Origin of the sequence: Paenibacillus agilis (assembly GCF_007786455.1) — a bacterium.
GTDB lineage: Bacteria > Bacillota > Bacilli > Paenibacillales > Paenibacillaceae > Paenibacillus_B > Paenibacillus_B agilis.
The window spans coordinates 173,015-230,685 of record NZ_VNJK01000001.1 but is presented as its reverse complement, the minus strand read 5'-3'; the positions used below and the strand labels follow the sequence as shown (position 1 = coordinate 230,685).

The 57,671-nt window shown below is 45.0% G+C and carries 49 protein-coding genes and 1 riboswitch (1 of these 50 cut by a window edge); of the genes, 12 read left to right on the top strand and 37 right to left on the bottom strand.

Annotated features, from left to right (window positions below; genetic code table 11):
• Nucleotides 1-508 carry the start of an ABC-F family ATP-binding cassette domain-containing protein gene (locus tag FPZ44_RS00955; RefSeq protein ID WP_144986553.1) on the bottom strand. 1,115 nt of this gene lie to the left of the window's left edge, so only the first 508 of its 1,623 coding nucleotides appear in the window; the start codon lies at nucleotides 506-508; its stop codon lies beyond the left edge, outside the window.
• Between the two features lie 644 nt (nucleotides 509-1,152).
• On the opposite strand from FPZ44_RS00955, the gene rsgA reads away from it, so the two are divergent.
• Nucleotides 1,153-2,559 (top strand): ribosome small subunit-dependent GTPase A, encoded by a 1,407-nt coding sequence (rsgA, locus tag FPZ44_RS00950; protein ID WP_261378159.1) that lies wholly within the window; start codon nucleotides 1,153-1,155, stop codon nucleotides 2,557-2,559.
• A 345-nt stretch (nucleotides 2,560-2,904) separates the two neighbouring features.
• Here the strand turns inward: rsgA and FPZ44_RS00945 are convergent, their stop codons facing one another.
• Nucleotides 2,905-3,978, bottom strand: a complete 1,074-nt coding sequence (locus FPZ44_RS00945) for an MBL fold metallo-hydrolase (protein WP_144986549.1) — start codon at nucleotides 3,976-3,978, stop codon at nucleotides 2,905-2,907.
• A gap of 265 nt (nucleotides 3,979-4,243) precedes the next feature.
• Here FPZ44_RS00945 and FPZ44_RS00940 point away from each other — a divergent pair, with 265 nt between their 5' ends.
• Nucleotides 4,244-5,374, top strand: coding sequence for a virulence factor (locus tag FPZ44_RS00940; protein WP_144986547.1), 1,131 nt, complete (start codon nucleotides 4,244-4,246; stop codon nucleotides 5,372-5,374).
• A 446-nt stretch (nucleotides 5,375-5,820) separates the two neighbouring features.
• Here FPZ44_RS00940 and FPZ44_RS00935 read toward each other — a convergent pair whose 3' ends face one another.
• The 4 genes from FPZ44_RS00935 to FPZ44_RS00920 all read right to left on the bottom strand — a co-directional run bounded on the left by FPZ44_RS00935 (nucleotide 5,821) and on the right by FPZ44_RS00920 (nucleotide 11,235).
• Nucleotides 5,821-7,794, bottom strand: coding sequence for a methyl-accepting chemotaxis protein (locus tag FPZ44_RS00935; protein WP_186785865.1), 1,974 nt, complete (start codon nucleotides 7,792-7,794; stop codon nucleotides 5,821-5,823).
• Between the two features lie 187 nt (nucleotides 7,795-7,981).
• Nucleotides 7,982-9,115 carry an ABC transporter permease gene (locus FPZ44_RS00930; protein ID WP_144986544.1) on the bottom strand — a complete coding sequence of 378 codons (1,134 nt, stop codon included), beginning with the start codon at nucleotides 9,113-9,115 and terminating at the stop codon, nucleotides 7,982-7,984.
• The gene (locus tag FPZ44_RS00925) at nucleotides 9,112-10,275 is read right to left on the bottom strand and encodes an ABC transporter permease (RefSeq protein ID WP_144986542.1); all 1,164 of its coding nucleotides are present in this window, start codon (nucleotides 10,273-10,275) and stop codon (nucleotides 9,112-9,114) included. The genes FPZ44_RS00930 and FPZ44_RS00925 overlap by 4 nt, the downstream gene beginning before the upstream one ends.
• Nucleotides 10,276-10,287: 12 nt before the next feature.
• A complete protein-coding gene (locus tag FPZ44_RS00920) occupies nucleotides 10,288-11,235 on the bottom strand; it encodes an ABC transporter ATP-binding protein (RefSeq protein ID WP_144986540.1) in 948 nt (315 codons plus the stop codon).
• Between the two features lie 187 nt (nucleotides 11,236-11,422).
• Between FPZ44_RS00920 and FPZ44_RS00915 the strand changes: the two genes are divergently transcribed.
• The 3 genes from FPZ44_RS00915 (at nucleotide 11,423) to FPZ44_RS00900 (ending at nucleotide 15,324) form a co-directional block, all read left to right on the top strand.
• Nucleotides 11,423-12,577, top strand: a complete 1,155-nt coding sequence (locus FPZ44_RS00915) for a sensor histidine kinase (RefSeq protein WP_144986538.1) — start codon at nucleotides 11,423-11,425, stop codon at nucleotides 12,575-12,577.
• Between the two features lie 116 nt (nucleotides 12,578-12,693).
• Complete coding sequence (locus tag FPZ44_RS00910) at nucleotides 12,694-13,380, top strand: response regulator transcription factor (protein WP_144986536.1); 687 nt, start codon at nucleotides 12,694-12,696, stop codon at nucleotides 13,378-13,380.
• A 158-nt stretch (nucleotides 13,381-13,538) separates the two neighbouring features.
• A riboswitch (Lysine riboswitch) is annotated at nucleotides 13,539-13,730 on the top strand.
• Nucleotides 13,731-13,863: 133 nt separating this feature from the next.
• On the top strand, nucleotides 13,864-15,324 hold the full coding sequence (locus tag FPZ44_RS00900) for an amino acid permease (protein WP_144986532.1): 1,461 nt from the start codon (nucleotides 13,864-13,866) through the stop codon (nucleotides 15,322-15,324).
• Nucleotides 15,325-15,440: 116 nt separating this feature from the next.
• On the opposite strand, the gene FPZ44_RS00895 is transcribed toward FPZ44_RS00900, so the two are convergent.
• The 6 genes from FPZ44_RS00895 to FPZ44_RS00870 form a co-directional block, all read right to left on the bottom strand.
• Nucleotides 15,441-16,283, bottom strand: a complete 843-nt coding sequence (locus tag FPZ44_RS00895; protein ID WP_144986529.1) for a DUF4097 family beta strand repeat-containing protein — start codon at nucleotides 16,281-16,283, stop codon at nucleotides 15,441-15,443.
• 89 nt (nucleotides 16,284-16,372) lie between these two features.
• Nucleotides 16,373-17,080, bottom strand: coding sequence for a CPBP family intramembrane glutamic endopeptidase (locus FPZ44_RS00890; RefSeq protein ID WP_144986527.1), 708 nt, complete (start codon nucleotides 17,078-17,080; stop codon nucleotides 16,373-16,375).
• 223 nt (nucleotides 17,081-17,303) lie between these two features.
• Nucleotides 17,304-18,209: a transglutaminase domain-containing protein gene (locus FPZ44_RS00885; protein WP_186785864.1), complete on the bottom strand. Its 906-nt coding sequence runs from the start codon at nucleotides 18,207-18,209 to the stop codon at nucleotides 17,304-17,306.
• Nucleotides 18,210-18,495: 286 nt separating this feature from the next.
• Nucleotides 18,496-19,446, bottom strand: a complete 951-nt coding sequence (locus FPZ44_RS00880) for an alpha/beta hydrolase (protein WP_186785863.1) — start codon at nucleotides 19,444-19,446, stop codon at nucleotides 18,496-18,498.
• Between the two features lie 96 nt (nucleotides 19,447-19,542).
• Nucleotides 19,543-20,202 carry a bifunctional 4-hydroxy-2-oxoglutarate aldolase/2-dehydro-3-deoxy-phosphogluconate aldolase gene (locus tag FPZ44_RS00875; protein ID WP_144986521.1) on the bottom strand — a complete coding sequence of 220 codons (660 nt, stop codon included), beginning with the start codon at nucleotides 20,200-20,202 and terminating at the stop codon, nucleotides 19,543-19,545.
• Nucleotides 20,195-21,214, bottom strand: a complete 1,020-nt coding sequence (locus tag FPZ44_RS00870; RefSeq protein WP_144986520.1) for an ROK family protein — start codon at nucleotides 21,212-21,214, stop codon at nucleotides 20,195-20,197. The genes FPZ44_RS00875 and FPZ44_RS00870 overlap by 8 nt, the downstream gene beginning before the upstream one ends.
• A gap of 215 nt (nucleotides 21,215-21,429) precedes the next feature.
• Between FPZ44_RS00870 and FPZ44_RS00865 the strand changes: the two genes are divergently transcribed.
• Nucleotides 21,430-21,639, top strand: a complete 210-nt coding sequence (locus tag FPZ44_RS00865; RefSeq protein WP_144986518.1) for a hypothetical protein — start codon at nucleotides 21,430-21,432, stop codon at nucleotides 21,637-21,639.
• 137 nt (nucleotides 21,640-21,776) lie between these two features.
• Here the strand turns inward: FPZ44_RS00865 and FPZ44_RS00860 are convergent, their stop codons facing one another.
• The 10 genes from FPZ44_RS00860 to FPZ44_RS00815 all read right to left on the bottom strand — a co-directional run bounded on the left by FPZ44_RS00860 (nucleotide 21,777) and on the right by FPZ44_RS00815 (nucleotide 32,540).
• Nucleotides 21,777-22,259 carry a DinB family protein gene (locus FPZ44_RS00860; RefSeq protein WP_144986516.1) on the bottom strand — a complete coding sequence of 161 codons (483 nt, stop codon included), beginning with the start codon at nucleotides 22,257-22,259 and terminating at the stop codon, nucleotides 21,777-21,779.
• A gap of 21 nt (nucleotides 22,260-22,280) precedes the next feature.
• Nucleotides 22,281-22,781, bottom strand: a complete 501-nt coding sequence (locus FPZ44_RS00855; protein WP_144986514.1) for a HugZ family pyridoxamine 5'-phosphate oxidase — start codon at nucleotides 22,779-22,781, stop codon at nucleotides 22,281-22,283.
• A 49-nt stretch (nucleotides 22,782-22,830) separates the two neighbouring features.
• Entirely contained in the window at nucleotides 22,831-23,607 is a 777-nt protein-coding gene (locus FPZ44_RS00850; protein ID WP_144986512.1) for an ABC transporter ATP-binding protein, read from the bottom strand.
• 1 nt (nucleotide 23,608) lies between these two features.
• Entirely contained in the window at nucleotides 23,609-24,595 is a 987-nt protein-coding gene (locus FPZ44_RS00845; RefSeq protein WP_418789112.1) for a FecCD family ABC transporter permease, read from the bottom strand.
• A 53-nt stretch (nucleotides 24,596-24,648) separates the two neighbouring features.
• Nucleotides 24,649-25,719, bottom strand: coding sequence for an ABC transporter substrate-binding protein (locus FPZ44_RS00840; RefSeq protein WP_261378158.1), 1,071 nt, complete (start codon nucleotides 25,717-25,719; stop codon nucleotides 24,649-24,651).
• 222 nt (nucleotides 25,720-25,941) lie between these two features.
• A complete protein-coding gene (locus FPZ44_RS00835) occupies nucleotides 25,942-27,474 on the bottom strand; it encodes an AbgT family transporter (RefSeq protein ID WP_144986508.1) in 1,533 nt (510 codons plus the stop codon).
• 194 nt (nucleotides 27,475-27,668) lie between these two features.
• Nucleotides 27,669-28,343, bottom strand: a complete 675-nt coding sequence (locus FPZ44_RS00830; RefSeq protein ID WP_186785862.1) for a YkyA family protein — start codon at nucleotides 28,341-28,343, stop codon at nucleotides 27,669-27,671.
• 22 nt (nucleotides 28,344-28,365) lie between these two features.
• Entirely contained in the window at nucleotides 28,366-29,283 is a 918-nt protein-coding gene (locus tag FPZ44_RS00825) for a polysaccharide deacetylase family protein (RefSeq protein WP_261378157.1), read from the bottom strand.
• Nucleotides 29,284-29,457: 174 nt separating this feature from the next.
• Nucleotides 29,458-31,584, bottom strand: coding sequence for a DNA topoisomerase III (locus FPZ44_RS00820; RefSeq protein ID WP_144986504.1), 2,127 nt, complete (start codon nucleotides 31,582-31,584; stop codon nucleotides 29,458-29,460).
• Between the two features lie 167 nt (nucleotides 31,585-31,751).
• Complete coding sequence (locus tag FPZ44_RS00815; RefSeq protein WP_144986502.1) at nucleotides 31,752-32,540, bottom strand: SDR family oxidoreductase; 789 nt, start codon at nucleotides 32,538-32,540, stop codon at nucleotides 31,752-31,754.
• 241 nt (nucleotides 32,541-32,781) lie between these two features.
• On the opposite strand from FPZ44_RS00815, the gene FPZ44_RS00810 reads away from it, so the two are divergent.
• Nucleotides 32,782-33,258, top strand: coding sequence for a glutathione peroxidase (locus FPZ44_RS00810; protein ID WP_144991614.1), 477 nt, complete (start codon nucleotides 32,782-32,784; stop codon nucleotides 33,256-33,258).
• Nucleotides 33,259-33,417: 159 nt separating this feature from the next.
• Here the strand turns inward: FPZ44_RS00810 and FPZ44_RS00805 are convergent, their stop codons facing one another.
• A complete protein-coding gene (locus FPZ44_RS00805; RefSeq protein WP_144986500.1) occupies nucleotides 33,418-33,894 on the bottom strand; it encodes a MarR family winged helix-turn-helix transcriptional regulator in 477 nt (158 codons plus the stop codon).
• Nucleotides 33,895-34,214: 320 nt separating this feature from the next.
• On the opposite strand from FPZ44_RS00805, the gene FPZ44_RS00800 reads away from it, so the two are divergent.
• The 3 genes from FPZ44_RS00800 to FPZ44_RS00790 all read left to right on the top strand — a co-directional run bounded on the left by FPZ44_RS00800 (nucleotide 34,215) and on the right by FPZ44_RS00790 (nucleotide 38,329).
• Entirely contained in the window at nucleotides 34,215-34,556 is a 342-nt protein-coding gene (locus tag FPZ44_RS00800) for a DoxX family protein (protein WP_144986499.1), read from the top strand.
• Nucleotides 34,557-34,736: 180 nt separating this feature from the next.
• Nucleotides 34,737-36,125: an MFS transporter gene (locus FPZ44_RS00795; protein ID WP_144986497.1), complete on the top strand. Its 1,389-nt coding sequence runs from the start codon at nucleotides 34,737-34,739 to the stop codon at nucleotides 36,123-36,125.
• Between the two features lie 413 nt (nucleotides 36,126-36,538).
• Complete coding sequence (locus FPZ44_RS00790) at nucleotides 36,539-38,329, top strand: glycerophosphodiester phosphodiesterase (RefSeq protein WP_261378156.1); 1,791 nt, start codon at nucleotides 36,539-36,541, stop codon at nucleotides 38,327-38,329.
• Nucleotides 38,330-38,466: 137 nt separating this feature from the next.
• On the opposite strand, the gene FPZ44_RS00785 is transcribed toward FPZ44_RS00790, so the two are convergent.
• The 9 genes from FPZ44_RS00785 to FPZ44_RS00745 form a co-directional block, all read right to left on the bottom strand.
• On the bottom strand, nucleotides 38,467-39,168 hold the full coding sequence (locus FPZ44_RS00785; RefSeq protein WP_144986493.1) for an AIM24 family protein: 702 nt from the start codon (nucleotides 39,166-39,168) through the stop codon (nucleotides 38,467-38,469).
• Nucleotides 39,169-39,179: 11 nt separating this feature from the next.
• Nucleotides 39,180-39,620, bottom strand: a complete 441-nt coding sequence (locus FPZ44_RS00780; protein ID WP_144986491.1) for a hypothetical protein — start codon at nucleotides 39,618-39,620, stop codon at nucleotides 39,180-39,182.
• 336 nt (nucleotides 39,621-39,956) lie between these two features.
• Nucleotides 39,957-41,186, bottom strand: coding sequence for a pyridoxal phosphate-dependent aminotransferase (locus FPZ44_RS00775; RefSeq protein WP_144986489.1), 1,230 nt, complete (start codon nucleotides 41,184-41,186; stop codon nucleotides 39,957-39,959).
• A gap of 391 nt (nucleotides 41,187-41,577) precedes the next feature.
• On the bottom strand, nucleotides 41,578-42,501 hold the full coding sequence (locus tag FPZ44_RS00770) for an NAD-dependent epimerase/dehydratase family protein (RefSeq protein ID WP_144986487.1): 924 nt from the start codon (nucleotides 42,499-42,501) through the stop codon (nucleotides 41,578-41,580).
• Between the two features lie 3 nt (nucleotides 42,502-42,504).
• Nucleotides 42,505-43,734 carry a class I SAM-dependent methyltransferase gene (locus FPZ44_RS00765; RefSeq protein ID WP_144986485.1) on the bottom strand — a complete coding sequence of 410 codons (1,230 nt, stop codon included), beginning with the start codon at nucleotides 43,732-43,734 and terminating at the stop codon, nucleotides 42,505-42,507.
• A 3-nt stretch (nucleotides 43,735-43,737) separates the two neighbouring features.
• Nucleotides 43,738-44,814 (bottom strand): CDP-glucose 4,6-dehydratase, encoded by a 1,077-nt coding sequence (gene rfbG / locus FPZ44_RS00760; RefSeq protein ID WP_144986483.1) that lies wholly within the window; start codon nucleotides 44,812-44,814, stop codon nucleotides 43,738-43,740.
• Between the two features lie 2 nt (nucleotides 44,815-44,816).
• Nucleotides 44,817-45,584 carry a glucose-1-phosphate cytidylyltransferase gene (rfbF, locus tag FPZ44_RS00755; protein WP_144986481.1) on the bottom strand — a complete coding sequence of 256 codons (768 nt, stop codon included), beginning with the start codon at nucleotides 45,582-45,584 and terminating at the stop codon, nucleotides 44,817-44,819.
• 76 nt (nucleotides 45,585-45,660) lie between these two features.
• The gene (locus FPZ44_RS00750) at nucleotides 45,661-46,431 is read right to left on the bottom strand and encodes a glycosyltransferase family 2 protein (RefSeq protein ID WP_144986479.1); all 771 of its coding nucleotides are present in this window, start codon (nucleotides 46,429-46,431) and stop codon (nucleotides 45,661-45,663) included.
• A gap of 138 nt (nucleotides 46,432-46,569) precedes the next feature.
• The gene (locus tag FPZ44_RS00745; RefSeq protein WP_144986477.1) at nucleotides 46,570-47,328 is read right to left on the bottom strand and encodes a MerR family transcriptional regulator; all 759 of its coding nucleotides are present in this window, start codon (nucleotides 47,326-47,328) and stop codon (nucleotides 46,570-46,572) included.
• A 250-nt stretch (nucleotides 47,329-47,578) separates the two neighbouring features.
• On the opposite strand from FPZ44_RS00745, the gene murB reads away from it, so the two are divergent.
• Nucleotides 47,579-48,496, top strand: a complete 918-nt coding sequence (gene murB / locus FPZ44_RS00740; RefSeq protein ID WP_144986475.1) for a UDP-N-acetylmuramate dehydrogenase — start codon at nucleotides 47,579-47,581, stop codon at nucleotides 48,494-48,496.
• Between the two features lie 646 nt (nucleotides 48,497-49,142).
• Nucleotides 49,143-49,886, top strand: a complete 744-nt coding sequence (locus FPZ44_RS00735) for a YwaF family protein (protein ID WP_144986473.1) — start codon at nucleotides 49,143-49,145, stop codon at nucleotides 49,884-49,886.
• Nucleotides 49,887-49,996: 110 nt separating this feature from the next.
• Here FPZ44_RS00735 and FPZ44_RS00730 read toward each other — a convergent pair whose 3' ends face one another.
• From FPZ44_RS00730 to FPZ44_RS00710, 5 genes are all read right to left on the bottom strand, one after another.
• Nucleotides 49,997-50,893, bottom strand: coding sequence for a DUF2268 domain-containing putative Zn-dependent protease (locus FPZ44_RS00730; RefSeq protein WP_144986471.1), 897 nt, complete (start codon nucleotides 50,891-50,893; stop codon nucleotides 49,997-49,999).
• A gap of 449 nt (nucleotides 50,894-51,342) precedes the next feature.
• Nucleotides 51,343-52,566, bottom strand: a complete 1,224-nt coding sequence (locus tag FPZ44_RS00725) for a macrolide family glycosyltransferase (RefSeq protein WP_144986469.1) — start codon at nucleotides 52,564-52,566, stop codon at nucleotides 51,343-51,345.
• Between the two features lie 394 nt (nucleotides 52,567-52,960).
• Nucleotides 52,961-54,178 (bottom strand): VWA domain-containing protein, encoded by a 1,218-nt coding sequence (locus tag FPZ44_RS00720; RefSeq protein WP_144986467.1) that lies wholly within the window; start codon nucleotides 54,176-54,178, stop codon nucleotides 52,961-52,963.
• Nucleotide 54,179: 1 nt separating this feature from the next.
• The gene (locus FPZ44_RS00715; protein WP_144991613.1) at nucleotides 54,180-56,576 is read right to left on the bottom strand and encodes a DUF5682 family protein; all 2,397 of its coding nucleotides are present in this window, start codon (nucleotides 56,574-56,576) and stop codon (nucleotides 54,180-54,182) included.
• Nucleotides 56,555-57,658, bottom strand: a complete 1,104-nt coding sequence (locus FPZ44_RS00710; protein WP_144986465.1) for an AAA family ATPase — start codon at nucleotides 57,656-57,658, stop codon at nucleotides 56,555-56,557. The genes FPZ44_RS00715 and FPZ44_RS00710 overlap by 22 nt, the downstream gene beginning before the upstream one ends.
• Between the last annotated feature and the right edge of the window lie 13 nt (nucleotides 57,659-57,671).

Genomic DNA, 57,671 nt, shown 5'->3' with positions numbered 1-57,671 from the left:
AGGCTTGCGCTAAGAGAACGCGAACTTTCTCGCTGCCATCAATCTCAGACATGAGCTTGTCATGCCAGTCTTTTGAAATGCCAAGACCGATCAACATCTCTGCTGCGTCAGACTCTGCTTCCCAACCGTTAAGCTCTGCGAATTCGCCTTCCAACTCACCCGCACGCATCCCGTCTTCTTCAGTGAAGTCTGTCTTTGCATACAATGCATCTTTCTCTTTCATAATCGAGTAAAGACGCTCGTGTCCCATCATAACTGTATCAAGCACTTTGAACTCATCATACGCATAATGATCCTGCTTCAATACAGATAAACGATCGCTTGACGCAATATGCACATCGCCGCTGTTTGGTTCAATTTCACCTGACAATATTTTTAAAAAGGTCGATTTGCCCGCTCCATTAGCACCGATAAGCCCGTAGCAGTTGCCCGGTGTGAACTTAATATTCACGTCTTCGAACAATGCGCGCTTGCCGTAACGAAGCGTAACGCCTGTTGTATTAATCATCGTTAAACCGTCCCCTATTCCTAATAGTATTAAGCGAACATTATAACACATTTAAGTGAAAAAAGCATGAAACCAAATAGAAACAAAATGAATGCCAAATATTGATTACAATTGTTGTTCCTCATCAAGGATATGACGTGCAGCTATAGGCGAAAGTACTCCTTGCTGGTATTCAGCCAAGCAAAGATGCGAAGCATATGAATAGCGCTTCTGCCTGCATAAATGTGCTCTAGTAAGAATGAGCACATTTCTCGTCGTTCATGAACGCGGTAAAAGGTTCCTATGTACATATTGATGACCATATGTGCTTGTAAGTATGCAATTAGCATACACATCTTTCCAACTTATTTTTCAAAAGCTATAATAAAAGTATCAAACAAGAAAGTGAGTGATGTTATATGAGAACTGTTGTTAATATGAGGGAGATTCCGTTGGCCCCTTAGCACTTCGTGCAACCGATATCGTGACACTTTCTTGATAATAAGAACAAGGATTGTTGTCATACCAAACCTAATTGTTTGAATACGTGCTGCACGTAAAGGAAAAGAAAGACTACCGCTAAGGCGTATCCAAGCGGGATTCTCCCATTTACTTGTGTCGTTTTGTCACTTATGTCTAATCCAACACACAAAGGGAGAATCACATTGAACGAATTTAATTTTAAGACGAATGATTCACACAAAAAGGAAACAAGTCATACAAACGAGCATAACAAAAACAATTCGAATATTTCACAATTTGAAAATATAGGCCATGCAAATGATCGCGCGCCAGATGCTGTAGGTACAGCAGACGACAATGCGTCGCTGTTGTCGGATATAGACATTGATGATGCACTGCTCGTAGAGGTCAATGCATCTTCGCTAGCTGGAACGTTGGCTGACAGCGATGCAGCGGGGGACGCGACAGAAGCGGTTAATTACACGCTTGAAGCGCTTGGTTGGGACGAATCTTGGGACGCAGCATGGCGTGCCTGGGAGGAGTCCGTGCCCGAAGCGGTGCATCGCCGCTACGGGGAAGCTTGGGTACCGGCGCGCGTGGCGCAGTCGCACAAGCGCCTGTACCGGGTGATCGGCGCCGGCGGCGAATGGCTCGCCGAGCCGTCAGGGCAAGCGCGGGCGAGCATGCTGACGCCCGCGGACTGGCCAGCGGTGGGCGACTGGGTTGCCGTCGTCCCACGGCCGGCCGATGGCCGCGCTGTGCTCGTAGGCGTGCTGCCGCGGCGCACGCGCTTCGCGCGAAAAGTCGCGGGCTCGCGGTCCGACGCGCAGGTCGTCGCGGCCAATGCCAATACGGCCTTGCTCGTCACTTCGATGACGAGCGACTTCGAGCCGCGGCGGCTGGAGCGCTATGCCGCGCTTGCATACGACAGCGGGACTATGCCAGCTGTCGTGCTCACCAAAGCCGACGCAGTCGCTGACGCTGCGGAGGAATCCGCCTTCGTCGCGCAGGCGATGCAGGCAGTGCCTGGAGCCGACGTATTCACTGTGTCGGCTCAAAACGGCACAGGCATGGACCGCCTGCTTGCCTATCTCGCCCCCGGCTCTACCGTCGTACTCGTCGGTTCCTCCGGGGTGGGCAAATCCACACTCGCGAACGCCCTCACGGGTTCCACGAGAATGGCAACGCAAGCTGTACGTGAAGACGACAATCGAGGCCGTCATACGACGACACATCGTGAGCTAATGGCCCTTCCTAACGGAGCCTGGCTTATTGATACGCCTGGCATGCGTGAGGTTGGACTCACTACAGGAACAGATGAAGAGTCGGGTCTTGGCATCTCACATACGTTTCAAGATGTTGAATCATTTGCTGAGCAATGCCGCTACCGCGACTGTCGTCATGAGCGGGAACCTGGCTGTGCAATCCTTGCTGCCATTGAAACAGGCGAGTTGGAATCCAACCGCCTGCAGGCTTATCGCAAGCTCCAGCGTGAGTTGGCTTATGCAGATCGTCGTGAAAAAGAACAAGCGAAGCGGGTCATGAATGAAGCAGCGAAGAAGCTCTCAAAATATGCCAAATCAGCGCAACGCAGCAACCCTAAACGCTAATATGCAACGTTACAAGATCATGGCATGAGTATCATCCATCAACAGCTGACTCTGTCGATGCGTTGGAAACTTAGATCTTAAGCTACACAAAGTATTAACCATCTGACACGAACAAACAGGGCTATCCTTAACAGCTAGAAATATCTAGCCGCCATAGGATAGCCCTGTTCATTTAAGACGCTGCATATCTATACGAGACACATACGACTCACTTCTTCAATCTATTCAGCACTCATAAAATTATCGTACTTCCACAAACTGAGCATGTAACACTTCGTTTCGTATTTAAACACTATAACTTATTCTGTCCGGGCGACAAACTACTTTTCACAGGGCTTCTTTTTTCTACTCTTCATTGCCTGATAGAACCGGTAACTCTTGTCCCTCCCACGTATCACCAAGCACAAGCAGGCGCACGCGTTCAGGCTCAATACCTATACGTTCTCGCTCTGCCATCAAACGATCAATCGCTTCTTTTGGCGTATCATCCGCCAATTTGAAAGCACCGTAATGCATCGGTATCATCAGCTTAGCACGAACATCCACAAAGGCTTGCAGAGCTTCTTCAGGATTCACATGCTGTGCGCTCATAAACCATTCAGGCTCATAAGCGCCAATCGGCATCAAGGTTACATCAATATCGAACCGTTCTCCAATCTCCTTAAAGCCACGGAAGTAGCCACTGTCCCCAGCAAAGTAGATCGTGCTTACATCATCTACATGCTCCACAGTGTCTTTATAGCTTTTCGCCTTCTCCAACGCTTCCTCTGATTCGTCTAGATTGAAATTTGGTTCAATCTCATCCACATGCGACCCGATGCGTTCCAGCACATACCCACCCCAGTGCGAGCGATTCATATCGGTCAAAGAGCGCCTCGTCCAATGTTGAGCAGGCACGAATGTTACAGTAACTTGATCAACTTGAATCGATTCCCACCACTGCAGCTCCACAATATTTCGGAAGCCTTTCCGAGCCAACTTCCCTTTTAAGCCAGCAGGAACAATAATAATCGTTTGCTCTCTCACCAACTGGCGAAGAGATACAACATGCAAATGGTCATAATGGGAATGAGAAATCAACACGACATCCAGTTCCGGCATATCCTGTATCGGAATTCCTGGGGGACTCAACCTTTTTTCCAACGCCATTTTCATCGCCCATACCGGATCAGTAACGATATTAAGTCCACCTATTTGCAATAAAAATGTGGAATGGCCAATCCAAGTAATCGTCGTATTCGATCGATTTTCTTTCAATGCGGCCAAATTAGGCTCCACATGAGGAATGACGTAGGAATAGTCCTTCTTGCGGAGACGCAGACGACGCTCCGAACGCCAACGCTTGAACTGCTTCCACGTCTTCTCGGTCATAACGTTATCCATATTATGATATTTCCGAACTGTTCTAGAGCGTAACATGCCTTCACCTCGCCGTTTTTTATATTAAAAATAATTTTCTACCACGCACTAGCGCTCCATGTTTTCATCATTAAAATAAGCATACTCATTATAAAATAACAATGATTATTGCTATATCGTATCATGTGAGGAAGGTCATTTCCAACGGCACTCCAATTATGCTTGTTAAGTACGTTATACCCGTACTTCGTTTACTTGATTCATTGTAGGCTCACACTCATTCATGTACAATAAATGTACTCGTATCAACCAAGGAGGATCATAGATGAAACTCATTCGTATCGAACCTACACCAAGTCCAAATAGTATGAAGCTTGACTTGGACGAGCGACTGGACGAAGGCGTTAGACGTACGTATACGCCCGAGCACAAACAAAATGCGCCTCGTTTGATTCAACAATTATTAGAAATCGACGGCGTAAAGAGCCTATTCCATACCGCTGACTTTATTGCGCTCGATCGCAAGCCAAGTCACGATTGGGCTGTTATCTTACGTCAAGTTCAAGATATATTTGGCTGGTCTCAAGAGCAAGGTTCTGGATCTGAAGAAGAGCCTGGAAACTATAGCTTCGGAGAGGCACATGTATATGTGCAATATTTCCGTGGCATCCCGATGCAAATTCGTGTCCAAGCAGGCGGGCAAGAAGAGCGCATCGGTCTTAGCGAACGATTCGTGAAGGCTGTCCAAGAAGTTGCCAGCGCAACATTGATCAAAGAGCGCAAGCTTAGCGAATATGGTACTCGCTACGGTGACCTTCCGACGATTGCACGTGAGGTTGAGCAGGAGCTCGAAGCAACCTTTACCGATGAGCGACTTCAATCTGTCATCAAGCAGGCCATCGAGTCGAAGCAATCCAACGAACCATTCGTGGAGGAGCGCATTGCTTGGGATCAAGCTGCGATCGAAGTTGGACTTCAAGATAGCGATTGGCGCAAGCGTTATGCAGCACTGGAGCAGTTGGAGCCAGAAGAAGCTAACCTGCCGCTGCTGGAGAAATTGATCGAAGATGACCACAGCCAAATTCGCCGCCAAGTTGTCGTATATCTTGGGGAGATTAAGACAGCCGAAGTTATGCCGTTGTTGATTCACGCGCTAAAAGATTCTTCCGTCAGCGTCAGACGGACAGCTGGCGATACGCTCTCTGATATCGGCGATGTTCAAGCGATGGAACCGATGATTACAGCGTTGAAAGATAAGAATAAGCTTGTACGTTGGCGTGCTGCCCGCTACTTGTACGATCTCGGAGATGAACGAGCTGTACAAGCTTTAACGGATGCAATGGAAGATTCTGAATTTGAGGTTGCCCTTCAATCCCGTATGGCGTTGGAACGCATCCAATCGGGTGAAGAAGCTGCAGGTACGGTATGGCAGCAAATGACGCGTGCTCGTGATTAATCTTACTTAACCATTTTTTATTGAAACAAATAATTAACATACCGCATAATGAAATAACGAAGCTGACGACGATACTCAACCGACGTCAGCTTTTTTCATCCCCTAATTACTTTTCAACCCCTAACCTATAGAGGTGATACAAGATGATCAAAGCTCGTATTTGGCTTGTATTTATATGTGGATTTTCAGGACTATTTCTAAGTATCTACCAACTTATTCGTACCATTAATAACGATGACTCTTTCACATTGCCCATCATAAACATCATTCTATGGATCGCCTACATCATATCTATGTATTACAGCATAAAAACAAAAAAGCACCCTTAGTTTTGGTCATGGATTAGCATAGGATAGCCCTATGTCCATATCTAAGGGTGCGCACCACTTTACTTAAGGAGCTCTACAGGTTACTAGCCTGTTCTTCAAATATATCCATCGCTATCCTTACGACTCCAACTTATAGCGACTAGTAACCTGCTGCAAGTCATCTGCAATAGAAGCCAAATGATTGGCAGAAGCAGCAATATCCTGCATCGCTGCATTTTGCTGTTCGCTTACCGCAGCCAACGTCTCAATCTCTGCAGCTACTTTTTCAGTTACTTCAAGTGATTCATCGAAGGATTGTATCATTTCACTGTTCGTGTGTGCCAAGTCTTCGCTTACCGCAGCTGCATTCGTTAATTGCTCGCTAACGGTCTGTATCACTTCAAACATCTCCGTCATGCGCTCCGTAAGCGAATTCGTCAGCTGTCTGCCGCTGTTAACAGACTCTGTTCCTTCGACCATCGCTTGTGCGACAGCGTCCGTCCGAGTGCCAACCTCTTCGATCAGAGCCGTAATTTGTTCCGTCGCCTGCTGAGCTTGTCCTGCTAATTTACGAACTTCATTCGCCACGACCGCAAAGCCTCTTCCTTGTTCACCTGCATGTGCAGCTTCAATCGCTGCATTCAAAGCAAGCAGGTGGATTTGCTGAGACAAGTTCTGTATGAATCCAACGATTGTTTGTATATCTTTGGACTTCTCCTGCAGTGCATCCGTTTCCGTCTGAACTTGTTGCGTGTGCTCCATAATCGTTGACATCTGTTCATTCACACCACGTAAGGAACGTTCTCCTTCTACTGCCCAAGATTGAATCTGATTCGCATTGGCAGCAGAATTTTGTACGAGTTCGACGACATTCCGCAGCTTACCGTCGGCTTGAGCTGCCATCTCGTTAACACCTGACAACTCGATTTTCATACTATCAGAACGGTTGTTAATCTCTTCGTATGAAGCAGCTACTTGTTGGAGCGATGCTACATTCTCCTCCGAGTTCGCTGACAATTGCTCCGAAGAAGCTGCTAATGTATTCGCTGTATCTCTAAGCTCTCGCATGACACTTGCCAGTGATAGCGCCATCGTATTGAATTGGCTTTCCAGCATCCCAATCTCATCTTTCCGCTGGCTAGTCGTCACCCGTACATCCAGCTCACCCTCAGCGATTCGCTTTGACATTTGCTGAAGACGAATAATAGGCAGCAGAATCGATTTAATAAAGGCAATTACGCCAATTGATATAAACAGTAAAATGAGTCCTAGGTAAAGAAGCGCTTCACGATACAATTGATTCTGTACCTGCTTAATCTCCCCTTCATCCATTACACCAACGACATTAAGCTTCAACTTATTATCGCGATTGAAGGAAATAAACATTTCAGCCTTCTCACTGTTCAACATTAGTTCTCCTTGCGAAGACATCCGCAGAGCAGCATACTCTTCTCCTTCCAGTATCGAACCTGGTGGATAATCAGGATGTACAATAACTTGATTGAATTCATCCAAAAGTGCAATATAACCATTTTCGCCAATCTTAAAGCTCGAAGCCATCTCTGCCAATCGCAGTGTATTTACATCCAGCCCCATTACCCCGCTGCCATCACTCAATGTGCGTGAGAACGTAATGACCATTCTTCCTTCACTGTCCTTTCGGACTTTGGAAGTAATAATCTTGCCAGGCTGAGCTAACGCTTCGGTGTACCATGGCTGTTTATCAACACTTTCAGTTCCTTGTACACCATCACTATGATGCAGCTTCCCATCGAGCACCACATAGGATGCAAGAATTTTATCGGTGTCCTTATCCATAGTAGTCAATCGAAATTGCAATTGAGCATCATTCGTCTGGATATCCGGCAATGATTTCTCCAAAGCTTGGAAAGCAAATACATAGTCATCGTACATTGCGTTAATGGATTCCGTCATCGTTCGGGACATTTTCGTAACTTGCGACTTCTGAGATTCAGATAATTCATTCGTGGCGCTGTTCGTAAGCATCCAGATAAGGCCAATAGTAGGTAGTAAAATAAGTGCGAAAATAACTACTGAAACTTTCTTCTTAAGTGAGTTGCGAAGTGTCCATGTGCGTAGATTGAGTTTCAAGGCCCTTACCCCTTTGTCTCCGATTAATAATTCCATAGATGCCCATACTTTATATATCGGTTATTCGACAAAAACGTGTAGAAGACCTTTCCATTAAATTTACAATATGTAACACTTTATTCTTGTTTTCATCTTACTGGTACAACGTTATTTATTCTCTATATTTTGAATGCCAATTAATAAGCAGCTAACCCTCACGTGCAGCCGGACGGAACGTAGATACACCCACTCCAAGAAAAATAATCGTGAACAATAGTAAAATACCTATCGGCAGCAGGATAGCCTCCAGAGCAGCTCCCGATTCCAGCTTATCGATGGCATCCAGCACCCAACGCTGAGGGACGTAATAGGATATCCGCTGCATATACGGCTCCATAATATAAACCGGCCAAAAGCATCCACCAATCATACAAGTCGGAACGATAATTCCATACCCGACCTGTGTGAACCGCTTCATATCCGTTAAGAAGGCGCTAACCATACAAAGAGCCCCAAGTATCGCTAACAAATACAATTCCAATAACAAAAATTGTGCTCCAATCGAAGAAGTAATTCGAGATCCTAAAGCTATATGAACAATACCTAATACAATGGATATTTGTATCGTTCCGTTCGCAAATGCCCCTATGAAATAACCGAAAGATATTTCTGCATTCCTTACAGGTGCTGCATAGGCACGAAGCATCGTACGATTGTGCCGATCTTCGATCATGACGCTAACCGCTTGGAGGGCATTCATAAAAATAAACATAAGGAAGATGCCCATAGCCATCCTCATGGAGACGGAAGAAGCAGACTTGCTAGATTGAATGTCTAAAACAGGTCTTTCCTGTAAATATTGTTCATACAGCTTCTCCATATGGTCTGGAGCTAGCTTCTCGCCTTTTTCCAACCGTTCTGTATCAGATAAGAAAAGCTGCTGCTCTTGCACAAACTGTTCTGCAGCCAGCTTTACAAGTGCGGACTGCTCGCTCAAACTTTTTTGGTACATATCGACTTGTGGAGTTGCTCCACCAGTAAGGGATTCACTGTAGGCAGCAGGAATAAATATACCGAAGCCTGATTTCTCGGCACTTTGCTTCATCTCCGTATGATTGGCTGCTAATACAACCTCAAATCGTTCATCCAATTGATTTTTCAATTGTTTGGACCATACAGACTGGTCTTCGTCGTACCAGACAACGACAGGAACAACACTCGTTATCGTTGTAACCATCATAAACACTACGACTACAGTCGGCAGAACGAAGGTGAGCCACCATGCGCGTTTATTCACTAAAATTCGATGGATGTAGAACTGTGCAATTTTTAGCGCATTCATCGTACTACCGCCTTTCGCACGAATATAAGAGAAAGCGTACAGAGCACAAATGCGATCACCGCCAAAATGAGCAAGCCGAGCCACATTTCATTCCAGCTCTCACCCTTCATCACACCAGTCAACAACTCCATTCCCCAATACGAAATCGTGAAGCTGCCCACACTTTGTTGTACGGCCGGTATCGCAAAAAATCCTCCACTAACTGCCGTCATAAATACAATGACCGTTTCAATAAATGTCTTCATTGCTTGCTGAGACTTGAACCAAGTTGCCGCGATTAAACCCAAGCTCAGAGAGCAGACCAGCACTAGGGCGCATACACCAAACGTTACAAATAGGTTATAGCCCCAATCCACTCCATATACAAATGAGGAAAATCCAATAATAAATACAGACTGAAGCATACCAAATAGGAAATGGCCCAGCATTCTACCACCTACGAAATCAACCATGCGTATGGGTGATGCTAGTGTGCGATGCAGCGTTTGATTTAAACGGTCATGATACAAGGACTCGGCGAGTCCCCGCCCCGTATACAATGAAAACATGACCAGCATCGCTACAGCATAATACTGAATGGCGGAAACCATTTTTGTATTAGATGAATTCACCTTGACGATTTCGCTCTCTTCAGTTGGAGAAGCAACCGCTTCTACCGCCCTGACTTCTTCCAGTTTGGCAGGATCAACCCCACGCTTCATAGCGGCTATCGTTTTGCCTACCTCTGCATTAAAAGAATCGATCAGCGTTTCCATCGTTAGATTGGTGATTGTAAGCGTACCTTGAACGCCTGTAATCGAAATTGGCTCTGACCCCTGCGAGGGAGATGGTACGATAACACCATACTCAATGATCTGATTTTTTACATCACGACGCAGTTCGTCTTCCGTCTCATATCGCTTAAACACCGCAAACTCTTTCACTTTTTCATGTTCGATCCAATCATCGAACGCTTGCTGCAGCGGACTATTTTCGTCCACGACAACACCAGCGCTCACTTGTTCTACTTCAACATCCGATTGTTTGAACATATTCATCCCGGACAAGGAAGAACCAAGTACAAATATCAAGATTAGCGGCATAATGAAGATCACGAAAATAATGCTTTTTTGAGAAAAGTTCATTCGTATTTCATGAAGAGCAATTGTTAACCAACGCATCTGTATCTCCCCCTAGTCACGCAGCTGTCGCCCTGTCAGAGTAAGGAACAACGTCTCCAAACTTGGCTGCTCGCGCCTAATGGAGCGGACAGGAACAGCGTGTTTGCTTAGAATGAACAAAATATCCTGCAAGCTCTCTTCCCCATGCGGCAGCACTAATTCCAAGCATGTTCCCTGCTCTGTCACTTTAAGAACAGATGGATGACGCTTAAGCTCAAGCACAGCCTCTCTTACCTGCTGCTCAGAAGCGGAGAATATTTCGACCAACACTTTATCATCCGAGCCAATCTGCTGTCTCAGCTCTTCTTCTGTGCCCTGTGCTATAAGCCTGCCTTCGTTCATAATTCCGATACGTGTCGAGATCGCAGATACTTCCTCCATATAGTGACTTGTATATATAATCGTAGATCCGTCTTCATTCAATTTGCGGACGGACTCCAAAATATGATTGCGAGAATGCGGATCGATTCCTACTGTAGGCTCATCCATAATAATGATGCGCGGACGATGTGCAATGGCACAGGCAATGTTGAGTCGCCGCTTCATTCCACCTGAGAAAGAAGCTGGCTTATCATATTGCCGCTCTGTTAGTCCTACTCTAGCCAAAGCCTCATCTGTCTGCTCCTGAAGCTGTTTTCCTTTAAGCCCATACAATTTCCCAAAAAACAATACATTATCTCGCGCAGATATTTGCTCATACAGAGCTAGATCTTGGGGAACTAAGCCAAGATTGGCTTTCGTACGCAGCGGGGAGTTCTTAACGGAATGACCAGCTACCCAAATATCGCCTTGATCAATCGGAAGCAAGCCGACGATCATTTGGATCGTAGTACTTTTTCCCGCACCATTTGGACCGAGCAAGCCATAAATTTCTCCCTCTTCAAGCTGAAAGCTCAAATGATCTACGGCTACATGCTGATTAAATCGTTTTAGTATTTGGTCCACTTTTAATATGCTCAACGTCTACTCCCCCTGATCATGGCTATTATCACTACACGTTCATTTCATCGTACTTGAATTTAATATTACTTCGATTGCGATCTATGGGCAGGTCAAATTGGTCACTTTCTACACATGACTAAAGTCATAAGTTAAAAAGGAGTGCAGGCATATTCGTGGTATAATTAACCATGGAGGTGGGCGAACGGTGTTAAAACGTCACATAACGGTCCTCATTCAGTTCATACTTACCATCGTCACTTCGATCGCCGTACTCTACACCGATAACGGTTTCCGTTGGTTTAGTGATCAAGAAGAGTTCTTCTTCTATGTATTCCTCTATCTGGGCTTGTCCCAAATCAGGCAAATGTGGATACCGTCTCACTGGATAAAGCTTGGCTTTATGCTCGAACTTATTTATTCCTTATTTTTGATATATACGTTTTCTGCGCTGCTGGTCTTTCTGTTTATCGCCACATGGATCACGGCACCAAAGTCATGGCCCCCTGCCCTGTTAGCAAAAGGGTTTATCGTATCATGGATCGGACTGTTGGCTGCACTTATCGATTATTCGTGGACTGATATCATTCATTTCAATTTAATAGCTATAGTAATAGGGATTCTTCTATATGGCTTAAGACAGTACGAATGGGAAAAGCAGTATTTAGTGTTGCAAAATGATCAGCTGCGCCAGCAAATTTATGAACTGCAGCAGTCTAATCATGACATGATTCACTACGCGCGAGCTGTAGAGGAGATGAGTCAGGCTGAAGAACGAAGCCGGATCGCACATGACTTGCACGACGAGTTGGGTCATCAATTTATTCGTCTAAAAATGATGATGGATGCTTCCGTTGAAGTTTCTACAACGAATCAAGAACAAGCATTCAAACTGTTCATTGAAGTTCGCTCGCAATTGGCAGCATGTATGGAACTGATGCGTTCGACGGTGAAGAGGCTGAAGCCCTCCGATCATCGGCTTCATTCCTATTCATTAGAGCGACTGCAGCAGGAATATGCAAGTGCTAAGTTTCATGTCGATTATGAGGTGGAAGGCATACCTTATATGCTGTATCCCAGTGTTGAAATAGCCCTATATCGCAACGCTCGTGAAGCTTTGACGAATGCCATTCGCCATGGCGCTGCCTCTAAGGCATCCATTGTACTGCACTATGAGCACAACCAAGTCGTACTGCAAGTATCGAATAATGGACAGCTTCCGTTACAGCCTATTCAAAATGGGATCGGAATTAGAGGAATGCAAGACAGAGCCCATACATTGGGTGGACATATCGAGGTAATGTTAAAGCCTTTGTTTTGCATACAGACAAGACTCCCTATCCGCCATAAGTACATAGATTAATCGTTTCATTTTGAGAATGAGAACGAATGTAATGTTTACGCTGTTTCGATAAAGGAGCATACGCTGCTCTCATCACCATTAAAGCAAGAACAGCTAGATACTAGGGGGGTACAGTGATGAGTATTCGATTGATGATCTGCGATGATGACGTATTTATACGAGAAAGCTTGAAGCTAATCTGTCAGCTTCAGCCAGATTTTTCGGTCATCCATACTTGTGGAAGCGGCCACGAAGCAGCAGCCCTTGCAGCTGACGAGCCCGTTGATGTGGTGTTAATGGATATGCGTATGCCAGATGGAGATGGTGTGGAAGGAACCCGTCTCGTTAAGCAGCTATGTCCTGCTACAAAAGTACTTATTTTAACTACTTTTGATGATGAACAGCATATTATTGACGCGCTGCGGCATGGAGCGAGCGGCTATTTGCTTAAAAACAGCGACCCATCACGCCTCATGGAAGCGATACGTACCGTGCACAGCGGTTCGGTTCTTATGGATTCATCGGTTGCACTTAAACTCGCACATTTGTTACGTCATTCCAATAGTGGAACATCAGCGTCAGCATCTGCGCCACAGTCAGATGTTCCTGAACAACCCAAGTGGGAGTTATATCCGTTAAATACTTCTGAACAAGCTATCATCCAACATATTGCGAATGGCCTATCCAATCGAGAGATCGCCTCTACCCTGTTTTTAAGTGAAGGAACAATCAAAAATTATGTCACCGAAATACTAGCGAAGCTCGAGCTCCGCGACCGAACACAGCTAGCCATTTGGTACTGGAAGCAGCTAAGCCGCCAGTAAGCATGTACCTACTGAATGTGTGTATTTTGATGATCATGAAAATTTCAGTAAATATTTTCAATATTGCATCAACTGCTAGAATTGCTTTATACTACTGTTTATATTATTACTGTCATATCATTAAACAACAACATTATTTAAATCCTCATCAACTCCAAAGGTGAGGTAGAGGTTGCGGATGTTATTAGTACGTGAAGGGAGACGGGAAGCGTCTACGAACTTCACAGAAAGGAACACCCGCCGAAGTCTGTACCATTCTAACTTCCAAGGTGCAGGCTGGGGCTGCTGCCGAAAGGCGCAGCACTGCCATATTCGGATTACCCGTCCGTCTATGGAGCGCTATCTTGACCAAGGGGCTAGTTGAGACGGAATATAGAGCCGTCCTAGCGATTATCGCTTAGACGGTTTTTTTATATTTTCGGAGGCAACTTGCACCTTTTCGGTCATACTATTACCTAACATCTAAGGAGTGTGCCGAACATTATGAGTAACACAAATAATAGTCAACAATTGCAACGGCATTTAAAAACAAGACACTTAACGATGATCGCACTAGGCGGTTCGATCGGTACAGGCTTATTCCTGGCAAGCGGCGGCGCAATCGCACAGGCAGGACCAGGTGGTGCACTGCTTGCTTTCACCGCTGTGGGCATTATGGTTTACTTCCTAATGACGAGTCTCGGTGAACTCGCTACCTATATGCCAGAATCAGGCTCATTCAGCACTTATGCTTCCCGATTTGTTGATCCAGCGCTTGGGTTCGCTCTTGGCTGGAACTTTTGGTTTAACTGGGCAATTACGATTGCGTCCGAACTTGTAGCTGCTACATTAATTATTAAGTACTGGTTCCCGGATACGAATTCGTTCTTATGGAGTTTCTTATTCCTTGGCATTATTGTAGCGTTGAATTTATTGTCCGTTAAAGGTTATGGAGAATCCGAATACTGGTTCTCTATGATTAAAATCGGTACCGTTATTATCTTCCTAGCGGTCGGCCTACTTATGATTTTTGGCATTTTAGGCGGTGAGCGTACTGGGTTTATCGGATTCGATACGTTTACTACAGGAGACGCGCCGTTCCATGGCGGCCTACTTGCAATACTTGGCGTATTTATGGCAGCAGGGTACTCGTTTCAAGGAACTGAGCTTGTCGGTATCGCAGCTGGTGAAACTGATAACCCACGTGAAAGTGTACCAAAAGCAATTCGTCAAATTTTCTGGCGCATCTTGTTGTTCTATATTTTGGCTATTTTCGTAATCGCAATGCTTATTCCATACACAGATCCGCGCCTGCTAATGGGTGATGTTACGGATATTAGTGTGAGTCCGTTCACCTTGGTATTCGAAAAAGCAGGGATCGCATTTGCAGCTTCTGTTATGAACGCGGTTATCCTTACATCCGTGTTGTCCGCAGGTAACTCCGGTATGTACGCATCCGCTCGTATCGTATACGTGTTGGCGCAGGAAGGAAAAGCTCCTCGCTTCCTTGGCAAGCTAAGCAAACGCGGCGTTCCCGTTAATGCGATTTTACTAACAGCTTCCATCGGTATGCTCGCTTTTCTAGCTTCCTTCTTCGGAGACGGTGCCGTTTACTTCTGGCTATTGTCTGCGTCTGGTATGTGCGGCTTTATCGCTTGGCTCGGTATCGCGATCAGTCATTATCGCTTCCGCCGTGCTTATGTGAGTCAAGGACGCAAGTTGGAAGATCTCGCCTATCGTGCACGCTGGTTCCCATTTGGGCCGCTGTTCGCATTTGCGCTATGTCTAGTCGTTGTCATCGGTCAGAGCTTACCGATTCTTGTAGCTGGAGACTATCATTGGCTGGATATCGTGATGCCGTATATCGGACTTCCGTTATTCCTTGCTGTATGGCTGGGCTACAAAATCAAATTTAAAACAAAAGTTATTCCATTGGATCAATGTCAGCTGGATAGCCCAGAATAAGAGTTAGCTGATGGCTAATGACAGCTGATACAAACGCTAATTATGCATCATATACGCCGTAAGGCTTAATGAGAAAGAGCCCGCTCTCTGTCACAGACAGTAGAAGCGGGCTCGATTTATTTCTTGCTATTATTATGGACTGTTCCTGACACTCGCTCAATGGTCGCATCTCCAGACGTATCAGACTCGATACGAACATCGCCTTCAATTTGTTCTATACGCAAGTCTCCGCTTTCATCCTCAACCGTAACATTTCCTTTTACTTGTTCAATCTTTACATTGCCGCTATCATCGATGATCGCTACCATTCCGATATGATTCGATATTTCAAGCTCGCCTGATTCATCTTTGATATTCACATTTCCTTGGCTACTCGTAAGTTCAATATCGCCAGAATCATCCACCAGTTCGAGATCACCCTTCACTTTTTCGAGCTTGATATCACCTGATTCATCGGTAACTTTGACTGCACCTTCTATATCTTTCAGTTTCATATCTCCTGATTGGTCATTAATTATGATAGGACTAGTAATTCCAGAAACAGTGATATCGCCTGATTCATCGACAATGTCTAACTCAATACGCCAAGGTACTGTTAACGTTATGTCCATCTGGCTTAGTACATCTATTCCAAATGAAGAGGATGGCAAAGAATTAACGAACTCTGCTTCTTCCCCACTCTCCGTGAGCGTCATCTTAAATTCCTCGCTCGGGATATTTTCCGTACGTTTAATCTTTGCTACCGCTTCTATTTTATCGGTTTGATCGCTACCAATTATCGTAAGATCACCTGATGGATTACTAATCCGAAGCTTCTTAATAACCCCCGCTTCAATTTGTGCTGTTTGTTGTTCTTCTATGATCTTGTCTGTACAACCTGATGCAATCGTCATCAGAGCTGCCGTCGCCAATGCGTAGCTAATGGTTTTTATCCGTGACTTGCGCCGTCTGTTCAACATATCCACCCCATATTTTGTATCTGTTTTCTATTCGACGGAACTTCCAGTTTTTCCCCTTCAATATTTTATTCTAGAACATCATTTTTTTATTAACCAAGTGATGTCAGCAGCACAGCGATCGCATTCAAGACACTATGAATAATTATCGCTGGCCAGATTGAATTTGTCCGTTCATATGCCCACGCAGTGATTACACCGCACAAGAAGTTAACCGGCATCGCATTATACGTGGGAATATGAATAATCGTAAAAATGAGCGAACTAATAAGAATGCCCCCACCGATACCAAGACGTGTACGCAACCAACGATATAAAAACCCACGATAAAAAATTTCCTCATAAATCGGTGAAATAATAGCTGCTGTTATAAATGAGATAGAAACAGCGAGCACCGTTACATTTTGCTGCATCGCCTCTGTTTTACTATTATCATAGGAATTCCCGACTAGAAGAACAGACATTTCCATAACGATTACGCTGCCAACAAGATATAACAACGTCCAGCCAATAATCCGCCACCAGTCCTTTGCTGGAAATGAGCGCAAGCCTACTTCACTCCATGACAGCTTTTGTGGACGAAGTGCGATAACATACACCCCTAGTAACAGAACAACAGCAATGGTAAGCCCCATCAGTGTTCCCGAATACAATTCATTGCTGAGCCACTCTGTATACATAGGTGCTACTACAAATTTGATAACCCCAATAACAAAGCCGAACTCTAGTAGAAGCAATGCTGCAAACTCTTTCCATGTCCAGTTATCTTGTGTCTTCCAATTCATTACGGCGCTCTTCATATGCCTTACTCCTTTGTCTCGTGTGATTTACATTCACTATATTGGGTGACGTAACGTCACCTGCAAGCACTTTTTTGAAATTATTTCTGTACGAGTTTTTAGCCAATAAAAATAGCCCGTTGCCTCCCAAGGGAAACAGCGAGCTATGCTCTCTTCTTTTTCAAGTAAAAAAGCAGATAACAGCCTTAACAAGTTTATGCTTAGTTCAGCATTTACTGGTCACTTATTTATTCTGCTTATACGATTGCGTTGCCTGTGGAAATTTTGCACGGTCCCACGTATGATCTCGCCCAATTTCCTCATCACTGAGCAAGAAATACGTATGCAAAATACGATTGCGTTTGTCTGGCACAGGGTCATTCCATGTAGCGTCCACATGATACCACTGATTATTTAACTGCACGATATTCCATGCATGCAGTTGTCCACCCGCATTGCCTTCAACGACGCGACTCGTTATCCCTGCATCTTCATATAATGCTTGCAATAACAAAGCATATCCTTGGCAAACAGTGCTGCCTAACGTAATCGCCTCATAGGCGGTGAACCTTGTCATTGTCGCATCATAAGCAAGCTGGTCCACAACAAAGTCATGCAGGATTTTCACGATTTGCTCATCACTCATGCCAGGCGTAATTAACCGTTTCACTTGCTCTTTCGCATATTGACGAACTTGCTGGTACTGCTCATACGTTTCTCGATACTGAACATATACAGACACTAATGCTCCTTTTCCATACGATTTCCAGTGAAACGTATAACGACTGACGTTATACCGAATAAACGGGTTAGAGTAAAGAGCATCGTTCAGTACATCAGTAAGCACCTGACTAAATTGATCGATCGATCCCTCGTACTTAAATTGGATCATTGTGGTTCGCTCGGCCAACTGTTCTGCAAGCCAGCTCTCCATCATGTGCTCATCAGAAAAGCTAACAGATGAAGATTCTGCTTCAACATGCGGCCACGATATATAACTGCCCCACATCAATACGAAAATAATCGTCGCTATCATCATTCGCATACTTCGATGTATCCACTGCGAGCGATGATCAGCCCGGTGCTTCAACATACGTTGTCTTCTACTTGGGCGAGTGAATATACAAGCCTTCTCTTCCTCTTGATTCATCAAGCCACCTCCATATATGGCAAGCCTTATCATAGGATGATCCATATCGTAGCACAGTGCCTATAAGAAGGGTGTCACGTTATGGAAAGCTCGCTTGTCACTCCCATTTGCCGTTTCTTGCAGTACTCGACAACGTCTTTCATACGTTGAGCGTTTAGGAGACCTTATGCACAATAGGAAGCAAGATTAGCAGATTGACGCTCAATAAGGAGGGCGAATAACATAGAGCCATGACTGAAATTTAAGCCCATTCTACAAAAAAAACGCCCCGCAAGCACAATTATGCTTACGAGGACGCACATGTATCAGAACTATTTGAAGAAGCTGCTGCATGCTTTACATGCTTATGTAGAAAAGGCAGGACAGCCTCCCAAAATGCTGGGTCCTGTTCGGAACAGCTATGTCCATTCGTATGGACGAACATATGTGGCAATTCACAAGGTAAATCTGTTACAATCCCTTGCAATTCCGAAGGTGGAATAAACGTATCACCCATCGAGTGAATCATATACAGCGGCACTCTTCCTGAACGCCTCCGTTCATTGCGAAGTATCGTCTCCCGAATATTAATGGCATCGAACTCCGCCTTATTAATTCGAGCACGCAGAAGCCAGATCCGAGGCACAAGCTGCGCCAATGGAAAAATAGGCAGGCCTCTTCGCTTCAACTCAGCTGTTATCATCGTAAATGGATTAGCTGGCATCGAATCCGTTACAATCGCCTGTACCTCTAGTCCTTCATCTAACGCCAGCATGGCACCAAAGCCGCCTAATGAATGACCAATGATGCCTATTCGTGCAGCATCAAGCTCTGGACGGGTGTGAGCATAGCGCACGGCCGCAAGCAAGTCATCACGAAATAGCAGCGCAGATGGCGCCTTCACCGCACCGCTTTCCCCATGGCTTGTGACATCGTAGACAATAACAGCATGACCCGCTGCTCGAAATGGCTCCACATAGCGCAGCACACGAGAGCGATTGGAAGCCCAGCCATGAGAAATAATAATGACAGGCAGGGGCTGGCTACTAGGCTCTTGCTGCTCATCAGTAGGCCAGAGCAACCAGCCTCTTAGCCATGCACTGCCTTGAAATTCAATAGATTCAAACTTCCCTGTTGGCTGTACTTCGATTGGCATTCTTCGCGGCGATTGGCTTTTGACAGACAAGCGCCAAATGACAAAGAAAAAGAGAAGAATTAACACAACAACAGCAATGATAAACAGACTAATGAATGGCATATCCACCTGACCTCCTCTCATGTATATTCCTTAGCAAAGGCAGCTTAGCTATAACTAAAAACAGTCTACTGAACAAAACTATCTTGTCTTGCTCTACTAGCCTAGATGTCGCACAGTATCCACCCATTTAGAAGCATGATCCTCTAGCTCTTGCCATGCTGCTGCTCGAATAAGATCACCGCGAACGAGCTTGGAGCCAAGGCCAAATGCCGATGCTCCTGCCATCCAATATTGCTGCACATTATGCAAATCAATACCACCTGTCGCCATAAGCGGGATATGGCCGAGTGGACCACGCACTTCACGTATATACTCTGAACCGAGACTACCAAGCGGGAACAGCTTTAATACCGGCGCCCCTGCCTTCCATGCACGTACCATTTCAGTTGGAGTCAATACACCCGTCCATACATCGATTCCTCGGCTTTGAGCAAGTTCAATCACTTTCTCATCTAGATTAGGCGTAATTAAAAATTGTGCCCCACTGTCCAAAGCTTCACGCGCTGTTTCTTCATCTATGACCGTTCCAGCGCCGATAAATACCTGCTCTCCGAAGCGTTCGCGCCACCGGGATACGATAGCAGCCGCTCCGTCTGTATTCATCGTTACCTCCAACAATGTAACTCCGCCGCGAATCAAAGCTGCCGCAGCCTCATCAGCTGCCTCTCCCGTATAACCGCGGAATATCGCAACGATGCGCTGCTGCAGCAATGTAGCTGTCGCAGCTGTATGTAAATGAGGAACTGCCTTAAACATGGCAATCACGCATAGAATCTGACGTAGAAGCAGCCGCTTGAGATGACGTAGAGGTTAGTTGGCTCCATCTTGTTCGCGCGAATGCTGCACTGCCAATGACACCGCCATCATCGATCAGTTCACCTTGGCGAATTTCCAACTGCTCCAAATAACCATGATATACATGACGCTTCAGTGCTTCACGAACCGGAGCAAACAATCGCTCTCCTGCCAAAGAACCGCCGCCGCCAATAACGAGAACGTCTGGACTGTACGCGGTAATCGCATAGGCCAACGCTTTACCTAACACGGTACCCGTATGCTGCATGATAGATTTGGCAAGCTCATCTCCTTGATCGTATGCTTCTGATACAAGTGCTGCCGTCAAGCTTCCAGCTTCATAAGCTTCACGCAATATGCTGCTTCGGCCTGCCTCCAACGCCTCTTTCGCTTGGCGAACCAATCCAGTAGCGGATACAATGGTTTCCACACAGCCTGTCAGCCCACAACCGCAAGGTGTAGTTTCCCCATCCATTGCGACATGGCCAATCTCACCTGCCATAAAACGATGGCCATAGTACAATTCTCCGTGTGCAACCGTTGCCGCAGACATCCCCGTTCCGATAGTAACACCCAGAACTACTTTGCCATCTCGACCAGCACCGCTCATCGCTTCACCATACACATACATTCGAACATCGTTATCAATAAACACAGGAACACCTACAAGCTCCCCCAGACGCTGAGACACTTCAACATCCGTCCACTTCAAATTAGCAGCAAATATCGTAACACCGCGAATAGGGTCAATGAATCCTGGGCATCCCGCACCTACCGCAAGCAAACTGCTTCGCTCAATGCCGTTCTTCTCTAGCAGCTCATCAACCATCGAAGCCATTTTCTGCAATACGTGCTCTTCCCCAAGCTCGGTTTCAGTTGGTTTCTTCACTTTATCAATAAGCTCATACTGTTCATTCACTAATCCGCAAACGATGTTCGTACCGCCTAAATCAATGCCAACCATATAACGCACGATAGCTCCCCCTCAATTATCCCAATTGATCTTCCTTTTTCTTATTCCTTATTATACCATCCATTATCCTAGGATGAAGTGTCTTCCTAAAACTCAATTGATGAAAATTTGACGAAAATAAGATAGAAAAAAGGAAGACTTTGGCTTAGAAAACGATATATAATAGCAATTGTAGTCTTTTTTGCTTACGAATCTACATGATGAGGTGATTTACGTTGACCTACGTCGATATTAGTACAATAAGTCCACAGCTATTTGTAACGGTATTGTTTTTCCTACTAATTGTGTGCCCGCTTGTTAGCCTTGGTATCGTTCGCTTTTTCCAACAGCGTACCAAGCAAGGCTTTATCTATATTGCCATCGCCATTGTTTCCTACATAGTCTTTCTCATCGTGGCTGACTTCGTTGCCAAGACGTGGCAGTAACCTAATACACATCTCAAGCATTTATCAAGTATAACTAGTTTTCAATTATGTTTATCTCACATATACCGCAAACGAAAACAAGCAGACCTCCGAGAAGGTCTGCTTTTCTTATTCTGTATACTCTCTATTATTTTACTTTAGCCTTGAGCGGCATCGTTCTGCTGAGCAGCCAGCTTGCGGATATATGAAATTTGACCACTATGAATACCGGTATGATACATGGCCCGTCCTAATGCTTCTCGCGGCGTTGACGTACCGATCGGCGTTTTAATTGGTTTATCCCAATCCTCTTGCGGCAGATCCTTCATTCCAGCTATCAAATGCGCATTAGCTGATACAGAAAAGGAAATTAACTCTGCCATCTTACCAAGCTCTACCGAAACAGTCTTAGGTGGTCCAGCAGTCAAAAAAGTAACATCAGCAGGCGTTTCACGCTTGAAGAACCAATCTGCAAACATATACTCTACCTCAGCATTATGGCGAATCAAATAGGCAATCGTGGGAAACGAATCTGAAATGTTCAAGTCCATGTCCGCTTCTTGTAAACTCTCTATCATCGTTTGGAATCGGTCACGCACTGCACTCCAAATCGGTTGAACAGCTTCAAATGGATGCGACATCTTTATCAACCTTTCTCACAATTATTCCTTTTCTTTGCGATCCACAACAACATGCTCCAGCACACTGCCGGATAAGTTCACATTGAACGCTTGGCCGAAACCTACCACATAGCGACCTTCAACTGGAGTAAGTTCGAATAAGGAGAAATCAAGTCCTCGCAGCAGCTTCATCATACTTTCACCAAATGCTGCATCGAACTGAGCAAAAACATCTTCATGACCTTCATTACCTAGATTAGCAGTCGTACATACCCAACGAGCACGCTCACGTGCAAACACATTCGGAGATTTCGCTTCATCAGCAATCATCATCACATGAATGTGTTCATTGCTGTCCACGTAATAATAATGATCTGATATTCTACTAATATAAATATAGAGCTTCTCGTTGAATTTCACGACTGGAGCGTAGCTAATAAAAGGTATTCCCTGCTCGTTCGTGCTACTAATCACGATGGATTTGCAGCTTTCGATAAATTCAACATAGCGTTGTTTGGTGGCTTCCATATCAATTGGTTTCATAACAATAACTCCCTCATCAATGTGTCTACTCAGTTGTTTCATCCACGTTTCATGCGCGCTTCAGCGGATGAATACGCGGATATTCCACTGCCTCAACGTACTGAACTTCTGCTTCTACTCCATATACCGTTCGAATCATTTCCGGTGTCAGTACATCGCGCGGTTTCCCCGTAATATGTATGCCACCATTCTGAATCACGTAAATTTTATCACTATACGCGCTCGCCTGATTAAGATCATGCAGTACCATAATGACGGTGATTCCAAGTTCCTTATTCACCGTACGAACAAGTTCCAGCACCTCAAGCTGGTGCGCAATATCCAAATATGTTGTAGGCTCATCCAACAGCAGCACTTTCGGCCTTTGTGCTAGTGCCATAGCAATCCAAGCTCGCTGAGCTTCTCCACCCGATAAGGAAATGACAAGTCGCTTGCGAAAAGGCTCCATTCCTGTGTGCAAAATGGCCCAGTTAATAATGTCATAGTCCTCTACATTTAAGCGCTCGTACCACTTCTTATGCGGATATCTGCCATAGGAGACAAGTTCCTCTACCGTCATATCTGCGGGCGTTTGATTCGATTGACACAGGATGCACATCAATTGGGATATTCGCTTGCTCCCCATAGCGCGCAGCGATTCTCCCGCAATGCACACTTGACCGCTTGCACAAGGAATCAATCTAGACATGCCCTTTAGCAGCGTCGACTTGCCAGAACCATTTGGTCCGATAATGGAGACAATTTCGCCTTTTTTAACCTGCAGGGTGACATTTTTTACGATCGTCTTATCCTCATAACCAATCGTTACATTGCTAGCTTCCAGCATGTCACATATCTCCCTTTCTCATCAGATATAAGAAGTAGGGTCCGCCTACTACTGCCATGACAATACCTGCCGGAATATCCATCGGAGCGAACAACGTTCTGCCCAACGTATCTGCTACAAGCAGTACAAGCGCTCCTAATCCGATGCTCATCGGTATCATATTCCGATAATCCGAGCCTACCAGCAATCGCGCCATATGAGGAACGACAAGCCCAACGAAGCCAATCATACCAACCGTAGCAACCGATACACCTGCCAAATAAACAGCGGTGAACGACAATACGATTCGAATCCGGTTCACATTTTCACCTAGATTCAACGCTGCCTGTTCGCCGAGACGAAGCACATTCGCTTGACGAATGCAGAAGATCGCCGCAATCCATCCTAGAATGGAGTATGGCAAAATCATCGTTACATCTCCCATTCCTTTACCGGACATACTACCGTTCAGCCACTGCAGCGCTGCAGGCAGCTTATCACTGTAGAGTAGGGACAAAAGACCGATAATACCGCCGAAAACGGAGTTAACCGCTACACCCGACAAAATGACTCGAACAGGAGACAACCCTTTCTTTTTCCAAGCTAGTGCATATACCATTATCGCTGCCACAGTGCCTCCAATAATCGCTGCGGCTGGTACAAACGAAGAATAGCTCGGCATCACTAGCAAAATGAAAAGCACAGAAACAGCAGCACCGCTAGATACCCCCGTCAATCCAGGATCAGCTAGAGGATTGTTCATCACCGCTTGCAGCAATGCACCTGAAATCGCAAGATTGGCACCTATGATAACGGCTAACACGACTCTTGGAATGCGAATGTCCCAAATAATCGTATCTGGCACCGCTCCCCCATTCCCCACCAAAGCAGCGATAATTTCAAACGGTGAGTATTTTACACTACCTAATGCAATCGATAAGATGACGGCAATGACTAGCAGGAGGAATGTCAGTCCGATCGTTATGCTTTTATTTTTATAGGCGAGCACGGGTCTTCCTCCCATTCATTATCAAAACATGATATTCATTTATTGCCAGCAGCTTATTCGTACAATTGTTTAAACATATGCTCGTAAGCTTCTCCTGCTTTAACGAGTGAAGCTACACCGAAGAGATTATAATCCAGTGCTTTCACTTTACCGTTCTGGAACGCATTCAGCTTCTCCCATGCGCCGTTCTTTTTCACATCTGATTCAAATTTCTTAAGCGCTGTATTCGGATCACCATGTGAAACAAGCAATATGACATCAGGGTTCGCCGTAACTACATCTTCCATATTTAAAGAAAGATACGTTTCATCGGATTTCAGCACTTCGGATACAACATTTGTCGCTCCCAACTGCGCCGCGATACTGCCAGGGAAAGTTTTCTCATTCATCATCATGAAGGATTCAGCAGTACCGAACAGAATCATCACCTTCGGTGCAGACTTACCTTGTGCTTTGACGATCATTTCAGCTTCTTGCTTCGCGAGATTATCGAGCATTTCCTTTGCTTTGTCTTCTTTGCCGAATACTTTGCCCAGTACGACAGTGGACAACTTTAACTGCTCTAAGGAATCAGAAGGAATATAGGCTGTTTTGAGAGATGCTGTCTTAAACGTCTTCTCCAAGCTATCTTTAATGGAAGCAGGCCCGATCACAACATCCGGCTCCAGGCTTGTAATCTGTTCAAGATCAGGCTTGAAGGCAGAACCAATTCGCTTCACATCTTTAAATGCTGCTGGCAGTTCCAACGTCGAAGTCGGAACACCTACAGGCGTAACACCCAATCCATGTAAAATTTCAGAAATCGATACAGAAACAACAACAGCCTTCTCTGGTTTCTTATCTCCAAATTGTGCAGCCAGTTCTGCTACTTCCGCTTCATCAGCTTTGAAAGTTCCGCCCACTGCAGCTGTTTTATCTTTATCTGTTTGTGCATTTGATTTATCTGTCTTTGACTCTGAGCTTGAAGTCGAACCGTGAGAACCATGAGAGCCGTGTGCACTTTGCGCTTCATTCGCTTGCTTATCTGCTTGGTTTGTAGATGTATCATTTCCGCATGCTGAAAGTACAGCTAGCAGCATCAAACTTGCGATCATCATACTCCATTTACGTTTACGAGAATTCATGTAGAAATAACCCCTTTGCAACAATAAAAATATTGTCGATAAAATATAAAATTATGATATTTATGATAATGATTATCAATATCACAGGAGTATATTATCATTTACTTATATAAATTTCAATCTAATTGATAAAAATTATCATTCTCACTGGAGCTTGGCTATAAAAAAACTGCCTCCCAGCCCAATGCTGAGAAGCAGTTCTCCATAATCGTTTATTTATTATTATTTCATGTAAACGCCAGTACCTGGTCCGATGTCTATGCCAGCGAACATCCAAAGGAAGAGCATAATAACCCAAGCAATTGAGAATGCAATCGAGTATGGAATCATCGTTGAAATTAGCGTACCGATACCTATTTTCTTATCGTACTTTTGCGCGAACGCAATAATAACGGCGAAGTACGGCAAGAGCGGTGAAATAATGTTTGTTGTCGAATCTGCAATACGATATACGAGCTGTGTAAACTCTGGTGTATATCCAAATTGCATCATAATTGGAACGAACACAGGCGCCATAATAGCCCATTTTGCCGAAGCCGATCCAATGAATAGATTAATAAATCCACAAATTAATATAAAGATCAGAATCAATGGAATGCCTGTAATACCGGAGCCTTGCAGTAGCTCTGCTCCTTTAATTGCAAGAATCTTACCAAGATTCGTCTGTGTAAAGTAAGCTACGAACTGTCCCGCAAAGAATGCCAATACAATGTAGCTTCCCATGCTGGACATTGTGTCACCGAACATTCTAGACACATCTTTGCTATTATGAATAGACTTGGTCATTTTACCATAAACAACACCTGGCACTAGGAACATAATCAGAAGGATTGGCACAAGGTGCATGAAGAATGGCGAACTAACGATATCTCCATCTCCACGAAGTGGTCCCCAAGATGGTAACACGAGTAAAGACAACAATCCACATGTTACAATCAATGATACCAATGCGCCCCAAAGGCCTTTCTTCTCTTCCTTTGTAAGGTATTGCAGCTCACCGACCTCTTCGCCCTTGTACGTTCCAAGTCGAGGTTCAACGATTTTATCCGTAACGAATGTACCGACAATCGTAATTAGGAATACCGATACAGCCATGAAGTAATAGTTTCCTGCAACGTTCAGGCTTGCCGCATATTCAGCGTTGAATGGCTCGACAGCCATACGAGTTAACTCACCTAACATTGGATCTAGCGATGTCAGGAACAAGTTCGCACTGAATCCACCGGATACACCCGCAAATGCAGCAGCCAAACCAGCAAGCGGGTGACGCCCCATGCCTGCGAACAGTACCGCTCCAAGCGGTGTCAATACAACGTATCCTGCATCAGAAGCCATACTGGACATAACGCCACCGAATACGAGTGAAGCTGTAATAAGCTGACGTGGTACAGAAGTTACAAGACCGCGCAAAGCAGCTGTAATCAAGCCAGAACGCTCAGCTACCCCGATACCGAGCATCGTAACAAGTACCGTTCCTAGAGGTGCAAAGTTCGTAAAGTTTTTAACTGCATTTTCAAATACATATTGAAGACCTTCTTTGCTTAGAAGGTTCATGACCGTTAGCGTTTCGCCAGGCTTTGTCGGATCAGCTACGCTTAATCCAATGGAAGACAAAATAGCGGAAACGACCATAACGAGCAATGATAGTAATGCGAACAGCATGACAGGGTCTGGAAGCTTATTCCCGACCTTCTCGATGCCATCAAGGGAACGCATTAATAGACTTTTTCTTGTATGGCGTTCTTGGGATCCCATTGTCACTTTCCTCTCTTATTTAAAATGTACACCATGGGAGGACATTTGTATTTTCGTTTTTACTATTATATTAGATCCAATTTTATAAATAAATAGTATTTTTGCATTTGTAATAAATTACCTCCAATATTATTGTAATAGAAATAAAAGAAGGGCATTCGCCCTTCAAAAGCATCTTCTCTTCTCGCATCTAGTTACTTGGAAGAGTTAGCTTTATCCGTTTGAATGCCCGCTGCTTTATAAAAAGCATCTTTATTCGTATTAAACTGTTCTGTGTACTGATTAAACTGTTGTTTTAACTGATCCACTTGCGTCCACTGCTGGTTGCGCTCACGCACCGCCTGCTGAAGCTGCTTCAAGTTCGTCTGTTCAGCTTTGAGCTGTTCATACAACGCTCGCTCTGATGCGATCAACTTTTCGTATTGTGTCGCCAGTTGCTGAACCGTTTCGTAGCGTTTCGTATAAGCAGTCAATGCTTGCGCAGCTTGCTCTTTGCCTTGTGCAGTCTCCAGCTTATCCACTTGAGACTGTGCCTGCTTAACATGCTCATAAGCAGCCGTTACCTGCTCTTTCACTTTCGTCATAGCCTGCTGGCGTTGATCCAATGAAGACATCGTCTGTGTGATCAGCGTCTGTACGTTCACGTTGCTGCGCTCGCCCTTGTCCAAAATGGTATTGTACTGCTTCTGATCTCTAGCTTCTAATTGCTTTAGTTCTTCAAATGCTGCTGATGCTGCACTTTCCGTTGAAGCAGCCTGCTCAAAAGAACTAAACAACTTCTCACTTGAAGGCGCCCCGCACGCTGCCAGCATCGTTGCCATAGCGACGATCAATGCTATAATGCCAATTTTATTTTTCCAAAACGTCAACTTCGATCTCCTCCTACCCTGCTTACAGGCGCTCATCATGATGGAAGTTCACGACAAAATGAGCATTAGGGTCGTATACTTCAAATTCATAACCTTGTGAACTAATATACTCAATGATTTCCGGCAGTATTTGAACGGTTTGCTTGCGATCATGCATCAAAATAACTTCTGTATCCTTCTTCAAGCCTCGTTTCACTTCATCCAGCATTCCAGAAGGGTTTCTTGCGTATTGCCAATCTAGTGTATCCAACGTCCAGTCCCACATCTTAAAGCCTGACTCAGCGATATCATCACGAAACGGCTCTTTAATCTGCGGCGCACTGCCATAAGGGGCACGAATAAGCTTCGTCGTGACGCCTGTCGCATCTTTCACCAGTTGTTGGGCTTCATTAAACTCTTCGATAAAGTTATCGGCATTTCCGCTCTTATACAACTTCGTGTAATCATGCGTCATACTGTGCAGCGCTGGATAATGACCTTCATCTGCAATTTGCTTTACAAGATCCGGATGCTGCTGCATGCTGTTGCCTAGCATGAAAAATGTTCCTTTTACGTTATGTTCCTTCAAAATACGAAGAATCTCTGGTGTATGTGTGTTAGGTCCATCATCGAATGTCAAATAGGCAACTTTACGCTTCATGCCATTGTACATCGTAGGCGATTGCTTTTCTTTTGTTACAGTATCAAATGCAGCAACGTTAGTAACGACATGTTGTCCTTGCTTAGAGGCTGTCGACATCCCGTCATGGCCCCACAATTGTTTGCCAACTGTATATATCCCATAACCGATACCAACCAATAATGCCAGTAAAATAATACGAAGAATCCATTTTTTACGTCGGTTATTTCTCCGTGAATCCACCCTCACCATGTTCGTATTTCTCACGCCAACTTCCACTTCCTTCAACTTAATCTGACCGAGTATGACCACTTTCGACATTAACTTCTTTGATTCTATCAAACTAAAGTTACGCAATCATTACAAGATTTTCAGATTTGGGTAAATGATAGAGAGGAAATTTTGGAAGTTTTATAGAGGGAAAGTAAACAGAAACACAAATAGCTTTGTCCCTCCTGTACGCCAAGGAGAGACAAAGCTATTACATCAATCAGACTATTCGTCTTGCTTTGCTAATGCCGCCTTCAACAAGTCTCCTAGATTTGAACCAAGGGACTCTTGTTTCGTATATTGCTTCACAAGCTTCCGCTCTTCATGCTTCTTCACTTTGCCACCGGCACCGTCCAATTTCTCAATGACGTTGCACGGCAAACATTGAAAGAACTTGCCGCTCTTGCCTGTCTTCATTTCCATACGTTTACGGCACTGCGGACAACGGCGGTTCGAAAGCTGCTTATCTGCCGAGCGCTTGTAGCCGCACTCCTTGTTCGGGCAGACCAGAGTCTTGCCTCGCTTGGACTTCCGCTCCAGCATCCGAGTATTGCAATCAGGACAGTGGCTATGGGACACATTATGCGGCTTATACTCCGCTTGACTTGCTTTAACACCTTGCACAAGCTGCTTTGCCATCTCGCGTATTTGCTGCATAAAGTCGCCTGAACGACGCTCACCGCGTGCGATGCGCTCCAGTTCACGTTCCCACTTCGCTGTCAATTCTGGCGTTCTCAACTCGGATGATACGAGTTCAATAAGCTGCTTGCCCTTGCCTGTAGGTTTCAGGTGAGCACCCTCACGCTCAATGGTGTCACTAGACACGAGCTTCTCAATAACATCAGCACGAGTCGCAGGGGTACCAAGTCCATGCTTCTCCATCTGCGTTAAAATAGAAGCTTCCGTATGACGAGCAGGCGGACGCGTCCGATCCCGCTGCACATAGAGGCGCTTCACATTTACGGTGTCATTCACGTTAAGGCGAGGAATTCGCTCTGTCTCGCGCGCATCTGCGGAACGGCCTTCTTCCTCTTCGTCGTTCCAATCATTATCATACGCTTGGCGCCAGCCTTGCTCTACAACTGTACGCCCTTTCGCTGCGAACGTCTCATCGCCGATACGAAGAGTCAACGCGACTTGCTCCCATTCGGTTGGCGGTAAGAACAACGCTAAGAAGCGGCGTGCAATAAGATCATACAGCTTGCGCTCCTCTGGAGAGAACTGTGCCAAACGCAACGGCTCATCTGTCGGAATAATCGCATGGTGATCCGTTACTTTGGCATCGTCTACAATACGCTTCGTAATTGGCAGCGTGCGCTTCGCCAATGTTCTTGCCAAAGCAGCATAAGGACCTGCTGCCATCGCTTCCAGCCGCTCCTTGAGCGTACCTGTCATATCCGAAGAAAGGTGACGACTGTCCGTACGCGGATACGTAACCGCCTTGTGCTGCTCATAAAGACGCTGCAGCACGTTGGACGTCTGCTTCGCTGAGAAGCCGAAGCGGCGGTTCGCATCGCGCTGAAGCTCTGTCAAATCATAAGCGAGCGGATGCGGCTCCTGGCGCTTCGACTTCTTCAAGTCAGTGATGACAGCGCGCTCATTCGCAAGCTTCTCCATGCGCTTCTTCGCCGCATCCAGATCAAATTCGCGCGCATCGCCATTTGCTCCGCGCCACATCGCTTCATAGCCGCCCATATCGGCAATGAGCTGATCGAATTCCTGCGAACGGAAGGCAGCAATGTCCTTCTCGCGCTGCATGACAATACCCAATGTCGGCGTCTGCACGCGGCCAGCAGACAAAGGTGTCTCGAACTTACAAGTCAAGGCTCTCGTCACATTTAAACCAACAAGCCAATCTGCTTCTGCGCGACAACGAGCGGATTCATAGAGACGATCAAAGTCTGTACCTGGACGCAGCCGCTTAAAGCCTTCCTTAATTGCCTTATCCGTCTGCGAAGAAATCCATAAACGACGAAACGGCTTGCGCCAGTTCACTTTTTGCATAATCCAACGTGCCAGCAATTCGCCTTCACGAGCTGCATCCGTCGCGACAATCAATTCCTTCACATCTGCACGCTTCATCAGCTGCTGTACGATCTTGAATTGATGCGACGACTCACGTAATACCGTCAATTGCATCTTATCTGGCATCATCGGCAAATCTTCAAGATTCCACTGCTGATACTTTTTGTCATAGAACTCCGGCTCAGCTAATCCAACTAGATGTCCTAATGCCCAAGTGACGATATATTCCGAACCTTCTATATAGTGCTTATGATTGTCACGGCAGCCCAGCACACGCGCGATCTCGCGCCCTACTGAAGGCTTTTCCGCCAATACGAGAATTTTCATTATGTTTTCCTTTCCTTGCACGATATACGGAGTCAAAAACGATATCGATTCCGTGTTGCAACAACGATAATTCATCTATTATAGCATGTCTAACTATAAGACGCCTTGCGGCACCTAAGCTTAGAAAGGCGATAGACGAAGCATAGCCGTTTCTCTTTTATCGTTTTTTATATCGCTGTAACCGTACCACCATCTGCAAGCAAAGATTGTCCTGTCATATAGCTATTTGCAGGAGAAGCAAGGAAAGCGATAAGACGTCCCATCTCCTCAGGGGCACCGTATCGTCCTATCGGAATACGTGCAGCCTCTGCTGCTTGAATCTCTTCAATAGAGATTTGTCTCTGCTCAGCAGCCAGCTCATCCAGTTGTTCAACTCGATCTGTTGCAAATCTACCCGGTCCAACTGTATTAATAAGAATACCCTCTTGTGCTAATTGAGGAGCCAATGTCTTCGCAAGACCTACAACACCAACGCGGAAGGTAGAAGATAGCATCAACGTCTCGATTGGCTGCTTAATGGACGAAGAAGTAATATTGATGATTCGACCAAAGCCTCCTTTTCGCATATAAGGAAGAACTTCACGAATAGCGCGAACGTAGCTAAGCAGTGTCAGCTCAAAGCCTTCTTGCCACATCTCGTCACTAAGCTGATCGAACTTGCCCGGCTTCGGCCCACCACAGTTATTTACCAAAATATCAACTGTTCCATAACGCTCCACGGTCATTTCCACAATGCGCTTGATCGACTCGGCACTTGTAATATCCGCCTCTACCGTCAGCGCTTCGATTCCTGTCTTCACCTTCAAACGAGCAGCCGCCTCCACTAAGCTAGCAGCACTGCGTCCTACCAATGTAACCTGTGCTCCTTCAGCAGCTAATGCCTCAGCCGCCGCATAACCAAGACCTTTCGATGAAGCTAATACGATTGCTACTTTCCCTTTCAACTGTAATTCCATCCATTCCACTCCTCTTGAAATATATAAAATAATGATCCATTATTTTGTGACAATTCATGCTCCTCACTCTTTCGACCTCTATGATCATAATCCTGCTCCACTGTTTGTTAACGTTTATCGGGGAATCCATGAGATTGTAAAGCTGAATATGCAAGGCAACATTGAACTGTATCATCATTTGCCTTACGATAAGAGCAACAGCCTGGCCCATGAAAGAAATGGAGCCAAGAAGGAGGAAAAAATGTCATCCATTTACGAAATAGAAGTGAAGAAGCCATCTGGAGAAGCAATCTCGCTAGAAACATACCGCGATAAAGTACTTCTTATCGTGAATACAGCTAGCAAATGCGGATTTACCCCGCAGTTCAAGGAACTTCAGGAACTGTATGAGCAATATCAGGCACAGGGTTTTGAAATTCTAGGCTTTCCTTGCGATCAGTTCGCAAATCAAGAATTTAGCGATATCGAAGAGACTTTGCAGCATTGTCAACTGAACTACGGTGTAACGTTCCCCATGTATGCGAAAGTAGATGTTAAGGGAGACAACGCCTCACCATTGTTCCAATATGTTACTGCTGAGAAGAAGGGATTACTCGGTTCAGATGTGAAATGGAACTTTACGAAGTTCCTTATCGACCGACAAGGCCGTGTCGTTAATCGCTACGCACCGCAGACAAACCCATCCAAGCTAGCTGCGTCTATTGAGGGCTTGCTCTAATCGAGTAACTTTCTATATTGTTAACAACTTACGTATACAAACTCCATATTTTCCATGATCAACATTAAAAACGCACCTATTATCGTTTTCATTGGCCCACTTACTGAATGTGGTTCTCCAATGTCTTCCGTAACAGGTGCATTTTTATTATTTAAATAGTTACTTAAAACCTTCACACGGCTGTGACAGGTCTTTATTTTCATTTAATTGAAATAAAAGATCGAGGAACTGCTTTCGCTGCTCAATGGAAATATTCCCTAGTAACCTATCCGATATTTCATCCTGAAGGGCAAGAACTTCGCTCAAATGAGTCTCTGCAAGCTTCGTGAGCTGTATCAGCGTTGCTCGGCGGTCCATCGGATCTGGAATACGTACGAGAAGCTTATCTTTTTCCAACGCATCTACAATATCTGTGACCGAACGAGCCTTAACTCCAATTTTAGCAGCGAGTTCATTCATACGAATACTGCCTGATTGGGACACGGTAGAAAGGAGTCGCAATCTCGGACCAGAGATTTGAAAAGGCACATCAAGTGCTGAAAGTTGGGCATCAAACTCCCGTTGAATGTGGTACGTTGTGCGAATTAGAACATGAATAATGTCTATTGATTGTGGAGTACTTGAATACGGAATCATGGTAAGACCTCCTTGACTTATTCCAATATACAATATATTCTCATCTAGCGCGCATTTTAAAGCGAGACCTCTTAATGAGGTTCCTCACTATTAGATATATGTCTTAGCGCCTTGTTACAGCTTACCCCCATTATGAGCTATTCCCTGAACAGTAAGGAGGGAGACTTTCACAGCATTATCGATGATGTCATTCATCTATCGTTCGTATAAAGAAAAGCGGAAAAACGCTCAATACGAAGTATAACGAAACAAAATAGTAAAATCAATTTCATACAAAGGGAACTAAATAAAGAAACAATATTTCTAGGAGGTAAATTTTCATGACCATTTTATCATACGTTCTTCAAGGACTACTCATTTTTATGTTTCTTTTTGCAGGAATGAGCAAAATCGTCGGTTCGGCTATGCAGGTACAAGCCTTTAAACAATTAAGACTGCCGCAATGGTTTCGAGTAGTAACTGGTTTAACGACTATGGTCGGAGTTATTGGTTTGATTATAGGTTTCTGGAATAAAGAACTGATTGCCCTTGCTGCACTCTGGATTGCATGTATCATGGTAGGTGCTGTTATTTCCCACATCCGTGTAAAGCATCCTTTTAAGCAAATGGTAGCTGCTATCGTTCTTCTCGTCCTAGCACTGATACTTGCCTTTATTCAATAAAGCGATAGATATGTTGACAAATAGTGTGTGGCCTCAGTATTATTAATTAGAGAGGTTACACACTATTTTTATAGTTATTATCTTTATTTCAAAATAAAATGCAATTTAAAGTGGTGTGGCTGTTGATTCAGCCCATTCAACATAAATTGGAGCATCGAGAAATGGAGGAAACATCACATCATGATCGATTCGAACAAAGCCGCTAACGCCGATAAATTGCTTCGCGTACTTGTTGTTACGTTAATTTTTTCTGTGATGAACGGTACGATGTTCAACGTAGCCTTACCTGCCATCGGTCAGGAATTCAGCCTTTTACCATCTCAGGTTAGTTGGATTATGACCAGTTATATGGTGCTTTATGCGGTAGGTTCTGTCGTATTCGGTAAACTTGCCGATAACTATCGCCTGAAAGATCTGTTGACGTACGGTCTCCTCGTCTTCGCCTTCGGATCAATCGTGGGGATGTTAGCTGCTGAATATTGGATGATTATTGTCGGTCGTATCCTGCAAGCTGCGGGAGCTTCTGTTCTTCCCGCTATAGCCATGATTATTCCAATTCGTTACTTCTCTCCGGAGAAGCGTGGACGAGCACTTGGCACATCTGCTATCGGACTTGCACTCGGTAGTGCACTAGGACCAGTCGTTTCAGGCTTAATTACTAGCGTCGGTAGCTGGCGAATGCTGTTCTTGTTCTCTTTGCTTCCTTTGCTTACTCTACCCTTCTTCCGTAAATACTTGGACGATGCAAAGGGCGAAGCGAAAGCGATCGACTTCCTTGGCGGTGGTCTATTAGGTGGAACCGTTGCGCTCATTCTTCTAGCGATAACACAAAGTAACCTATGGATGCTTCTAGGTGGGGTTGTACTGCTCGTTCTGTTCATTATTAGAATCCGAACGGCTGCCAATCCATTTATACAGCCAGAACTGTTCACCAATCAAAGTTACTCTGTCGGATTGCTGCTTACGTTTATGGCGACGGCGATGAGCTTCAGTATTACATTTATGACACCGCAATATTTGACTGCTTTAAATGAGCTTTCTGCTAGCAGCATCGGTTTCGTGCTGACTCCAGCCGCTCTTGCAGCAGCGCTGTTAGGACGGAAAGGCGGCAAGCTGGCAGACGAGCACGGTAACTCAGCTCTTATCAAAACTGCATCATTATTGATGCTGCTATGCTTCATGCTTCTATCCACCTTTGTTGGGATATCGCCTTATGCTATCGCAATCATTTTAATGCTTGGTAATGTAGGACAAACCTTTATGAGCATCGGAATGTCGAATACAATTTCCAGAACGTTGACCAAAGAGCAGACTGGAGTTGGCATGGGCTTGTTCTCCATGTTGAACTTTATTTCTGGAGCAATCGCGATGAGCGTAATTGGAAAAATGCTTGATAGCGGCTCCACTTCACTTCGTCTTAATCCATTTATGATGAATGAAAATGCGTATGTATACAGCAATATTTTTCTTGTATTGTTCATTGTTACGCTTATTGTGTGGGGTCTTTATCGCATTCAATTTGGCTCAAACGCAACTGCTGTAAGCTCGATTAAAGAGCAGACGAAGTAATCTGATTACTATTTTATTCCCAATTGTTAGTTCCCAAGTTTCCCCCTTCCTAAAAAGGCTCCTGATGTTCAGGAGCCTTTTTTTTATTTTACCTAACAAATTAAACTCCACCCTTAGTTGTTGCTTCTTTTCCAAGCCCCAATGCTGTTTCAAAGCTTTCAACAAGTAATTGATAAGGTGTATAGCTTATAGGGCTTGTCATGAATGTTTATGCCTCCTTATATTGAGTATGCTAACGAAGGGGATCACAATCTCCACAAAAAACGGTACATACTGGTGGGTAGCATTCAACATTGGACATTGGACTGATGCGTTTGCCATAATAATGTGTATAAATAGAAACAGACCTCTCTGACGTGTATGTGTGTTATATTGCGTCTGATTATGTAATGAACTGAACGAGGATGAACGATATGAATGATGCTATACCATCTAAAAAAAGCTTAGTCATGCGCATGACCCGCGAAGTATTGCGGGTATTGAAGTTGTCATGGCGTCCTTTGCTGCTATTTGAACTCGTATACAAATTGTTGACGATCGGGATATTTATTCCGCTTATGTCTGCGCTATTTAATCAAATCTTGGATTGGGGCGGCTATCAAGCGATTGCCAATCATGATGTCATCCGATTCCTATTCAGCAGACATGGAATGGTGAGCTTAATCGTGCTGGCGCCCATTGCGATTGCTATTATTTATACCGAATTCGCTGTACTCGTCTATATTGCTTATTACAGCATTCAAGGACGTGAGGTTCGGGTACGTGCCGTACTAATGAAAGTACTGGTACGACTGCCACAGCTCGGTCGAATCGGCTTGCTTGGCTTAGCTATCTACCTGCTGCTGCTCTTCCCGCTCTTGGATGCAGGGTTCGGTGCTTCGCTTCTTCCTAGCCTTTTTATCCCTGAGTTTATTACTAGTGAACTCATGAAGACGCTGGCTGGATTACTCGCGGTTGTAGGCTTTGGTGCTTTCATAATCGCAATGAACTTGATTTGTATTTATGCACTACCAATTCTCGTGTTAGAACGAGCGCAGCGCTTCGTCCAAGTCGTGCGTAAAAGTGCACGGCTGTTCTGGCGCAGCAAATTCACCCTTCTCGCCTTACTTGCGGAGTGGCTGCTTGTTGCGATTCTTATCGTTGTATTCTTCTTTATTTTGCTTGTACTGTTCCTTGTGCTTACGATCTGGATACTGGGTGAAAGCATCGCTATCGACATGGCACTTGGCATGATGATGAGCTTGGGGCTATACACCTTGTCCTTATTGCTCACACCTTTGTTCGTTATCGCAATCACTCGCGTATATATGGAATATACAGAGCCAAGCGATTATGCTGCCGATGAGGATGGCATTGATCCAACCTACTGGATATGCGAAAAAGGCAAGAAACAGCAAGTGAAGAAGCAGGGCGGCAAGCTCGTTACGATGATTATGCTGTTATGCATTGCATTTGGCTGGGGTCTTACGATGCTGTTTGCCAGTGAACAACCTGCTCAGCGGGATGAATTTATCCTTATGGCTCATCGCGGGGATGTTTCATCAGGCATCGAAAATACGATGGAAGCTTTCGAAGGAGCAGTGCAGGCGGGAGCAGATCGGATCGAATTGGACATTATGCAGACGAAGGATGGCAAGCTAGTCGTCTTTCATGATGAGAACTTGAAGCGACTAACGGGACATGACATCCCGATCTATGACATTACATGGGAAGAACTTCAGAAGCTTTCACTGCATGATAACGGACTAACGAGCCGTATCTCTACGCTTGATGAAGTCATCTCAACCTTCAAGGGTAAGACGAAGTTTACGATCGACTTGAAGCCACATGGCTTCGAGCAGGATTTAGTCGCTTCCCTCGTGAACACGATTCATAAGCATGGCATTCAAGATGAGGTATACGTACAAAGTACCGATTATGAATTTCTGCAGGAATTTAGAGCAGCAGCTCCGAAAATCAAAATTGGATATGTCATGTTTGCCGCATTTCGTTCGCTTCACCCTTATGATGTAGACTATTTTGCAATTGAGCAATCGTTTATTAGTTCTCGCATTATTGCGTCCGCAAAGCTTCTGAATAAGCCGCTATACGTGTGGACGGTGAACGACGTGGATAGTGCTGAACACTTCTATAAACTAGGAGTCGATGGAGTTATTACCGATATTACAGCCGATATTCGAGAGCATATCGACCTGCTTCATTAACAACCTGAAATTAGGCATTCGTATGTACGTAAAAAGGGATGACGAGAGTATACGACTCTTGTCATCCCTTTTCACTAGCACATAATCGAAAATTTGCAGACAACGGCACTATGAACTGCCACAGTTCCTATCGCCCCTTATTTTATAAACACACCACCGAATGGAATAACTTCGCGTAAAATACGCTTAATAAATCCGCCGCCCTCAAGATCACGCTCCAATTGCCCATCCGACTTGCTCGTTTGCAGCAGCACATAACCTTTCCCTGTTATTTCCCAATGATAGTTCATGTGCTGACTCGCTAAAGTGTTACCGTACACGACAGGCTTTAATTGTGCGTTCTCAGGATATGCGACTAGGCAGCTGACATCAACGTAAGTCGGTCGCACGGGATCGAGCTCCATCCGATAAAGAGGTCCATGCGAAATCACGCCAAGCAAGCCATCTTCAGCAGTAAACTTCATTTTGACGAGCTCACGTGTAATGACTGCATTTTTAAACGTCTGAACTCGACGATCCACTTTCATGCCCGCTGTGTAGAACATGACATGCTTCCATTCAAATAACAAATCCGACCCTGCTGTAATTGGAATCGTCTGCATGCTGAATCCCGTCGGCAGCCCAATCATAAACTTCACGGGTCCTGATATACGGGATTGGACGAATTTGCGTTTACGGTAAATACCTGCTATATCCATCAGCTGATCTTCTCGTTGTGCAGAAGCGCCTTGAAAGGATAGAATTTGCCCCGGATGAAGAATATAGACGACTTCGCCTGCCGCGAGCTCTATCGATAAAGCTTGTGATAATACCGCTTCTGCTTCATTAATAATATTCATAACTGCACCTGCTATCGACTGCGGTGACGGCTCCATACCATCACACGCATCACTCTAGTCATCACAAAATACAACATTAGTAAACCAACGGCCGTCGCTATGGTAATAAATATTCTACGTACCTGCTGCTTCTGCTTAAGCTCCTGCTCCTCCAATAGAAGCAAACGGTTCATTAGTTCTTCATTCTGCTTGCGCAGCTGATCATTTTCACCGTTCAGCTTGTCCGTCATCTCATGATAACGCTGTTGGGAGTCTTTTAAAGATTGCTCCATCTGATCATATTGGCCCTTAAGCTCGTTGAATTCCTTAGGCATCTCTGATATGCCCTCCATCCAATCCCACAAGCCTGCCTGCGCACTAGGAGCCGGATAACAGAACAACATAACGCTCATGATGAGCATGGCACACAACATTCCGGCACGATGATAAGCACTACGCTTCACTCGTCGCATACGCTCGCCTCCTTGAATGTTATTTACATCAAATGCGATGTAGATTTATCGGTAATACGGGATTAAAACTTGATAAAGGTAAATAAAATAGAGGTTGTAAAAAATTTGCTATTCTAAAAGGTTCACATGTTAGATACCTTGTCTGTGATCTTGCGTTCCATGACGGTAGCTTTACCAAATATATACGGAATCATGAGCCTTTACGTTGCAAGTTATGACAACAGACGACAATGTCATTATACAATGTTCGCATGCAAAAAGGACCCGCCCGAGGGCGAGTCCACTATAAAAATATTTACAATATGCTAGTTAACAAGCATTTGCCCAGTCTAAATCCTATTTAAAATCATTCATCAAGGCCTTGAACAATGGGCGGGAGCGTTCAATTTGCTCAGGAGAAACACTGAATGATAAACGGAAGTAGCCCGGAAGGCCAAAGCCTCGGCTTGGCACAATCAAAATGCGGTATTGTTGCGCCGCATGCTGACAGAATGCCACTTCATCCTCGATTGGCGATTTTGGAAAGACGAAGAACCCGCCCTCCGGCTTCGTGAACGTGAAGCCTGCTTCCTCCAACACACTAACGATTAAGTCTCTGCGCTCACGGTAGCCATAGGCATCTACCTTTAAGCTATCCATGCGAGCAACAGCGCGCTGCATGAGCACAGGTGCATTGACGAAACCTAGCGTGCGATTGCAATATACGAATGCATTCGTTAACAGCTCCGCATTCGGTGTATCTTCTGCAAGCGCGATATAACCAAGTCGTTCGCCTGCTATCCCTAAGTCTTTGCTGAACGAGCTCGCCACGACGACACGGTTATAGCTAATAAATGGATTAGCTAGCTGTGCATCATAAATGAGCTGGCTGTACGGCTCATCGAACAGCATGTAAATGCTGTGACCATATTTATGCTGAGCGTCTTGCAGCAGCTTACCCAGCGCATCAAGGCGAGCTTGCTCAAATGCGGCTCCCGTTGGATTATGCGGTGTATTCACGATAATCCCTTTCGTACGAGGCGTTATCACTTGAGCTAGACGCTCGATATCTGGCTGGAAATCTTCCGTCAGCAAGCAAGGTACGGCATGTCCGCCATAGTTCTCAATATATCCTTTGTATTCCGCGAAGTAAGGCACAAGAACGATGACCTCATCTCCTGGATTCAATATCGCCTTTAAAGCAACATTTAATGCACCACCCGCTCCCACTGTCATAACCACATGCTCATGACGAATCGAAACAGCGAAACGTTCAGACAGAAACTGTGCCACCTTGGCCCGTGCTTCTGGTAAACCTTGATTCGGTATGTAGCTGTGGCTGCCATGTGCTGCGGATGCCACTTCTTCTTGCAAGGCTTTCAAAAAAGAAGCAGGCGGATCTATTACAGGATTGCCAATGGAAAAATCACAAACGTTATCCGCACCATGAATCGCTTTTAGTCGTGTACCTTCTTCAAATAGCTTGCGGATCCATGAACCGCCATTCAACCCTTGCAGCACTTGGGCAGACAAATTATCTTCTAGGGATGTGCTATCTTTAGCTGTAAATTCATTTTGTCTAGTCATCTCACTACTCCCCTTCTATGCAATAGCTAATAGTCGATACCTTCTTGACGCAGCAATAGGCACTAACATTTCTAAGTAAATCCAGTTTATCACTTAACCGCGGTGAAGGGAAATACCTAATATCAATATGATGACGCTGCTCTTGCATCGCGAACGATTGCAGCCATTGTTGATTAATTGATGTGGGAGGGTATGGATTTTCACTCGAGTTAAGCTTATTTACAACTGGGTCACGCATCGATTGAATTTTAACTAACTATAGCGTTTATGCTACTAGAGTGCAATCCTGTTTCTAACAAAAAAATCCTTATATCATGCGCTTTGCTGACATAAGGAAAGGAGCCGCTATGAATGAGTATCACCATCCTAAATTCGTTCAAGTACGATCAAGCTAACATTGTTCCTCTACTTGATGGCGCCACCATGCTATTGTCTCTATCAGTCCCGCGTGCAAGGTGTAGGCGGGCTTCCAATGTGCTTCCTTCGTCAACCGCTCGATATTCGCTCCAACAAATAAAGGTTCATCTGCCGGCAGCGGAATCGCTCCCCAGTGAATAGAAGCCCTGCTACCCATCTGCTCTTGGATGATCGAGGCGATTAGCCTCAGCGGGACAGGCCGACCAGAACCAATATTCACAACGCCGTCCAACTTGCTCATCGCCAAGGAAACAAGGGCTGCTGCTACGTCCTCTATATAAAGAAAGTCACGAGATTGCCTGCCATGCGTGCATAACACTTCTTCCTTCTTCAACAAAGAGGTAATGATACTGGAAATAAATCGCTTGCCAGACTCATGCGGCCCGTACAGATGAAAAATTCGAGCCCAACACACTCGCAAGCCTACGTGTTCAGCATAAGACTGCAGCCACGTACGCAGCGTATTTTTACAGAGTGCATAGGGAGTTTTATTAGAAAGAGGCGTGCTTTGTTCCGCTAAATATCCATTTTCCCACTCATACTCCGCGCAGCTGCCTGCAATAACAACATCTGTTCCTCCATTCTCCACGAAGCGCTGAATGAGTGCCATGCTGGCATGCACCCAATGATAATTCGTGATAGAGCGATAGCATTGCGGAGGCACGGCCTCCCAAGCAAGATGAATCAAATAAGTAGGCTGTACGTTGTGAATAAGGCTCGTCACTGCCGCTTCATCCAACAAATCCACCTGATGCCAATGGCAAGTCGCAGACGTATTGGAATTGGAAATCACAGCTCTTCGATACGTAGCATGCACTTCAAACCCTTTTTCCAGAAGCCGAGCTGTAACATGCCTGCCAATCCATCCACTTCCCCCTGTAACTAGTACCCGCTTCATATCCTACAACACCTGAGCAGCAGGAATTAGCACAACAAATTGCCCGCCCCAATCTCGTATATAAGCATGCGACTCCATAATTTCTTGTTTAAGATTCCATGGCAAAATCAAAACATAATCAGGCTTCGTCCGCTTGATCTCATCGGGGTGTTTGATCGGGATACGTGTGCCTGGCAAGTATAGATTTTGCTTGTGCGGGCTTTGGTCCACGGTATAGGGGAGCCACTCTTTGCTGATACCACAATAATTCAAGAAGGTGTTTCCTTTTGCCGGCGCGCCATAACCAACAATGCTTTTGCCCATTACCTGTACGTACGTAAAAAAGCTCAAAACTTCACGCCTTTTAAGCTCCACTCGTTGTGAAAACTGTGTATAGGTAGAAAGCTGATTCAGACCATTTTCTTGTTCGAGCTGAACAATCTCGCCTACACTCGGCGCGACCTCGCCTGCATGTTCGACATGTTGGACTATCAATCGTAACGAGCCTCCATGCGTTGGAATCTGGTCGACATCGACAACTTCCAGCCCATGCTCAGCTAACAGCTTCTGGGCAGTTCGCAAAGAGAAATACGAAAAATGTTCATGATAAATCGTATCGAATTGCTGTTCACGCAGCAGTTCTAGCAAATGCGGAAATTCAATCGTCATTACTCCATTGGGCTTCAGCAGTCGTTTTAATCCCGCTGCAAAATCATGCACGTTAGGCACATGAGCCAGCACGTTGTTGGCAACTAATAAATCTGCCTGATATCCCTCCTGAACTAACTGCTTCGCTAATTCTTCTCCAAAAAATGCAGCTCTTGTCGGGATTCCCTTCCCCTTTGCAATTTCAGCCACATTGGAAGCGGGCTCAATGCCGAGTGTACGAATGCTGCGTTGGTGAAAATATTGCAATAAATAGCCATCATTACTTGCTACTTCGATCACTTGCGACTCGTTGTTCAATTGGAATCGCTCAATTGCCATGTCCGCATAGGCCTCTGCATGCTTGAGCCAGCTGGAAGAGTATGAGCTTGCATATAAGTAATGGCTGAATATTCGTTGCGGGGATTCAACTTCTCCTAGCTGAACAAGCAGACAAGCATCACATACGTAGGCATGTAGAGGATAGAACGGCTCCATATGATTTCGTTGCTCAGCCGTTAAGAATGAATTGGCAAGGGGAGATACTCCTAAATCTAAAAAGGTATGCGTGAGCGCCGCCTTACAAACACGACAGGTTGAATGTGCCATACTCTACACTCCTTCTCCCTTGATGTAAGCTTCAATTTGCCGCTGTGTAAATAAGCGTATATCTGCCCCTGCTTGATATTGCTGATACCACGCAACCGTCCACTCCACAGCTTTCTCTATCGATAGTTTAGGCTGCCAAGCTAACTGCTGGACAGCTTTACTGCTGTCTAACGTCAAGATCGGCACTTCATAAGCAGTCTGATCCGATAATTGATATTGAATATCCAGCGGCTCACCCCAATGGTCGGAAGCTAGACGAATTAATTCATCCACCGTTACATGTGCCTGTGAAGTGGGACCAAAATTCCATGCTTCAGCATACTGCCTATTGCCCCAGCATTTTTCAGCCAACTGTATATAACCTTGCAACGGTTCCAGCACATGCTGCCAAGGACGAATTGCCGTTCGATTTCTTATGCTCAGAGAAGTCTTTGTGGCAGCAGCTCTAAAGATGTCTGGAAACAGCCGCCCTTCCGACCAATCTCCCCCACCGATTACATTGCCGGCCCTTGCCGTTGCCAATACTGGGTTAGAAGATGAGCCTCCATCCCAAAAGGACTTGCGATAGCAGTCACTTACTATTTCCGCACATGCTTTGCTAGCACTATAAGGATCATGTCCGCCAAGCGGATCTTGTTCTTTGAAATGCTGATGCCCGAGCCCGTCATTTTGATAGCACTTATCGCTTGTAATATTCACGATGACTTGCACACTTTTCGTATGTCTCGCTGCTTCCAGCACATGGGCGATGCCCAATACATTGGTAGCAAACGTATAAACAGGTTCTCGATAAGATGGTCGGACTAGCGGTTGAGCTGCTAGGTGGAGTAGAATCTGGGGCTGGTATTTGGTTATAGTGTGCAATAATGAGGGGTAGTCATTGATATCCCCTTGGATGGATGTACATAGCTCTGAAACTTTTGCTGCCTCAAATAAATTAGGAGTTGAAGTGGGAGGGAGAGAATAACCGATTACTTGCGCACCTAGTGAGGTGAGCCAAAGTGTAAGCCAGCTTCCTTTGAATCCTGTGTGACCTGTAATGAATACTTTTTTCTGATGCCAAAATGAATGTTCCTCCATACTTACCAAACCTTCCAAGGCGCTTGATTATCTTCCCATAACGACAGCAGCTTTTTCTTATCACGCATCGTATCCATAGGATGCCAGAAACCATTATGACGATAAGCTGCCAACTGCTTCTGTTCAGCTAACTTTGCTAAAACATCCGTTTCCCATACGCTTTGATCATTTGCTATATAGTTGAAAACAGCTGGTTCCAGAACAAAAAAGCCGCCATTAATCCAACCGCCATCCCCTACAGGCTTCTCTCTAAAGTTCATGACCGTTTGATCCTCAATTAAAAGAGAGCCAAATCTGCCAGGCGGCTGCACTGCCGTAACAGTAGCTAATTTCCCATGCTGTTTATGATTGCGGATCAGCTCTTCTATATTTACATTGCCTACCCCATCGCCATAGGTAAGACAAAAGGTTTCATCACCAACATAATCTGCAATTCGCTTTACACGTCCACCCGTCTCTGTTCCTTCGCCTGTATCGACCAAGGTCACTTTCCATGGCTCTGCGTTGGTGGCATGATACGTAATCTCACCCTTATTCATATCAATTGTGAAATCTGACCGATACATACGGTAGTTGGAGAAATAATCTTTAATTATATGGCCTTTGTAGCCTAAGCAAATAATAAACTCACCAATTCCATAGTGGCTGAATATTTTCATAATGTGCCACAAAATCGGCTGCGTCCCGATTTCAACCATTGGCTTCGGCTTCAAGTTGGTCTCCTCACCAATTCGTGTCCCGTATCCACCTGCGAGAATCACTGCCTTCACTTACCTTCACCCCTAGCTGTCCATGTTTTCAATAAGAATAACCGATTGTCGTTGACACACTTTATGCACCATATCCCTATTGGGTGCTGGTAAGCCATAATGATTGATATTCCGGGAGCAGCCGTAAATCTACAACCCCATGAGCAAATTGCCGACGAGCTTGCTCCAACATATCCGGCGTCGTTATGTGCTGAGCACCGTAGCTGTTTAGGAGGCTGTGCATCGAAAGCGTAGGCCCGATTTGCAGCTTTCTGCGCTGCATCGCCTCATTCCACGGACTGTAAATAAACTTAAATACATAAGCAGGCCCTTCATATGGAATAAAGGGATGCGGAGACCAGTGTCGACCGATCGTATAGCCACCATGATCATAATTATGAATCAGCCTACCCATATAGGGCTGGTTCGGATCACGGGAGAAGAAGCCATGAAACCTTTGCTGTACTAAAGGGGTTGTATAAACAGGGTCGCTATAGGGGTAATTCGGGGGATCTCCGAGCAGAAACCATTTGATCAAATACATGCGCATGCTTTTATCAGAAAGGGAACTGAAAAATTGCTCCTTATTGCGGACACAGAGAAATTCAGTCGTATTTAAGACCATTTTCCAGCCCATACACTCTTTTTCGATATCCATCACTTCACGATCTGCTTCGATCGCATCGAATTGAGGGACTCGAGAATTTCGTACTTCCCAATGAGGGGCGAATGTTCGGCATATTTCTATAGAGCGATCTGTTGAGCCCCGATTAATTAAAATACCGCGATCAAATAGTTTCGTATGATGCATTAACCACCACGGGAGCAAATACTCTTCATTGTAAAAATGAGATATTAGCGTAGCCATAAATCCCACCTCCTTATACTAGCAATGGATTATCTCTCTATCATCGTATGAATGCTAGCAATAATCGTGTCGGTTATCGTCATCATGGCCAGCAACTAAGTAGACCTACATAAAAAAACGAAGCCAGAATGGCTTCGTTTATTGACGATCACAATAGATATGCATCGCCTGCTGCAAGAAAGATGCTAATCCAGGCTTAACTTTATCGATATTTTTGGTAAACCGAGGATCTGACGTATATAGATCCCCAAGTCCACGGAATATTTCCAACGTGCAATTGTAGAAATTCGCTGTAATTAATGAGCGGTATTCGCTAATTAACTCCTGCACCTCTTCATCCGCAGGGCCTTTATCCATCCGCTCCGCAATTTGCTTGTAGAGATAGTCCCACTCATGCTTAATTTGCTTCCAATCATCAGCCGTATAAGTCGATGTTTTCTCCATCGATTCTTTATAAGCATCCGTGTGCCCATACTTTTCTTCTACTTCCTGCTCATATTTCTTCTGATGCTCTTCTATTTCAGCCATATCGAAAGACTCGAACATTTCTTCTTTGGTCATCGCAATAACTCCTTTCATCGATTGGAGAGTTTCCTCCACCGTATGAATCAATCGTTCGAGGCGACTTTTCTTCTGCAGCATCATGCTTCTATGGGAGACGAGGGCGTGCTTGCGATCGAAGCTCGGATGATCGATAATGCGCTGAATCTCAACGAGCGGAACTTCCAACTCTTTAAAAAAGAGAATTTGCTGCAGCCGCTCTAGATCATCATCCGTATAATATCGGTACCCGTTCTCTTCCATCTTCCTTGGCTTCAACAGTCCAATGCTGTCGTAATGATGCAGTGTGCGCACACTGATCCCCGCCAAGTCCGCCACCTCTTTCACTTTGTACATCTCCTCATCACCTCGTAAATTTAGAATAAACTATAACGTTACGTCAGAGTCAATGCGTCATTTCTATTTTAATGATAATGTCCAGATTAAGATACAGACGCTCATTCCATTAATTGTACTAGCAACTATAAAGGCAGATGCACATACGATATATGACGGGCTGGAATTATCCGATGTATATTCCATCATGGCTCATTCCGTCAATGATTGATATAATGATAGGGTTAATCACACATAAAGGATGAACAATATGAGTAAATGGCTTGATCTTTATAAACAATTACTAACGATTATTCCCGAATCATCGATACAACTTGAAGAATCATTATGTCAGCATACGTACACGCGCATGGGCGGACCAGCAGATCTATTCGTTACACCAGCAACCTACGAGGAAGCAGCCGAGGTCGTCCGCTTCGCTCGTCAACACGATATCCCCATTACCATATTGGGCTTTGGCTCCAACGTCATTGTTCGGGATGGTGGTATTCGCGGTATCGTATTAAGCTTCGAGCAATTAACGGACATTCGCGTTTCTGACTCGCTCGTCGTTGCACAAAGCGGAGCCGCTATTATTGATACTTCCAAATTCGCACTGAAGCACAGCCTATCTGGCTTAGAATTTGCTTGCGGCATACCTGGCTCTGTAGGTGGAGCACTCTATATGAATGCAGGTGCTTACGGCGGCGAGATTTCCGATGTACTGCAAGATACGCTCGTACTTACTTCAGAAGGCGAACTGCTTCGTCTTTCGAAAGAAGACCTAGAGCTCGGCTATCGCACAAGTGTAATCGGGCGCAAACAATACATTGTACTGGAAGCTACATTTAAGCTTGTCCATGCTGATGTTGAACCCATTCAAAGAAAAATGGAGGAATTGACCTATCTGCGTGAATCAAAGCAGCCGTTGGAATACCCTTCATGCGGCAGTGTGTTCAAGCGCCCTCCTGGTTATTTCGCTGGCCAACTGATTCAGGAAAGTGGACTTCAAGGTACTCGTGTAGGCGGTGCAGAAGTATCGACGAAACATGCTGGCTTCATTGTCAATGTCGATCAGGCTACCGCTACTGAATATATTGCGCTTATCCATCACGTGCAGCAGACAGTAAAAGACCGATTCAATGTTGAATTGGAGACGGAAGTTCGTATTATCGGAGAAGACAAGTAACATACAGAGGCTGTCTCTTAAGAGTAACAAATAACAATAAAGAACAATCTAATAATATGTAAATAACCTTCCGAATCTATAACGCATAGAGATGGGAGGTTATTTTTTATTGATTCGTGACGGTTAATTGTTGATGGTTGATGGTTTTCTGCTGATTGTTGGGCGCAAAATTAACGTGGGACAGCTCGTATTTGCGCAATCCTCCAAATGAGCGTATAGTATGAGCGCATAAATAAAGATGGAGCGGACAAAAGTGCAGCTATTTTAAGTAGAAACCATCATTTTTCGATAAATAAGGACAAATATGCAGTTATTTTTCTCGATTAGGCACTTAAATAGGAAAAGAGACCAAAATAAATGCATTTTTGACCATAATCCCTTAAATAAGAGTATTTTCAGATGAAATAACTGCATATTTGTCGCATTTCTAAACTAGGCGCTTCCCATAAATGAAACTATGCCTGATTCCACCTTAAAGGCGCTGCCTAAGCGCTACCTATAAGCAAACAATAAATAAACGAACAGGTTCGTTTATTCGTCAGAATAGCTCGTTATGCATAGTGAAATTAACTAGAGTTTAATTTGGGATTTTATAGTATATTGGAATTATTAAGGAAAGGCTTACAAGAACAAAGGGGCGTTGTTAATGGTTTCATGGTTCGACACCTACGATCCGAACACCTTCCAAGCTTTCTCATCTGCTCATCTCGTTGCGCTGCTTCTCTTTGCCGCTTCGATTGGGCTGCTGTATGTGTGCCGATTTTGGTTGCGGGATGAGAAGCGCAGCAAGCACACTAGATTTACACTGATAGGCTTGCTTGTGTTAGCAGAGGTATCGCTAAATGTATGGTATGTGACAGGCGGTGTATATGACGTATCCGATACGCTTCCGCTTGAACTATGCAGTATTTCGCTATACTTATGCGTGTTTATGCTACTATTTCGCAGCCGCTTTATTTTCAGCATCGTTTACTTTACAGGAATCGGGGGAGCGCTGCAAGCGTTGTTAACACCAGCACTCGGATATCCGTTCCCACACTTTCGTTTTTTACAATTCTTCTTGGCGCATATCGTCATTATTTTAGCAGTACTGTATATGGTGTGGGTGGAAAAATACCGGCCAACTTGGAAATCGGTCGGACTCGCGATGGCATTTCTCAATGTACTGCTCGTCGTCGTTGGTTCTATTAATTACTTGACTGGCGGCAATTATATGTTCTTGGCTCGCAAGCCAGAAACAGCATCTTTGCTTGACGTATTAGGCCCATATCCATGGTATATTTTATCGCTGGAAGCAGTCGCTTTTGTCATGTTTATTATTTTGTATGCACCGTTTGGACTATCAACATGGCTTCGACGTAGAAGAGGGTATGTATCCTATGAGCAATAAGAGCAGGTCATCCGATGCTAAGGTCGGAGCCTGCTCTTCCTCGTTACATTACGATGCAAATACGATATCAGAACCAAGTTATTTGTTATTTCCAACTATTCTACCTCTTATCAATTGAACACATCACTACCCTGTATAATGTCCGATGCCTTCATCAAAGTAGCTCCTGTAATACTAACGTTGTTGCGTTTGAGAAACGACTGTACGATATGATAGCCAACCGCATAGCCAGCACCATAAGACATCCCAACAGGCGTATATCCTTGTGCCTTGGCTATTTCATCGCCAAACATATAGCCGCTTACGGCGTCAAAACCTTTTTTATCCTGTGCAGTTCGCATCACCTCAATGGAATAAGCTAAATCGTCCTCATCAAGGGAAGTAACCCACGGGCCAATAAGCTCCTCACCATACATGGCAGCCGCAAACGATTCAGCTAGTCCTTCAATAATCATATATTCCCCTAACGTGACATCTCCATGGCTCCAATCAAAATACGAGAATCGTATATTATGATGAAACTCGTGCGCAATCAAAGCAGGAAGCCGCTTAAGATTGTACTCGTTTGGATAAATGTAAAGCTGAATAAAACCTGGAATACCGCCGAATCCAGAATAGCCGTTATGCGGCTCAAGCTTTTCTGGATTTCCAAAATACATCCCCGCTTTTAGTTGCTCCCTTGCCACACGCAATCCTGCTTGTTCCATGTGCTGAACGCATTCCTGCAAAGAGCGCTGCAATAGTTGTTCGGCTTGACTCGCTTTGATCATCTCCACGGCTGCTAAGCCGCGCTCATCTTCATCCAATGCTAAAATCCCCATCATTTCACAAGCCATCACCACATCATAGCCGCCCTCTGTCGCTGGTTTCAGCGGCACTTGGATCGTGCTCCACATGTCTTCAAACGGCCCCATCATCTCATAACGAAAATAATCACGACGCTTCTCTATTGGAAGTTGATAAAGCTGCTCGTATTGTTTTATCGTATCTACCCATTGAATATTCATGCTGTTTCACTCCTCACATTTCGTCAGCCTCATTGTGCTGCACTTTGTTAAACAACACAGTAAGCTATTACGTAACGTAAGGGTCAAGTGAATAAAAACAATAATTTCGAAAAAAGTACTTTATTACCCAAATAAAAAGGTAAATTACACCTATTTATCTAAATATACAGTACAGGGAGGGAATGACGATGAGTAAACTTATATTTAAAAAATTCGAAAATGAAGTAGATCATTTGGTTTCATTTTTAACCAGTAACAGGTGGGAATTTCATGCCAATCCTCATGTGAAAAACGCTTCATAAATACGGATTTGTTAATTGCTTAAATAAAGTGGTGGGGAGCCTTACACTTGGGTTCCTTGCTGCTATTTCAAAATATAAGCCAATGCCTGTACGTTGTTTATACGACATTGGCTCTAGGCTCTAGCTCTCTTCCATCTACCTTGATTCCTATTTAGCAACAACCTCCGCCATAAGCAACCGCTGTTCAATCAACTCCACTGCACGCACAGTTCCGCCTGCAGCATGAATATGCTGACTCATTTGCTTGACTCGCTCTAACATGCATTCATGTCCCGCAACCGTTTGAACTGCTTCACGCAGCTTCTCTACCGTTACACCCTCTGGCTTCAAATAATAACCTAATCCTAGGGTAGCTACACGATTGGCAGTCCTCTCCTGTTCTTGCATCTGTGGAATAACAACCAGCGGAACACGATGCAGCATCGCTTCCATCGTACTGTTCATACCGCCGTGAGAAATAAACAACTTCGCATGCTGCAGTACTGCTAATTGCGGCACAGTCGCATGAACCTCGAAATTATCTGGGACCGTTTGCAGTTGCTCCGTGGCAAGATGTTTGCCAACAACAAGCACAACATGCCAGGATGTACTGCCGAAGGCTTCCATACATTGATTGAAAAATTCAGGCCAATCGTTAAATACGGTACCAAGCGAAATGTATAGAATAGGTCGGTCATCTGTTGGTGGGCTCCAGCCCGTTTGATTGTGCTCTGTACGGAGGCACGGCCCTACAAATTGGTAGCGCTCATCAAAGGAATCCCCTTCGTAATGGAATTGTCGAGGCATAAAAACAATGGACAACTCTTGCTTAAACATCAAAGATTCCATCGTTAATTCTTCGATTTGGAGGTCATGAATATAGCGGGCTACCTTTTCTGCATGAGCAGCAAATTCGGGCATTTTCATCATCTCTTCATACATGGGGTCCTGTTTATCATGCGGATAGGAGGAGCAAAGTTGGATAGAAGGAACACCCCACTTAGAAGCTGCCACGCTCCCTATCCAAGCCATAAAATCAAACAATACCAAATCAGGCTTGTCATCTTCATATATCGCTTCCAACTGCGGGAACATTTGCTGGGCTTCATTAAAAAATAAATCCATGCCGAAAGCCATATCCTCCATAGGCTGCCTCTTCATTGTGAGGTTAGCAGGGAATAACGATTGATAAATACGCGCCTCCGCACCTGTCGCTTCTATTACTGACACAAACTCTTCCGTGACCACGTACGTAACCCGATGCCCCTGCTTCACCAGTTCCTCTACAATTCCTAATGTAGGGTTAATATGACCGTGAGCACGGATATTTACGACAGCAATATGTTTTCTTTGAGAACCATCACCTGTATTAGGTGTATAAAGATGATTCATCTACATTCCTCCTTGAACTGACATGTTCGACAATGCTTTTTTCTTTTTCTAGAAATACAGTGAAGGTATTGAGAGTCGTTCGTAGGTGCGGCTTTGCAGTATAAACATACAGGGTAAATAGATGGGCTTGATGTAGCGAATATTGAGGAAATAATACTAGAAGCGGATATTAACGAGTTCGTACCATTCAAATGCGAGTTATGAAGTGGACCAGATGAATCGGATCGTAAATCAAACATATTCATCACTCTCCTTATCCAGTTCTACTATAAATTGTAATATTAGCTCTAGCATTTTACAACTCAAAAAGGCTGTCCCCTGATGACGAATCAGTGAACAGCCTCTAAACATTGATTAAAGTTATCCGTAACAGGAAAACGAGTATAAACTCCAGCTATCTTTGCTTAGTCTTCTCCACTCGTTTCGCCAGCTCGGAAAGGTCATGGCCTTTTAAAGCACCTTCTACTAATTCTGGCAGCAATGCAGGTGTACAAGCAAAGCAAGGAGTACCGTCTTTAGTCAGTATCTTCGCTAAACTTTCGTCATAGTAAGGTTGACCCTGATCAGATAAAGCGAGCAAACACATCGTCCTAACTCCCGCCTCATGGAGTTCGCGCATGCGACGAATTAATGCCCCACGATTACCGCCCTCATACAGATCAGATATAATGATAAATATCGTCTTTTTAGGTTCTTCAATAAATGATTCACAGTAGGCAACTGACTTATTTATATCTGTACCGCCACCTAGCTGAATACCGAACAGCATATCCACCGGATCATTGGCACACTCCTCCGTCAAGTCTACGACCTCTGTATCAAAGACCACGACGCGTGTATTTAAAGCTGGGATACTCGCAAAAATCGAACCTATGACTGAAGCCCAGATTACGGAATCAGCCATCGATCCACTTTGATCGATATCTACAATAACAGTCCATTCCTTGCTGCGCTGTGCGCGATCAAAGAAATAGAATTTCTCAGGAATCATTTTTTTTCGCTCTACATTATAATGCTTCAGATTACGTTGTATCGTTCGTTTCCAATCGATTCCACTCAAAGAAGGAAGAGGTGAATGCTGGCGACGATTCAACGCCCCTGTGACTGCACGTCGAATATCATGCTCCAGCAGCTTTACTAAATCATCTACAACCGTCTGAACAAGCATGCGTGCCGTTTCTTTCGTCTGTTCAGGGATCTTCCCTTTCAAAGACAACAATGTTCCGATAAGCTGAATGTCTGGCTTCACTTGAGCCAGCACTTCTGGTTCGAACAAGAGCTGCTTCCAGCCTTTTCGCTCCATCGCATCATGCTGAATTATGGACACCACTTCATCCGGAAAGAAGGATCGTACATCCCCCAACCACTTCGACAGATGCGGAGCTGATTTGCCATTCCCCGCGCCTCGTTTACCTTTAGAAGCACTAGTGCTTGGATACTCTATTCCGTTCGTATCATCGTATATTTCGGCTAGCGCTTGATCCATAATCCGTTCTTCATCCGTTAATCCAGTCGTGTCTCCTCCACGATAATCAGCTAATTGCTGTTCTGCGGATTGACCGAGAATGAGCCGCCAACGAGAGATTGATTTCGTATCTACAACCACACTCATATTAAAAATCCCCGAAGTCAAAATCATTCAATTGCTGCAGCATGTTTGCTTCATCCTCCTTCAATTCCTCGCTGAGTACTTCTTCCACTTGCTCAGCTTGCACGCCCCACAGCTCACCTAACAGTTCTGCAATCATAACCTTCTCTCGTGGAGCAAACGTACTTAATGCGCGCCGCAAAAATACTAATGCACGGACAAACTCTTCATCTTCAAGAGATTCGATATAGTCGTTCAGCTGCTCCCATAGACTCATCCGAGACAGCAAAGCATAACGATTGCGCATCGATAACCCCTCGAACCATCCAGCACCAATATCTGCTGGAATACCAGGAGATAGGCGGCGCGATACTTCCTCCGCACATTGCTGAGCAGAGAGCGCATTGCGTTCCATTAATATGGCACATGCGAAGCCCGACAGCCGCGGATTCCGGTCGTCACATTCTGCCAATCTAGCAAGCTCCTGCAACCACAATGCTTCCTCTACCTGCTCACTATGATCTAATGAGACGCTGTTCAATTCATTCATCGCTGCTATCATGGATGTGGCAGCTTCATCATTACAACCACTCGCATCCAATAGAAACAAACATGCGCGTATAAATAATTGTTCAAGAAGTGGCAAAAGCGGCGATGTGTCCATTCGCCTTACATCGCCATATCGAATAATCATAGACAGCTCACGTGCTGCGGTTGCCATTTGAATCACATCACGGCTGTCCGCCGCGATATGCTGTAATGTCTGACGTGCAGCTTCCATCTCCGTGAGCATCGCACATTCGCATGCGACACGGATAAGCTTGGACGCATCGTCAATCGTCGTACAAGCTTCCAGCTTCTGCTGCAATACATAAGCAGACGCAACTTCAATCGTTTCACCGAGCAGCGTCGATTCCACAACTTCGATCTCCACTTCAGGCGACCACTGAAGAACCCAGTGTTCCGCCCAAGTCGCATTCTCTTGCCCACTTGTTCGCTGTTTCGCTAATGAAATACCAAGCAAGTTCAATCTATGAAATAAAGTAGAGCGATGTAAATCTAGAAAAGCAGATTCTTCGGACTTCACCCGTCGATTTTCCCGTAAATCTAACGCTATGTCTGTCGCCACCGTCGACTTATACTTCTCCAACTTCAACTGCTTAAGCAGTCGGTTCAAATCATCTTGAATAGGAGTCTGGCTAACCCCGTCGGCAAGCGAACCAATTGCAGTTCCTACATCGACTCTAGCTAATGCCTCGGCGACGACTGCAAGTTCTCCTCGACCTAACAGGGTTTGCGCGGAATCGCGCAAATCACGCAGCGTTGGTGCGCTGCCCTCGTGCAGTGCTGCTAGAGCATGAGCAAGTCGAACTGCCTCAATCACTTCAGCTGTGGAGCGATGTGTACCACTATCACGCAGCAGCCGTGCTACACTCGCTAAATAGTGTTCGGGTAGATCTTCTAGTGAGCCATCCATCATTCGCTGCCACATCATCTCATAGTAATGGGGTGCATTATTCCCCGCACCATAACCAGACATCGTCGACAGCTTATAATAGGAATACGGCATCAGTGTTAGCTTCGAGCTGATGCTCGGTAATGATGCCAACTCCTCATCCGTCATCGCTGTTGACAGATCAGCTAATGACTCAGCATGATACGCTCCACACACAACGACGATTTTGCTCGGATCATGTCCAGCCGCAATCGTCTCTTTAATTTGCCGACACATGTATGCCTCACGAATCGCGTTGTAGGCATATTCAGTGTGCACATAACGTCGTTCTCTTGCTTCCGATAGTTCTCGCATATGAGTAGAGAAAGATAGAATAGCCTCTTGATAAGAACCCGGATTCAAGTTGTGCTCATAATGCCGCTCCCAGTACATATCATAGTCGTACTCGCCAGACAATTCGGCAATCCGTTGATAGATAGACGATTCACTTTCGCCTCGCTCTTCTACAACCGTTCCACCATCGTTAGGTTTTCCGTGTTCTTGTCCTTGTAAAGAAGTCGAAGCTTCATCCTCTTCCTTCTCCTTCGCTGACTCTGAAGAACTCACACTTTGGAGTGCAAGCGTCGCAGATGTTGGAAGATCGATGAAGGCTACCATCGCTTCATTTTCTTCTGCCCACTTCATCGCCTGATACTCTGGCGAATAGATAGCAAAGGGCCACATCGCCGTTCGCACAGGCAACTCATCAGTAAAGGCCAGAATTGCCACGGGAGGCCTCGTCACTCTATTCGTTAGATGACGTATCTCTGACGTTGCATCGGATGGACCTTCGATTAGAACCGCTGTTGGTCGAATATGATCCAGATAATCTAGCAAATGCTTTGCACCAGCTGGAGACAAATGACGCACGCCAAAAATGTGCACGGCCTCTTCTGCTATCGTGCTCACTCGTTCAACTCCTTGCATGCCGTATACAAGCCACTCCATTCCGCTCCACGCTTCTTCATAACGTTATCAAGATACTCTTTCCAAACGAGCTTGTCTTTGACGTCGTCTTTTACGATCGCACCTTGCAAACCAGCTGCTAAATCCTCATCCGTCAATTCACCGCTGCCGAAGCTTGCCGCAAGCGCCATACTATTTGTTAATAGGGAAATCGCCTCTGCTGTGGAAATGACACCTGCAGGAGATTTAACTTTCTCCTTCTTATCAAGTGTCATTCCACTCCGTAGTTCACGGAAGATCGTGACGACTTTTTGCAGCGCCTCATCAGCCGGAGCGGCCGACTGCAAATCATAGGCAGCAGCAATCTCCTGCACCCGCTTCTTCACAATTTCGACTTCCGTTTCCATATCTGAAGGTGTAGGCAGCACTATAATATTGAAGCGGCGTTTCAAAGCTGCCGACATTTCATTGACACCGCGGTCTCTCGTATTAGCCGTAGCAATAATCGAAAATCCTTTATGCGCACTTACTTCCTTGCCAAGCTCAGGCACCGAAATGGTCTTTTCAGATAAAATAGAGATCAGCGCATCCTGCACCTCAGAAGCACAGCGCGATATTTCCTCAAACCTTGCAATTCCGCCCGCTTCCATCGCACGCATAATGGGGCTTTGTACCAAAGCCTCAGGTGTCGGACCATTCGCCAGCAGCATCGCGTAGTTCCAAGAATAACGTACCTGCTCCTCTGTTGTGCCTGCTGTCCCTTGTACAACAAGGCCAGAATGACCATAGATTGCTGCCGTCAAATTTTCAGACAACCACGATTTAGCCGTACCTGGTTCACCAATTAGCAACAGGGCACGGTCGGTTACCAACGTCGCGATCGCCATTTCTACCAATCTTTTATTTCCGATATATTTAGGTGTAATAACGGTTTTGCCCGCCTTCCCCCCGGTAATAAACGTAAGCACTGCTTGCGGCGACATTTGCCACCCTGTTGGTACTTTTCCTTTATCGGCCTTAATTAGCGCAGCGATTTCATCCGCGTATAAGCGCTCTGCTGGTAAGCGCATTATATCTTGCGACTGTTGCTGAGTTGTGGACATATATTCATCTCCC

Excerpts from the sequence above, each read along its gene's own strand:
- FPZ44_RS00945 (WP_144986549.1), bottom strand. The coding sequence starts at position 3,978 with ATGTTACGCTCTAGAACAGTTCGGAAATATCATAATATGGATAACGTT.
- FPZ44_RS00940 (WP_144986547.1), top strand. The coding sequence starts at position 4,244 with ATGAAACTCATTCGTATCGAACCTACACCAAGTCCAAATAGTATGAAG.
- FPZ44_RS00930 (WP_144986544.1), bottom strand. The coding sequence starts at position 9,115 with ATGAATGCGCTAAAAATTGCACAGTTCTACATCCATCGAATTTTAGTG.
- FPZ44_RS00925 (WP_144986542.1), bottom strand. The coding sequence starts at position 10,275 with ATGCGTTGGTTAACAATTGCTCTTCATGAAATACGAATGAACTTTTCT.
- FPZ44_RS00910 (WP_144986536.1), top strand. The coding sequence starts at position 12,694 with ATGAGTATTCGATTGATGATCTGCGATGATGACGTATTTATACGAGAA.
- FPZ44_RS00900 (WP_144986532.1), top strand. The coding sequence starts at position 13,864 with ATGAGTAACACAAATAATAGTCAACAATTGCAACGGCATTTAAAAACA.
- FPZ44_RS00895 (WP_144986529.1), bottom strand. The coding sequence starts at position 16,283 with ATGTTGAACAGACGGCGCAAGTCACGGATAAAAACCATTAGCTACGCA.
- FPZ44_RS00890 (WP_144986527.1), bottom strand. The coding sequence starts at position 17,080 with ATGAAGAGCGCCGTAATGAATTGGAAGACACAAGATAACTGGACATGG.
- FPZ44_RS00885 (WP_186785864.1), bottom strand. The coding sequence starts at position 18,209 with ATGAATCAAGAGGAAGAGAAGGCTTGTATATTCACTCGCCCAAGTAGA.
- FPZ44_RS00880 (WP_186785863.1), bottom strand. The coding sequence starts at position 19,446 with ATGCCATTCATTAGTCTGTTTATCATTGCTGTTGTTGTGTTAATTCTT.
- FPZ44_RS00875 (WP_144986521.1), bottom strand. The coding sequence starts at position 20,202 with ATGTTTAAGGCAGTTCCTCATTTACATACAGCTGCGACAGCTACATTG.
- FPZ44_RS00860 (WP_144986516.1), bottom strand. The coding sequence starts at position 22,259 with ATGTCGCATCCATTTGAAGCTGTTCAACCGATTTGGAGTGCAGTGCGT.
- FPZ44_RS00855 (WP_144986514.1), bottom strand. The coding sequence starts at position 22,781 with ATGAAACCAATTGATATGGAAGCCACCAAACAACGCTATGTTGAATTT.
- FPZ44_RS00850 (WP_144986512.1), bottom strand. The coding sequence starts at position 23,607 with ATGCTGGAAGCTAGCAATGTAACGATTGGTTATGAGGATAAGACGATC.
- FPZ44_RS00840 (WP_261378158.1), bottom strand. The coding sequence starts at position 25,719 with ATGAATTCTCGTAAACGTAAATGGAGTATGATGATCGCAAGTTTGATG.
- FPZ44_RS00835 (WP_144986508.1), bottom strand. The coding sequence starts at position 27,474 with ATGGGATCCCAAGAACGCCATACAAGAAAAAGTCTATTAATGCGTTCC.
- FPZ44_RS00825 (WP_261378157.1), bottom strand. The coding sequence starts at position 29,283 with ATGTCGAAAGTGGTCATACTCGGTCAGATTAAGTTGAAGGAAGTGGAA.
- FPZ44_RS00820 (WP_144986504.1), bottom strand. The coding sequence starts at position 31,584 with ATGAAAATTCTCGTATTGGCGGAAAAGCCTTCAGTAGGGCGCGAGATC.
- FPZ44_RS00815 (WP_144986502.1), bottom strand. The coding sequence starts at position 32,540 with ATGGAATTACAGTTGAAAGGGAAAGTAGCAATCGTATTAGCTTCATCG.
- FPZ44_RS00810 (WP_144991614.1), top strand. The coding sequence starts at position 32,782 with ATGTCATCCATTTACGAAATAGAAGTGAAGAAGCCATCTGGAGAAGCA.
- FPZ44_RS00805 (WP_144986500.1), bottom strand. The coding sequence starts at position 33,894 with ATGATTCCGTATTCAAGTACTCCACAATCAATAGACATTATTCATGTT.
- FPZ44_RS00800 (WP_144986499.1), top strand. The coding sequence starts at position 34,215 with ATGACCATTTTATCATACGTTCTTCAAGGACTACTCATTTTTATGTTT.
- FPZ44_RS00795 (WP_144986497.1), top strand. The coding sequence starts at position 34,737 with ATGATCGATTCGAACAAAGCCGCTAACGCCGATAAATTGCTTCGCGTA.
- FPZ44_RS00790 (WP_261378156.1), top strand. The coding sequence starts at position 36,539 with ATGAATGATGCTATACCATCTAAAAAAAGCTTAGTCATGCGCATGACC.
- FPZ44_RS00785 (WP_144986493.1), bottom strand. The coding sequence starts at position 39,168 with ATGAATATTATTAATGAAGCAGAAGCGGTATTATCACAAGCTTTATCG.
- FPZ44_RS00780 (WP_144986491.1), bottom strand. The coding sequence starts at position 39,620 with ATGCGACGAGTGAAGCGTAGTGCTTATCATCGTGCCGGAATGTTGTGT.
- FPZ44_RS00775 (WP_144986489.1), bottom strand. The coding sequence starts at position 41,186 with ATGACTAGACAAAATGAATTTACAGCTAAAGATAGCACATCCCTAGAA.
- FPZ44_RS00770 (WP_144986487.1), bottom strand. The coding sequence starts at position 42,501 with ATGAAGCGGGTACTAGTTACAGGGGGAAGTGGATGGATTGGCAGGCAT.
- FPZ44_RS00765 (WP_144986485.1), bottom strand. The coding sequence starts at position 43,734 with ATGGCACATTCAACCTGTCGTGTTTGTAAGGCGGCGCTCACGCATACC.
- rfbG (WP_144986483.1), bottom strand. The coding sequence starts at position 44,814 with ATGGAGGAACATTCATTTTGGCATCAGAAAAAAGTATTCATTACAGGT.
- FPZ44_RS00750 (WP_144986479.1), bottom strand. The coding sequence starts at position 46,431 with ATGGCTACGCTAATATCTCATTTTTACAATGAAGAGTATTTGCTCCCG.
- FPZ44_RS00745 (WP_144986477.1), bottom strand. The coding sequence starts at position 47,328 with ATGTACAAAGTGAAAGAGGTGGCGGACTTGGCGGGGATCAGTGTGCGC.
- murB (WP_144986475.1), top strand. The coding sequence starts at position 47,579 with ATGAGTAAATGGCTTGATCTTTATAAACAATTACTAACGATTATTCCC.
- FPZ44_RS00735 (WP_144986473.1), top strand. The coding sequence starts at position 49,143 with ATGGTTTCATGGTTCGACACCTACGATCCGAACACCTTCCAAGCTTTC.
- FPZ44_RS00730 (WP_144986471.1), bottom strand. The coding sequence starts at position 50,893 with ATGAATATTCAATGGGTAGATACGATAAAACAATACGAGCAGCTTTAT.
- FPZ44_RS00725 (WP_144986469.1), bottom strand. The coding sequence starts at position 52,566 with ATGAATCATCTTTATACACCTAATACAGGTGATGGTTCTCAAAGAAAA.
- FPZ44_RS00720 (WP_144986467.1), bottom strand. The coding sequence starts at position 54,178 with ATGAGTGTGGTTGTAGATACGAAATCAATCTCTCGTTGGCGGCTCATT.
- FPZ44_RS00715 (WP_144991613.1), bottom strand. The coding sequence starts at position 56,576 with ATGCAAGGAGTTGAACGAGTGAGCACGATAGCAGAAGAGGCCGTGCAC.
- FPZ44_RS00710 (WP_144986465.1), bottom strand. The coding sequence starts at position 57,658 with ATGTCCACAACTCAGCAACAGTCGCAAGATATAATGCGCTTACCAGCA.